Origin of the sequence: Paraburkholderia franconis, assembly GCF_009362735.1 — a bacterium.
Lineage (GTDB): Bacteria > Pseudomonadota > Gammaproteobacteria > Burkholderiales > Burkholderiaceae > Paraburkholderia > Paraburkholderia franconis.
The window spans coordinates 1-56,317 of the sequence record NZ_WHNP01000050.1 but is presented as its reverse complement, the minus strand read 5'-3'; the positions used below and the strand labels follow the sequence as shown (position 1 = coordinate 56,317).

General features: G+C 63.7%; 42 protein-coding genes and 1 pseudogene. 16 read left to right on the top strand and 27 right to left on the bottom strand.

The genetic code is table 11. From position 1 onward, the window contains the following. Window positions 1-60 precede the first annotated feature (60 nt). Both GCT13_RS34345 and GCT13_RS34340 read left to right on the top strand, forming a co-directional pair. Window positions 61-888: a phosphodiesterase gene (locus GCT13_RS34345; RefSeq protein ID WP_152765989.1), complete on the top strand. Its 828-nt coding sequence runs from the start codon at window positions 61-63 to the stop codon at window positions 886-888. A gap of 121 nt (window positions 889-1,009) precedes the next feature. Continuing rightward, window positions 1,010-2,224, top strand: a complete 1,215-nt coding sequence (locus tag GCT13_RS34340) for an MFS transporter (RefSeq protein WP_152765988.1) — start codon at window positions 1,010-1,012, stop codon at window positions 2,222-2,224. Between the two features lie 70 nt (window positions 2,225-2,294). Here the strand turns inward: GCT13_RS34340 and GCT13_RS34335 are convergent, their stop codons facing one another. The 5 genes from GCT13_RS34335 to GCT13_RS34315 form a co-directional block, all read right to left on the bottom strand. Next, window positions 2,295-2,726 (bottom strand): response regulator, encoded by a 432-nt coding sequence (locus GCT13_RS34335; RefSeq protein WP_152765986.1) that lies wholly within the window; start codon window positions 2,724-2,726, stop codon window positions 2,295-2,297. A 34-nt stretch (window positions 2,727-2,760) separates the two neighbouring features. Next, entirely contained in the window at window positions 2,761-3,393 is a 633-nt protein-coding gene (locus GCT13_RS34330) for a response regulator (RefSeq protein WP_152765984.1), read from the bottom strand. A 118-nt stretch (window positions 3,394-3,511) separates the two neighbouring features. Further along, complete coding sequence (locus GCT13_RS34325) at window positions 3,512-4,057, bottom strand: ferritin-like domain-containing protein (protein ID WP_152765982.1); 546 nt, start codon at window positions 4,055-4,057, stop codon at window positions 3,512-3,514. A gap of 99 nt (window positions 4,058-4,156) precedes the next feature. After that, a complete protein-coding gene (locus tag GCT13_RS34320) occupies window positions 4,157-4,318 on the bottom strand; it encodes a DUF1328 domain-containing protein (RefSeq protein ID WP_090872098.1) in 162 nt (53 codons plus the stop codon). 95 nt (window positions 4,319-4,413) lie between these two features. Then, a complete protein-coding gene (locus GCT13_RS34315; protein ID WP_152765980.1) occupies window positions 4,414-4,590 on the bottom strand; it encodes a DUF1328 domain-containing protein in 177 nt (58 codons plus the stop codon). A gap of 184 nt (window positions 4,591-4,774) precedes the next feature. On the opposite strand from GCT13_RS34315, the gene GCT13_RS34310 reads away from it, so the two are divergent. Then, window positions 4,775-6,247, top strand: coding sequence for a sensor histidine kinase (locus GCT13_RS34310; protein WP_152765978.1), 1,473 nt, complete (start codon window positions 4,775-4,777; stop codon window positions 6,245-6,247). 297 nt (window positions 6,248-6,544) lie between these two features. Next, window positions 6,545-6,685: an entericidin A/B family lipoprotein gene (locus GCT13_RS34305; protein ID WP_087735566.1), complete on the top strand. Its 141-nt coding sequence runs from the start codon at window positions 6,545-6,547 to the stop codon at window positions 6,683-6,685. A gap of 143 nt (window positions 6,686-6,828) precedes the next feature. Here the strand turns inward: GCT13_RS34305 and GCT13_RS34300 are convergent, their stop codons facing one another. From GCT13_RS34300 to GCT13_RS34290, 3 genes are all read right to left on the bottom strand, one after another. Next, the gene (locus GCT13_RS34300) at window positions 6,829-7,617 is read right to left on the bottom strand and encodes a DUF4397 domain-containing protein (protein WP_152765976.1); all 789 of its coding nucleotides are present in this window, start codon (window positions 7,615-7,617) and stop codon (window positions 6,829-6,831) included. Window positions 7,618-8,157: 540 nt separating this feature from the next. Continuing rightward, on the bottom strand, window positions 8,158-9,105 hold the full coding sequence (locus tag GCT13_RS34295; RefSeq protein WP_152765974.1) for an EamA family transporter: 948 nt from the start codon (window positions 9,103-9,105) through the stop codon (window positions 8,158-8,160). A gap of 433 nt (window positions 9,106-9,538) precedes the next feature. Beyond that, window positions 9,539-10,000 (bottom strand): hypothetical protein, encoded by a 462-nt coding sequence (locus GCT13_RS34290; protein WP_152765972.1) that lies wholly within the window; start codon window positions 9,998-10,000, stop codon window positions 9,539-9,541. Between the two features lie 530 nt (window positions 10,001-10,530). Between GCT13_RS34290 and thiC the strand changes: the two genes are divergently transcribed. The 5 genes from thiC to GCT13_RS34265 all read left to right on the top strand — a co-directional run bounded on the left by thiC (window position 10,531) and on the right by GCT13_RS34265 (window position 17,106). Beyond that, the gene (gene thiC, locus GCT13_RS34285; protein WP_152765970.1) at window positions 10,531-12,462 is read left to right on the top strand and encodes a phosphomethylpyrimidine synthase ThiC; all 1,932 of its coding nucleotides are present in this window, start codon (window positions 10,531-10,533) and stop codon (window positions 12,460-12,462) included. A 336-nt stretch (window positions 12,463-12,798) separates the two neighbouring features. Then, window positions 12,799-13,011 carry a glycine zipper 2TM domain-containing protein gene (locus GCT13_RS34280; RefSeq protein ID WP_152765968.1) on the top strand — a complete coding sequence of 71 codons (213 nt, stop codon included), beginning with the start codon at window positions 12,799-12,801 and terminating at the stop codon, window positions 13,009-13,011. A gap of 362 nt (window positions 13,012-13,373) precedes the next feature. Further along, complete coding sequence (locus tag GCT13_RS34275) at window positions 13,374-14,003, top strand: hypothetical protein (RefSeq protein ID WP_152765965.1); 630 nt, start codon at window positions 13,374-13,376, stop codon at window positions 14,001-14,003. A 331-nt stretch (window positions 14,004-14,334) separates the two neighbouring features. Next, the gene (locus tag GCT13_RS34270; protein ID WP_152765963.1) at window positions 14,335-15,933 is read left to right on the top strand and encodes an L-lactate permease; all 1,599 of its coding nucleotides are present in this window, start codon (window positions 14,335-14,337) and stop codon (window positions 15,931-15,933) included. Between the two features lie 198 nt (window positions 15,934-16,131). Continuing rightward, window positions 16,132-17,106, top strand: a complete 975-nt coding sequence (locus tag GCT13_RS34265; RefSeq protein WP_152765961.1) for a DMT family transporter — start codon at window positions 16,132-16,134, stop codon at window positions 17,104-17,106. Window positions 17,107-17,666: 560 nt separating this feature from the next. Here GCT13_RS34265 and bamC read toward each other — a convergent pair. After that, window positions 17,667-18,896: an outer membrane protein assembly factor BamC gene (gene bamC / locus GCT13_RS34260; RefSeq protein WP_152765959.1), complete on the bottom strand. Its 1,230-nt coding sequence runs from the start codon at window positions 18,894-18,896 to the stop codon at window positions 17,667-17,669. Window positions 18,897-19,367: 471 nt separating this feature from the next. On the opposite strand from bamC, the gene GCT13_RS34255 reads away from it, so the two are divergent. Then, window positions 19,368-19,847 (top strand): DUF2844 domain-containing protein, encoded by a 480-nt coding sequence (locus tag GCT13_RS34255; RefSeq protein ID WP_152765957.1) that lies wholly within the window; start codon window positions 19,368-19,370, stop codon window positions 19,845-19,847. Window positions 19,848-19,858: 11 nt separating this feature from the next. Continuing rightward, window positions 19,859-21,157 (top strand): DUF3443 domain-containing protein, encoded by a 1,299-nt coding sequence (locus GCT13_RS34250; protein ID WP_152765955.1) that lies wholly within the window; start codon window positions 19,859-19,861, stop codon window positions 21,155-21,157. A 137-nt stretch (window positions 21,158-21,294) separates the two neighbouring features. Here the strand turns inward: GCT13_RS34250 and GCT13_RS34245 are convergent, their stop codons facing one another. The 11 genes from GCT13_RS34245 to GCT13_RS34195 form a co-directional block, all read right to left on the bottom strand. Further along, on the bottom strand, window positions 21,295-23,547 hold the full coding sequence (locus GCT13_RS34245) for a YadA family autotransporter adhesin (protein WP_227747151.1): 2,253 nt from the start codon (window positions 23,545-23,547) through the stop codon (window positions 21,295-21,297). Between the two features lie 418 nt (window positions 23,548-23,965). Beyond that, window positions 23,966-24,196, bottom strand: coding sequence for a hypothetical protein (locus GCT13_RS34240; protein ID WP_090872071.1), 231 nt, complete (start codon window positions 24,194-24,196; stop codon window positions 23,966-23,968). 105 nt (window positions 24,197-24,301) lie between these two features. After that, on the bottom strand, window positions 24,302-24,751 hold the full coding sequence (locus tag GCT13_RS34235; RefSeq protein WP_152765954.1) for a hypothetical protein: 450 nt from the start codon (window positions 24,749-24,751) through the stop codon (window positions 24,302-24,304). A 154-nt stretch (window positions 24,752-24,905) separates the two neighbouring features. Then, window positions 24,906-25,673, bottom strand: coding sequence for an amino acid ABC transporter ATP-binding protein (locus GCT13_RS34230; protein WP_152765951.1), 768 nt, complete (start codon window positions 25,671-25,673; stop codon window positions 24,906-24,908). 3 nt (window positions 25,674-25,676) lie between these two features. After that, the gene (locus tag GCT13_RS34225) at window positions 25,677-26,354 is read right to left on the bottom strand and encodes an amino acid ABC transporter permease (RefSeq protein WP_152765949.1); all 678 of its coding nucleotides are present in this window, start codon (window positions 26,352-26,354) and stop codon (window positions 25,677-25,679) included. 22 nt (window positions 26,355-26,376) lie between these two features. After that, entirely contained in the window at window positions 26,377-27,159 is a 783-nt protein-coding gene (locus GCT13_RS34220) for an amino acid ABC transporter substrate-binding protein (RefSeq protein WP_152765947.1), read from the bottom strand. Between the two features lie 486 nt (window positions 27,160-27,645). Further along, window positions 27,646-29,097 (bottom strand): dihydropyrimidinase, encoded by a 1,452-nt coding sequence (gene hydA, locus GCT13_RS34215; protein WP_152765946.1) that lies wholly within the window; start codon window positions 29,095-29,097, stop codon window positions 27,646-27,648. A 28-nt stretch (window positions 29,098-29,125) separates the two neighbouring features. Further along, window positions 29,126-30,622 carry an NCS1 family nucleobase:cation symporter-1 gene (locus GCT13_RS34210; RefSeq protein WP_152765944.1) on the bottom strand — a complete coding sequence of 499 codons (1,497 nt, stop codon included), beginning with the start codon at window positions 30,620-30,622 and terminating at the stop codon, window positions 29,126-29,128. Between the two features lie 108 nt (window positions 30,623-30,730). After that, window positions 30,731-32,053 (bottom strand): NAD-dependent dihydropyrimidine dehydrogenase subunit PreA, encoded by a 1,323-nt coding sequence (gene preA, locus GCT13_RS34205; RefSeq protein WP_152765942.1) that lies wholly within the window; start codon window positions 32,051-32,053, stop codon window positions 30,731-30,733. 51 nt (window positions 32,054-32,104) lie between these two features. Continuing rightward, a complete protein-coding gene (locus GCT13_RS34200) occupies window positions 32,105-33,454 on the bottom strand; it encodes an NAD(P)-dependent oxidoreductase (RefSeq protein ID WP_152765939.1) in 1,350 nt (449 codons plus the stop codon). A gap of 114 nt (window positions 33,455-33,568) precedes the next feature. Beyond that, complete coding sequence (locus GCT13_RS34195; RefSeq protein WP_152765937.1) at window positions 33,569-34,846, bottom strand: Zn-dependent hydrolase; 1,278 nt, start codon at window positions 34,844-34,846, stop codon at window positions 33,569-33,571. A 357-nt stretch (window positions 34,847-35,203) separates the two neighbouring features. On the opposite strand from GCT13_RS34195, the pseudogene GCT13_RS34190 reads away from it, so the two are divergent. After that, window positions 35,204-35,948, top strand: a pseudogene (locus GCT13_RS34190) (TetR/AcrR family transcriptional regulator). Window positions 35,949-35,974: 26 nt separating this feature from the next. Here GCT13_RS34190 and boxA read toward each other — a convergent pair. The 4 genes from boxA to GCT13_RS34170 all read right to left on the bottom strand — a co-directional run bounded on the left by boxA (window position 35,975) and on the right by GCT13_RS34170 (window position 41,572). Beyond that, complete coding sequence (gene boxA, locus GCT13_RS34185) at window positions 35,975-37,222, bottom strand: benzoyl-CoA 2,3-epoxidase subunit BoxA (protein WP_152765934.1); 1,248 nt, start codon at window positions 37,220-37,222, stop codon at window positions 35,975-35,977. A 42-nt stretch (window positions 37,223-37,264) separates the two neighbouring features. Continuing rightward, window positions 37,265-38,692 carry a benzoyl-CoA 2,3-epoxidase subunit BoxB gene (boxB, locus tag GCT13_RS34180; protein WP_152765932.1) on the bottom strand — a complete coding sequence of 476 codons (1,428 nt, stop codon included), beginning with the start codon at window positions 38,690-38,692 and terminating at the stop codon, window positions 37,265-37,267. A 101-nt stretch (window positions 38,693-38,793) separates the two neighbouring features. Then, a complete protein-coding gene (gene boxC, locus GCT13_RS34175; RefSeq protein WP_193727828.1) occupies window positions 38,794-40,464 on the bottom strand; it encodes a 2,3-epoxybenzoyl-CoA dihydrolase in 1,671 nt (556 codons plus the stop codon). A gap of 145 nt (window positions 40,465-40,609) precedes the next feature. Next, window positions 40,610-41,572: a helix-turn-helix transcriptional regulator gene (locus GCT13_RS34170; RefSeq protein WP_152765928.1), complete on the bottom strand. Its 963-nt coding sequence runs from the start codon at window positions 41,570-41,572 to the stop codon at window positions 40,610-40,612. Between the two features lie 676 nt (window positions 41,573-42,248). Between GCT13_RS34170 and GCT13_RS34165 the strand changes: the two genes are divergently transcribed. The 4 genes from GCT13_RS34165 to GCT13_RS34145 all read left to right on the top strand — a co-directional run bounded on the left by GCT13_RS34165 (window position 42,249) and on the right by GCT13_RS34145 (window position 48,212). Then, window positions 42,249-42,728 carry a DUF4863 family protein gene (locus tag GCT13_RS34165; protein ID WP_152765926.1) on the top strand — a complete coding sequence of 160 codons (480 nt, stop codon included), beginning with the start codon at window positions 42,249-42,251 and terminating at the stop codon, window positions 42,726-42,728. Window positions 42,729-42,791: 63 nt separating this feature from the next. Further along, window positions 42,792-44,393, top strand: a complete 1,602-nt coding sequence (locus GCT13_RS34160; protein WP_152765924.1) for a benzoate-CoA ligase family protein — start codon at window positions 42,792-42,794, stop codon at window positions 44,391-44,393. Between the two features lie 5 nt (window positions 44,394-44,398). Next, a complete protein-coding gene (locus tag GCT13_RS34155; protein ID WP_193727827.1) occupies window positions 44,399-45,244 on the top strand; it encodes an alpha/beta fold hydrolase in 846 nt (281 codons plus the stop codon). An 853-nt stretch (window positions 45,245-46,097) separates the two neighbouring features. After that, complete coding sequence (locus GCT13_RS34145; protein WP_152765918.1) at window positions 46,098-48,212, top strand: phosphocholine-specific phospholipase C; 2,115 nt, start codon at window positions 46,098-46,100, stop codon at window positions 48,210-48,212. A 93-nt stretch (window positions 48,213-48,305) separates the two neighbouring features. On the opposite strand, the gene GCT13_RS34140 is transcribed toward GCT13_RS34145, so the two are convergent. The 3 genes from GCT13_RS34140 to uvrA form a co-directional block, all read right to left on the bottom strand. Continuing rightward, entirely contained in the window at window positions 48,306-49,010 is a 705-nt protein-coding gene (locus tag GCT13_RS34140) for a glutathione binding-like protein (protein ID WP_152765915.1), read from the bottom strand. Window positions 49,011-49,154: 144 nt separating this feature from the next. Next, window positions 49,155-50,219 (bottom strand): DMT family transporter, encoded by a 1,065-nt coding sequence (locus GCT13_RS34135; protein ID WP_152765913.1) that lies wholly within the window; start codon window positions 50,217-50,219, stop codon window positions 49,155-49,157. A gap of 24 nt (window positions 50,220-50,243) precedes the next feature. Further along, entirely contained in the window at window positions 50,244-56,168 is a 5,925-nt protein-coding gene (uvrA, locus tag GCT13_RS34130; protein WP_152765912.1) for an excinuclease ABC subunit UvrA, read from the bottom strand. Window positions 56,169-56,317 lie beyond the last annotated feature (149 nt).

The window sequence follows — 56,317 nt, the reverse complement described above, 5'->3', positions numbered from 1 at the left end:
GCCCGCGCAAAGGCAAAAAAACCAAACAGCGTCGCAGACACCAACAGAAAAGGATTCTCCATGCTTCTAGCCCAGATCAGCGATCTGCACATCAAACGCCCCGGCGCGCTCGCCTACCGGCGCGTCGACACGGCCGCGTACCTGGCGCGCTGCATCGAGCGCCTGAACGCGCTCGATCCGCGTCCCGACGCCGTCGTGATGACAGGCGATCTCGTCGACCAGGGCGAACCTGAACAGTACGCGCATCTGAAGTCGCTGCTCGCGACGCTCGAAATCCCGTATTACCTGCTGGTCGGCAACCACGACGACCGCGAGGCGCTGCGCGATGCGTTCAACGAACGCGAAGAATTGCTGACGGGCGGCGAGTTCGTGCAATACGCACGCGATATCGGTCCGCTGCGCATGATCGCGCTCGATTCGATGGTGCCGGGCGAGAGCGCGGGGCTGCTATGCGATGCGCGCCTCGCGTGGCTCGAAGAACAGCTCGACGCGGCGCGCGGCAAGCCCGTCATCGTCGCGTTGCATCATCCGCCGTTCGTGACGGGCATCGGCCATATGGACGCGCTGCGGCTCGAGCCGACATCGGCGGACAAGCTCGCAGCCATCGTCGCGCGCCATCCGAACGTCGAGCGCGTGATCTGCGGACACGTGCACCGTCCGATGTTCGTGCGCTTCGGCGGCACGATCGCGTCGGCCGTGCCCGCGCCCGCGCATCAGGTGGCGCTCGATCTGCGTGACGATGCGCCGTCCGCGTTCGTGATGGAGCCGCCGGCGTTCGCGCTGCATCGCTATGACAGCGTGAACGGGCTGATCACGCATCATGCGTATGTCGATGCAGCGGATGGGCCGTATCCGTTTTATGAGCCGGAGGGGACGCTGATCGATTGAGGGTGGCGAGCGTGTTGCGAAGGGCTCGCGGGCGGAACGCCTCCAGCAGATTCCGCCCCGCTCCGGTATGATCGGCACGCTCGACTCTCTCTCGCGCCGGCGGCTTGCCGGCCGCCGCAACATGTCCACATCTTCCTCCGACACCGCCACGTCCGAACGCTCGCTGCACGGCCTTTTGCTGCTGCTCGCGACGATCGCTGGCGTCTCTGTCGCGAACATCTACTACAACCAGCCGCTGCTCGACGACTTTCGCAAGTCGTTTCCTCAGAGCGCGTCGTGGATCGGCGTGGTGCCGTCGATGACGCAACTCGGCTACGCCGCCGGCATGCTGCTGCTCGCGCCGCTCGGCGACCGCTTCGATCGGCGCAGACTGATCCTGCTGCAAATCGCGGGCATGTGCGTCGCATTGCTGTTCGCGGCCGCCGCGCCCAATCTCGTCGTGCTTGTGTTCGCGAGCCTCGCGATCGGCGTGCTCGCGACGATCGCGCAGCAAGCGGTGCCGTTTTCCGCCGAGCTCGCGCCGCCCTCGGGCCGCGGCCAGGCCGTCGGCACGGTGATGAGCGGCCTGTTGCTCGGCATTCTGCTCGCGCGCACGGCAGCCGGTTTCGTCGGCCAGTACTTCGGCTGGCGCGCGGTATTCGGCGCCTCGATCATCGCGCTGATCGCGCTCGCCGCCGTCATCATCTCGAAGCTGCCGCACAGCAAGCCGACTTCGACGCTCCCCTATGTCAAGCTGATCGGCTCGATGTGGCATCTCGTCGTCGAGTTGCGCGGCCTGCGCGAAACGTCGCTGACGGGCGCGGCGCTCTTCGCCGCGTTCAGCCTCTTCTGGTCGACGCTCGCGCTGCTGCTGGCGGGTGCGCCGTTTCACTACGGGCCACAAGCGGCGGGGCTCTTCGGGATCGTCGGCGCGGCGGGCGCAATGGCCGCGCCGCTCGCGGGCAAGTTCGCCGACCGGCGCGGACCGCGCGCGATCGTTACGCTGTCGATCGTGCTGGCTGCGATCTCGTTCGTCGTGTTCGCGCTGTCGGGCACGAGCCTCATCGGCCTCGTGATCGGCGTGATCGTGCTCGACGTCGGCGTGCAGGCCGCGCAGATCTCGAACCAGTCGCGCATCTACGCGCTCAAGCCCGAAGCGCGCAGCCGCGTCAACACGGTGTTCATGGTCTGCTATTTCATCGGCGGCGCAGCGGGGTCGGCGGTCGCCGCGTTCGTGTGGCCGCTGTTCGGATGGGTCGGCGTGAGCATCGCCGGCTTGCTGTTCACGGCTGCAGCCGGGCTCAATCACATGCGCGGCCGCCCCGAGCCGATGGCAGCTTCCGGCACGGCCGAGTGAACTCTGCTCACCGGCTATCGTTCCACTATCGCATCACGCTAGCAGCCATCACGCTAGCGGCGGCGTCACGCTATCGCCCATCGAGACGCGCCTGCGCGTACTCGTGCAGCGCGTCGATCACGCGATCGAACTCGAACGACTTGTCGTAGAAGTGCCGCACGCCGTATTGCTCGCATCGCTCGCGATACGCAGGCAGCGCGTGATTGGTCAGCACGGCGGCGAAGGTCGAGTCGATCAGCCCTTCCTTCTGCATATACGCGAGCACGGGCACGCTCGATCCGCCCTTCAGTTGCAGATCGATGATCACGGCGTCGAACGCTTCGCCGTCCAGCAGCGCAATCGCTTCGTCGGCGGACTCGGCATGCGCGGCCACCTGCATCACGCCCGATGCGTCGATCGCCTCGACGATGCTGCGGCGAATCAGCGGCGAATCCTCGATCAGCAGCACACGCAGCGGCGCGTGGCCGGATTCGTTGTGTGCAGTGGCGGAGTCGGCATTCATCGGTGGCGTTCCATGCTCTCGGTTCATCGCGGCTTCATTCGATCAGTCCGTTTTTGATCGCGTAGTAGGTCATGTCCGCGTTGTTCGTCATGTGCATCTTGTCGAGCACGCGCGCGCGATACGTGCTGACCGTCTTCACCGACAGGTTCAACTCGTCGGCGATATCGGTCGGAATCTGCCCGGACGCGAGCTTGCAGAAAATCTGGAACTCGCGCTCGGACAACAGTTCGTGCGGATGCGTGGCGGCGGGCCGGTCAAGACTGTTCGCGAGCGTATCGGCGATGGCTTCCGACAGATAGCGATGCCCGCGCGCCACCGAACGTATCGCGCGCACGATCTCGTCGGGCTCGCAGTCCTTGTTCAGATAGCCGTTCGCGCCCGCGCGCAGCAGGTTGATCGCGTACTGGCTCTCGGGATAGCCGGAGAGGATCAGCACGCCCTGCTCCGGACGCATCTGGCGGATCACGCGCAACGTGTCGATGCCGTTCTTGTCGGGCATCGCGATGTCGAGCAGCACCACGTCGAACGGCTGCTCGCGCACGAGGCGAATCGTCTCCTCGCCCGTCGATGCTTCCGCCGCGACGCACATGTCCGGCTCGTCGGCGACGAACTGTCTGAACCCGCCTCTGACGATCGCGTGATCGTCGGCTATCAACACTCGAATCATCGTCCGCTGTCCGCTCATGCACACGCAGTTGCCTGCGTCGTTGTCCATACGGCGCAACGCGCGAGAATGCGGTGCCGGCGCAAGCGCACGCGCCGCGTTCCCGCGCGATGCGCTCGCCCTACCCGCGACCTGCCAGCAGATCGGCCATGTCGTCCGCGTGTTCTTCCTCGACGGCGAGAATCTCCTCGAAAATGCGGCGCGTCGTGACATCGCCGTCGCCAAGGTAGCGGATGATCTCGCGATACGTATCGATCGCGATGCGTTCCGCGACGAGGTTCTCGCGAATCATGTCGGTCAGGTCGCGGCCTTCCTTGTATTCCGAGTGCGAGCGCGCCGTCAGGCTGTCGGGCGCGAAATCGGGTTCGCCGCCCAGTTGCACGATGCGCGCGGCGAGCTGGTCCGCATGCTGCTGCTCTTGCATCGCATGTTCCAGAAACTCCTGCGCGACGGCTTCCGAATTGATGCCCTTCGCCATGAAATAGTGACGCTTGTAGCGCAGCGTGCAGATCAGCTCCGTCGCGAGCGCGCCGTTCAGCAGCTTGAGCACGGCCTCGCGGTCTGCGCCATAGGTTTGCGTGACGGGACCTTCATCCATGTCCTTGCGGGCCTGCTCGCGAATTTTCTGGAGGTCCATCACGAACTCGCCTTTCGATGACTTCGACATTGACTGACTCCTTGTTCCGGTATCGTGTGAAATGCGCACCGGGCCGCCGTCTGCGATGCGCGGCAGCGGCCCGTGCGCGCTGGGGAAGTGATGCCTGGGCTACGTTCGGAACACGCCAAGCAGCAGCGTGACGACGAACACAACCAGGAAGATGTAGAACAGAATCTTCGCGATTTCGGCGGCGCCGGCGGCAATGCCCGTGAAGCCGAATATGGCGGCGATGATCGCGATCACGAAGAATACGAGTGCGTAGTGCAGCATGGCGACGCTCCTTCCTGTTTAAGCGATGTTGTTATCGCGGTCCGACGAGTGGTGCGTGCTTCTCTTTGCTGTTGCGTGGCATCGGGCCGGCTTCGCTAATCGACGATCTTTTTCGTCACGATGAAGCCGAGCACGAGAAACACGACACACAGGATCAGGAACACCACGAACAGGAACTTCGCGATGGCCGCCGCGCCTGCCGCAATGCCCGTGAAGCCGAGCAGTCCTGCTATCACGGCAATCACGGCGAAGAACAACGCCCACTTCAGCATGATGGCAACCTCCCTGGATAAACGATCGCTAACACCTATCGTAGGGAGCACGTTGCGTACCCGCATTCGGAGGCCCGCTGTTTTTCATGTGGGAATCCGCCGACATCGGCTTTCGGCGCCCGGTCCGCACGCGTTGCAGGGACGCAGAAGCGCCGCGACGCTACACTGTCGATGACGGGATCTCATGGAGACGGCGGTGTCGGACGTAGCCGGAGCGGGACTCACGACAAAGCTGACGGACTGGATGCGCAGGCGCAGCTGGGCCATCGCAATGACGGTCGCAATCGTCATCACGTGCGGCGGCCTCGTCATTCTGGAAACGGCGCGGCAGCGCATCGCATCGGAATACGAAGCGGCCCTCGAAGCACGCAGCGCGACCGTGCAGCTGAGCGATCTCGACCGTCATCTCGCGCAGATGAGCGCGCACGAGAGCCGCTTTCTTCTGACCAGCAGCGAGAGCGGCGCGCGCAGCTACTGCGCGAGCGCGATCGACATCCGCCGCGCCGTCGGCTCGCTTGACAGCTACTTCAGGCGCGCTGCGGACAGCACCGAGCTCGCCGCCTTCACGCAGATCGCCGCGCTGATCGACGAACGCATCGGCAGTGGCGCGCGGGCGATGCAACGCGCCACGCCCCATCCGCTCGATCTCTCCGCATGCGGCAGTGTGAAGGCCGAAGACGCCGTCGATGCGTCGCTCGTGACGAGCACCCTCGCCTTGCTACGCGACAACGAAGAACGCCGCGCGCAGCGCGCGCTCGATGCGAGCCGCGCCGATCAGCGCGTGTCGACCTTCGTCGCGGCGGGACTGTCGGCGCTCAACATCGTGTTGTTCATCCTGCTGTTCCGCAATCTCGGCATTCAGATCGACAGTCAGGCGCGCGTGCAGAAGCAGTTGATCACGCAGCAGGAAGAACTCGATCAGCTCGTCAACGAACGCACTCGGCAACTCGAAGCACTCGGCTGGCACCTGCAGGCCGTCAGCGAAAACGAAAAGACGCAGCTCGCGCGCGAACTGCATGACGAACTCGGCGCGATCCTCACGGCGAGCAAGATGGACGTCGCGTGGGCGAGGCGCAGGCTGCAGGACGCCGATCCCGTCATCGCGGAGAAACTGGCGCGCGCGCTCGCGACGCTCGATCAGGGCATCGCGTTGAAGCGCCGCATCATAGAGGACATGCGGCCGACCGTGCTCGCGAACTTCGGGCTCGTCACCGCGCTGCGCACGCTCGGCGACGAAGCCGCGCAACGCAACGGCTGGCTGCTCGACCTGCAACTGCCCGCCGATGAGATCCAGCTCGACGAGCAGACCGAGATCGCGCTCTTTCGCGTCGCGCAGGAGTCGCTGACCAATGCGGCCAAATACGCGCGCGCGACCCAGGTGACGATCGGCCTGACGGCGGGCGACGGCGAAGTGTCGCTGCATATCGCGGACAACGGCATCGGCATCCTGCCCGCGGACCTGAAACGCACGCATACGCATGGGCTGATGGGCATGCGTCAGCGGGTGGCCGCGCGCGGCGGGCGCTTCGATATCCGGCGCGGCGATCTGCGCGGCACCGATATCCGTGTCGTGCTGCCCGTCGCGAACGTCAGCGGGGCACAGGAAGCGGCTCGCACGGACACGCCAGCGGGACATGCAAGCATGGAAGACCGATGATGCGCTGCGTTCCTGATGCATAGCGTCAGCGCCTGGTGAGCGCCTGGTCAGCGCTTCGCTGCGTAGGATTGCGCCGACACGAAATTCGTAGCGTGACTGACAGCAGCACGGTCATGCGTCCCTTACCATGGAATCAGACCGGATCGGCTGGTGTGATGCCCCGGTCGACAACAACGCGCGCGCGCCGGGCACGGCCGGATGTCGAATCGGCACAGGCCGGCAAGCGCGAATCGACCGACGCGTTTCTGCGTGCACTTCGACGCGTTCGTGCGCGTACCTGATAGGGAGAGAGAACCCATGACTCGACGACTCATCGCACTCTTGTTGCTCGCCGGCACGGCGACGCTCGCGGCCTGCAATACCGTCGCCGGCGCAGGCCAGGATATCTCGAAGGGTGGTCACGCGATCACGAACTCGGCAGAGAAGCATTCGGATTAAGCGCTGCCCTACGCTGCGCGCGGCGCAACCGCACGACAGCAAAACAAACAGAACGGCGGCTCATTTGCATGAGCCGCCGTGTTTTTTCCCGCCTCTACCGCTTCGTCAAAAGACCTGCCTGTGCCCGCGCTGTGTCCGTTGATCTACTGGCCATTCAACGAGTTCGTCAGCTCGAGCGCGGGTTGCGACGTGTTGCCTCCTTGCGCCACCAGCAAGTGAATCTGATTCGGCAGCAACTGGGTCACTGCGCCGCCGATGGGCACGGACGTCACCAGCCAGTCCGCGTTGTTCGCGAGATCGAACGCGCTCGACTGGAAGATCGTGGTCTTGGTGCCCGCCGGCGTCGCGATCAGCACGTATGAGCCGCCCGATACGTAGATCGAGTCCTGCCCGCTTGGCGGCACCGCGTTCTTGAACGACACGCCCGCCATCGACGGGCTCACGTTCGCGATGTTGGTGTTGTTCGACGGCACCAGATACAGGTCGAGATTGCTCGCGTTCACCGATGCGTTGAATGCCCGCACGCGCGCGCTGTTCGACAGCAGCCCCTTGTCGAACGGATCGTCGATCAGGCCCATGTCCGGCCCCGTCGAGCCGGGCACGGCAATCACCGTATATTCGTGGCCTTTCGCGACATCGGGAAACGAGCCGCTCGCGAGCGGCGTCGTCGTGCCTGTCAGCGCATAGGCAACCGACGTCTGCCCCGTATTGATATTCGCGAAGTTCGTCACGTTCTTGTACGAGATGCCCTTCTGCAACGCGCCGCCGTTCACGAGGAAGTCGACGGTCGGCCCGCTCGGAATCGCGTGCACGAAATGGATCAACGGGTTCTGCAAGCCGACTTCCTTGCCGACATCGTTGGAGCTGCCTCCGCACGCCGTCATCAGCGCAGCCGCGCACGTCAGCGCGGCCATGGTCCGGATAACCTTCATTTGCCACCTCTCCCTGATTGGGCTTGAACCCGTTGATCTGTGGCTTGCCGCCTGCGCCGATGCGGCCATTCGTTGTCGACGCTGCCGTGTCGCTTCTGGTATCGCTGCAGTACCGTCGCTATGTCGATGCCGCGCGCCGGCACGTTCGCCTTCGCGGCGCGCCCGCTTGTCCCGGAGGCCGGACAGCGCGCTTCGGCTCGCTTGCCGACATCGATTGGACGAATATCGACAGCAATCGGCGTGCCGCATCGCCTATTACTTACGATGGACGAATAAAGGATCTGGCGCTTTGTGGGGTGTGAAGGCGATCGGAATTTTTCGCGGATGCCTGGCGGGCTGCGGCATGTCTGGTTCGTGCGCGACGCAACTTTACATGGCGTCTTGCACGTCTTACCCGAGGCGCTTTCCCGTGACCCGATGCGTTTCCGGCGTGCGCTTGCCGCTGCGCAAGCAACGGGCTGTCGGCGCTTCGGCGGCAACCACCGCATGGCGTGGCGCGCGCGTCAGGTGACGTCGCGCGCCGCTTTACGATGCGCCGCTTTACAATGCGCCGCTTTGCGCCGTGCCGCGCCGCCGGTAGTCGAACCAGAACGACATGCCGACGCTCGCCAGAATCACGGCCGTCGCGATGACCGTCGAGCGCGTCACGGGCTCGCCGAGCAGCAGCGCGCCCAGCGCCACGGCGACGACAGGGTTCACGTACATGCAACTGCTGGCGATGATCGGGCTCGTGTGGCGGATCAGAAAGCCATATGCGACGTAGGCGGCCATCGTGCCGATCAGCATCAGATACACGAACGCCAGCACGGGCAGGAAGTGAATGTCCATCATCCGCTCGCCGGAGAGCCACGCGACCATCGTCGACATCGCACCGCCGAGGCCGATCTGCAGCGCGGTCGACAGGAAGAGATCGGACGGCAGCTTCAGCCGTGACGCGAGATGCGCGCCGCCCGCCCAGAAGAGCGCGCCGCACAGGATCGCGAGACTGCCGCCCGCCGAGCCCGCCGCCTGGTCGCCGTGGCTGAGAATCGCGATGCCGACGAGCCCCAGCCCGACGGCGAACCATTCGACCCTCGCGATCTTGCGTCCCGCGACCGCTGCGATGACGGTCGCGAAGAGCGGCACGGTCGCGACCATCACGGCCGCCGTGCCCGTGCCGACGGTGCGCATCCCATACGCGAGCATGCCGCTCGACAGCCCGACGAGCATCGTGCCGACGAGGCCCGCATTGCGGATTTCCGCGACGGGCGGCCAGACGGGCTTGCGCCGCATCGCGAAGATGAAGAGCCCGACGCCCGCGAAAAAGTTGCGCAGCCCCGACATCAGCAGCGGCGGGAACGAGCCGAGCGCGACGTGCACGGCCAGATAGGTCGAGCCCCAAACGATATAGACGACGCCGAGCGCGAGCGCGATCTGTCCACCGTGGGATTGAGGCAGGCGAAACGGAAAACGGTCGGGGAGATTCAGCGCCACGTTCAGCCCGCCCATGCCGGTGATGGCGCCACAGCCCCGCAGAACAGCCACGAACAGGACGGCAGACGCCGCGTCAACGACACGGCATGAGGGGCAAAGCGGGCGGGCATGGCAGTAGAACGGTAAGCGGCAGTCGAAAGCCGTCAATCGGCAACGGAAGCACCATGTCAATGGCGCGAATTGATGGCCTTCGTGATGCAGATTGCATCGACAGCGGCCAACGGGCGCGAGCAGACGCGCCGCCGTGCATTATGCAGTATCCGGGCGACCCTTCGGCAAGAGAATCGTAACTTTCGTTGCAAGCGGGACGAAACCAGCTGGCGAGAAAACGCGCGCGCTTTGCGCGAGGGTTTTGTCCGCTTTGTCGGCGTGCCGAAGACCGATATAGAGACGACACGGGCGGCATCCGTCGCCGCCCGCGTGACGTCGAGCACGCTGCGATGCGCGCTCAGTCGTAGCTCACCACCACCGTCACCGCGCTCTCGCCCACTGCGCCGCTCGCGATCGACAGCGTGCCGCCCGCCCGACCCATGCTGAACTGCGTGCCCGCCTGCGGCGCGGCGCGCTTTGCGTTGTCGATGAAGCGCGTGGTCAGCGTGCGCGGAGTCGCGACGCCCGACGCCGTGTTCACCAGCACATAGACATGCGCAGCCGTCGACGTATGGGGCGCGGGCGTGAACTTGACATCGACCGTCGACGCATTCCTATCTGACGGCACATCAGTACGGAATCCTTGAGACTTTTCTGATGTGGAAGTCGCGATGCCGTACGACGGCGCAACGATCGCGCCTGTGAACGTGATGGTCCCGCCCGTTGAAAACTGCGCCGCAGCGGCCGCCAGCGGCGCGGCCAGCCCTGCCGCGACAACGCATCCGCCGAGCAGATCGACTGCCAGCTTCGATGTTTTCATTGCACTCTCCGTTTGAATTGATTTTTGTTAGGCAGACTGATCAATTGCCCGCCGTGAACCGGTCTAACGGCTCCCTTCGGGCAATCTTGAATATGGGCGATGGAAATTCACTCGGGGATGAGGTCTTTCCCGTATTTATGAGATAACAGACTGGCTCGATGCGCGGTACGCACGAGCAGCGCGAACACGACGAAAGCCCGGCGTGGCGCGGCTATTAGCTGATCGAAAGCCTTGCGCTTCCGCACGCGCCTTCAATTTTGAGATGTGTTGCCAAACCCCATCCCGCCAGGTTATTGTGTGCGCTGCTAACGCGGGGGTCCTGCGTTGTGCGTCGCCGAGGAGCAAAACGGGGGGCGTACGGCGTGGGTGAGAAATACCCTTTGAACCTGATCTGGATAATGCCAGCGCAGGGAAGCGTTCGGGTTCGCCGCTTCACCTGATGTCACCTTCCTCGCGCGAACCCGGCCAACTTCCCCTCCGTCTCGTTCTCCTGCGTAGCTGTATCGCCCCACATTTGCATGGAGAGACGCATGAACGCCAACCCGAAATTCATTTCCGCGAACGCGCACGTCGACGAGGCCGCCGTTGCGCCGCTGCCGAACTCGCGCAAGGTCTACGTGACCGGCTCGCAACCCGATATCCGCGTGCCGATGCGTGAGATCACGCAATCGGACACGCCGACGGGCTTCGGCGGCGAAAAGAATCCGCCCATCTACGTGTACGACACGTCGGGCCCGTACACCGACCCGGACGCGAAAATCGACATCCGCGCCGGCCTGCCCGCGCTGCGCCAGCGCTGGATCGAAGCGCGCGGCGACACGGAATCGCTGAACGGCCTGTCGAGCGAATACGGCCGCGAGCGCGCCGCCGATCCCGCCACCGCGCAACTGCGCTTTCCCGGCCTGCATCGCACGCCGCGCCGCGCGATGCCCGGCAAGAACGTGTCGCAGATGCACTACGCAAAGCAAGGCATCATCACGCCGGAAATGGAATACATCGCGATCCGCGAGAATCAGCGCCGCGCCGAGTATCTGGAAAGCCTGAAGGCGAGCGGCCCGAACGGCGCGAAGCTCGCGCAGATGATGGGCCGCCAGCATCCGGGCCAGGCGTTCGGGGCCGCCGCATTCGGCGCGAACGCGTTGAAGGAGATCACGCCGGAATTCGTGCGCGATGAGATCGCGCGCGGCCGCGCGATCATCCCCGCGAACATCAATCACCCGGAAAGCGAGCCGATGATCATCGGCCGCAACTTCCTCGTGAAGGTCAACGCGAATATCGGTAACTCGGCCGTGACGTCGTCGATCGGCGAGGAAGTCGACAAGATGACGTGGGCGATCCGCTGGGGCGGCGACACGGTAATGGACCTGTCGACGGGCAAGCACATTCACGAGACGCGCGAATGGATCATTCGCAATTCGCCCGTCCCGATCGGCACGGTGCCGATTTACCAGGCGCTCGAAAAGGTCAACGGCAAGGCCGAGGATCTCACGTGGGAAATCTTCCGCGACACGCTGATCGAGCAGGCCGAACAGGGCGTCGACTACTTCACGATCCATGCGGGCGTGCGTCTGCAGTACGTGCCGCTCACTGCGAACCGGATGACGGGCATCGTGTCGCGCGGCGGCTCGATCATGGCGAAGTGGTGTCTCGCGCATCACAAGGAGAGCTTCCTGTACGAGCACTTCGAAGACATCTGCGAAATCATGAAGGCGTACGACGTGAGCTTCTCGCTCGGCGACGGCCTGCGCCCCGGCTCGATCTACGATGCGAACGACGAAGCGCAGCTCGGCGAGCTGAAGACGCTCGGCGAGCTGACGCAGATCGCGTGGAAGCATGACGTGCAGACGATGATCGAGGGCCCGGGCCACGTCCCGATGCAGCTGATCAAGGAGAACATGGACCTGCAGCTGGACTGGTGCGACGAAGCGCCGTTCTACACGCTCGGGCCGCTGACGACGGACATCGCGCCGGGCTACGATCACATCACGTCGGGCATCGGCGCGGCGATGATCGGCTGGTTCGGCACGGCGATGCTCTGCTACGTGACGCCGAAGGAGCACCTCGGCCTGCCGAACAAGGACGACGTGAAGACGGGCATCATCACGTACAAGCTCGCCGCGCACGCCGCCGATCTGGCGAAGGGCCATCCGGGCGCGCAGGTGCGCGACAACGCGCTGTCGAAGGCACGCTTCGAGTTCCGTTGGGAAGACCAGTTCAACCTCGGCCTCGATCCCGACAAGGCACGCGAATTCCACGACGAAACCTTGCCGAAGGACTCGGCGAAGGTTGCTCACTTCTGCTCGATGTGCGGCCCGCACTTCTGCTCGATGAAGATCACGCAGGACGTGCGCGACTACGCCGCGAAGGAAGGCATGAGCGACAGCGACGCGCTGAAGAAAGGCATGGAAGTGAAGGCCGTCGAGTTCATGAAGAGCGGCGCGGAGATCTATCAGCGTCAGTAGTCGCGCAGCGCTGCCGTCAGCGCAACATCTGTCGGGCGCCGCGTCGCGGCGTTCGTGGAACGCGAAGCCCGCCTCATCGATGGCGGGCTTTTTTTCGTCCGCTTTTATCGCGCGCCGCGTGTTTTTGCGAGCACGGCATGGGGAAGTTCCATGCACGAAAGAGCCACCAGCGAGGGAAAACTTTTGGGGAAACATTTGATTACGAAACGGACACTTTACTGACAAGCCCATACAAACAGAAACGGCGCGCGGCGATACCATCGAATCCAACGAATCAACTGAGCGGGAGCGCAACTTGCGTGTCCCATTGATAGAAGAGAGAAGGGAGTCGCAATCATGAGAACGTTCCATCGAATCGGTGCGCTGGCCACGCTGGTAGCCGTGGTGACGAGTCTTTCCGCGTGCGACGGCATGACCCGGCGACAACGCGATACCGCAATCGGCGCGGGCGTGGGCGGCGCAGCGGGCGCGGCGATCGGCGGCAACGCGCTGTCGACGCTTGGTGGCGCGGCTGTCGGCGGCGTGATCGGCAACCAGGTCGGCAAGTAAGCCGCGTTCGCTCTTTCAGCAGGACTGAATCGAACTCGAGCGTGTAGCTGACGCGCCATCGCGATCGCTGCCGCGATCCAGATAGTCTCAGCGGAGCGCAATCCGGAATACGACAAATCGCCATCGAAGGCGATGCGGGCAAACGGCCTCGAACCCACGCACTCGCTGTACGCGTGACGCTCGAAAGCCGAAGGGAGATGGACAGAGTCCGGCGCGCACGTACGCGCCGGACATGTCCTGCAACACGCTTGCGGTGAAATACGCCGTTACCACTTTGTGACGTACAGCACGTAGCCCTGACGTAATCTCAATAGATAAAGCGCGCGCCGCCTGTGATGCCGCGCGATAACGAGGAGCACGTCATGAAACCGCTCGATGCAACGTTGCGCGTCGGCAGCGCCGTTGCAGTGCTGGTGTTGTCCGGGGCGCTGTCCGGCTGCTACTACTACGCGCCGTACGGCTACTATCCGGGCTACGGGTATTACCCCGCGTATCCCCCCTATTCCACTGTTCCGACGGCAGCCACGCTGTCCGAGATTCCCGTTTCCCCTGGCGACACATCGCAGCCTCCGGCACAGGCGCAGTTCGCGATGCCCGACGGCTCGTCGCCCGACGCGCCGCCGCCCGCCTATGACGTCGCGCCGGCTTCCGTCTATGGCGCGCCTGCGTACTATCCGGTCGCCTATCCCTATGCCTATCCGTACCCCTATCCGTACTACGGCTACGGCTGGCCGGGCTATTGGTGGCCATCGGTGTCGTTCAGCTTCGCGTACTGGGGAGGATGTTGCGGCGGCCACGGTCATTACGGCTACTGGGGGCATCACGGCTATTGGGGCGGTCATGGGTACTGGGGCGGCGCGCATGGCACCTGGGGCGGCAGTCACGGCACCTGGGGCGGCGGCCATGGGTCCTGGGGCGGCACGCACGCCGGCTGGGGCGGTGGCGGCGGACACTACTGGGGAGGCGGCGGCGGACACGGCCATTCGCATTGAGCGGCGCGCGCCGTCCCGCGCGCCGATGACGGAATTACGCGCCACGGCACAGCAGACCGCGCCGCAGACACCCTGCGGGGGCCCGCTACGACGCAGCACCCGCATCTATTCCCGCAATGCGTTCCTTCGTTTTCCCTGCTTGACTGGATTCGCCAGCGCTATCTATGCTGGCGGGTGCCAGTGCAACGCCTGTTTAATTGCGTGATCCGGCGCCCCGCGCGTTTTTTCGTCGACATCCAGCGCCCGTCGCCGTCTTCATCCGTCCAGCCCTGCTGCTTCGCCGCGTAGGTGCAGTCTTCGCGTCGAATCGAACAACAACGAAGGAGACGTGATGTTCCATCAGCTATTGACTCCCATCGGCAACTCGCTGCTGCCGTCGTTTCTCGTCGCGGTGCTACCCATCGTCGTCGTGCTTGCGCTGCTCGGCTGGGCGCGGCGGCCGGCGTGGCAGGCGTCGCTGGCTGGCCTGATCGTCGGTATCGTTATCGCGATCTTCGGCTGGCAGTTCCCCGTCGGGCTCGCGTTCAATTCGGTCGCGGCGGGCGCCGTATTCGCCTGCTGGCCCGTGATGTGGATCGTCTTCACCGCGATCCTGCTCTACAACATCGCGCAGTATTCGGGACGCTTCGCCGCCTTCCGCATGTGGATGATCGACAATCTGCCGAACGACCGGCGCATCGTGCTCGTCGTGATCGGCTTTTCGTTCGGCGCGCTGTTCGAAGGCATCTCAGGCTTCGGCACGCCGATCGCGATCACGAGTTCGCTCCTGATCCTGCTCGGCTTCCCGACGCTCGAAGCGCTCACCTTTACGCTGATCTTCAACACGGCGCCCGTCGCGTTCGGCGCGCTCGGCGTGCCGATCACCGTGCTCGGCGCCGTCACGCACCTGCCCACCGATGCGCTCGCCAAGATGGTCGGTCGCCAGTTGCCGTTCTTCGCGCTGCTGCTGCCGTTCTACGTGATTGGCGTGTATGCGGGCTTTCGCAACATGCTGCGCGTGTGGCCGGTGCTGCTCGTGTCGGGCGGCAGCTTCGCGCTGACGCAGTTCGTCACGTCGAACTACATCAACTACAGCCTGACGGACGTGCTGTCGTCGCTCGTTTCGCTGATCCTCACGATCGCGTTCCTGCGTGTCTGGCGTCCCGCCGCGGACCCGGCTTTCGCCATCAACGTCGATCGCGTGAACGAGACGCGCGGCAAGGTCTCGGGTGCCGAAGGCTGGTATCCGTGGCTGATCGTGTCGGCCGTCGTGATCATCTGGACGATCGCGAAGATCTTCCTGATCGGCGACGTGAAGATCCCATGGCCGGGCCTCGACAAGGCCGTCTACATCACGCTGTACAACACGCCCTACGGCGCGATCTGGGACTTCCAGCCGCTCGCGACGGGCACCGCGATTCTCGTCGCGGCCATCATCACGGCCCTGGTCGTGCGGCTGTCGGTGGCCGACTTCGGACGCGCGATCGTCGATACGTGGGTGCAGACGCGGATCGCCATTCTGACCGTCGCGACGATCGTCGGCCTCGCGTACCTGATGAACTACTCGGGGATGAACTACACGCTGGGTTTGGGCGTCGCGTCGGTGGGCCCGTTCTTCCCGCTGGTGTCGGCGTTCCTCGGCTGGGTGGCCGTGTTCCTGTCGGGCAGCGATACGTCGGGTAACGCGCTGTTCGGCAACCTGCAAGTCGTGGCCGCGCATCAGCTGAACCTCAACCCCGTGCTGATGGCCGCGACCAACTCGTCGGGCGGCGTGATGGGCAAGATGATCTCGCCGCAGAACATCTCGACGGGCGTCGCGACGACCGATCTCAAAGGCAAGGAAGGCTACGTGTTCGCGAAGACCTTCAAGCATTCGATCCTGCTCACGATCGTGCTCGGCATTCTCGTGTGGCTGCAGCAGAACGTGCTGCAAGGGATGATTCCGCACTGAGCCCGCCCGAGCCATCAGCCAGTAGTCGAAACCGAAGCGGGCGCCGCGTACGAGGCGCCCGCTTTTTGTTTGCCGCTTTTTGTTTGCCGCTTTTTGTTTGCCGCTTTTTGTTTTCATAGTCCCCTTGCCGTCCGCCCGGTTGCCGATTCTTGCTATTTCATTCCATCGTGAAACGACAGATACAGGGCCGGTGTTAGCATGCGTACGCATCGCGACTCAACTGCGCGCGACACCCTCACGATGAATCCAGTCAACGTCTTCCAGCTTCTGATTCTCGCCGCGCTATGGGGCGCGTCGTTTCTGTTCATCCGAGTCGGCGTGACCGACTTCGGCGTTGCGCCGCTGATGGCGCTGCGTGTCGGCATCGGCGCGCTGTTCCTGCTGATCGTGCTTGTCGCGCGGCGCCCGCTGCGCGAATCCGCCGCGACATTGCGCACGCGCGCGCTGCCGCTGCTGGTCGTCGGCATTCTGAATTCGGCTGCGCCGTTCTGCCTGTTCGCCTATGCGGAAATCACGCTGTCGGCGGGCGTCACCTCTGTGATCAACGCGACGACGCCGCTGTGGGGCGCGCTCGTCGCCTTTGTGTGGCTCAAGGACCGACTGAGCGCGCTGCGCAGCGTGGGCCTCGTGATCGGCTTCGCGGGCGTGCTGACGCTCGTATGGGACCAGATCGCCGCGCCAAGCGGATCGAACGTATCGCCGGCGACCACGGCGCTCGCCGCGGCGGCCGCGCTCGGCGCGACGCTGCTCTACGGTGTCGCGGCCAGCTACACGAAAAAGCACCTGACGGGCGTCGACGCGCTCACCGTCGCGACAGGCACGATGATCGGCGCGACCATCGTGCTGCTGCCGCTCGCCCTGGCCTCCTGGCCGACGGCCGCGCCGTCGCTCAAGGCGTGGGGCTCGGTGATCGCGCTGGGCGTCGCGTGCACGGGCATCGCGTATATGCTGTTCTTCCATCTGATCGCCGTCGCCGGCCCCGCTCGCGCGATCACCGTCACGTTCGTCATCCCGATTTTCGGCATTCTGTGGGGCGCGATGTTCCTCGGCGAACGCGTCTCGGTCGGCATGCTGGAAGGCTGCGCGGTAATTCTCGTCGGTACCGCGCTCGCTACGGGCGTGGTCAAACGCATTCCCGGCTTTGCAGGACGCGGCGTCAGCGAACGCTGCTGAATCGTCGTCGCAACATGGCGCGACAGCAGGAAAAATAGCCCGCGCTCCAACCGTGGAGCGCGGGCGAAACCGTCGCCCTACGAGGATAGGCGACGGGGCCACCAGAACGGGCGCTTTCCCGCGCCCGTCGTTATCCAGCGAGATCCTACCCATCAAGCTTCTGCCGCGCGCATGTTCGTACAGCTCGCGCATGCGCATTCCGTGAACGCAGACGCGGACGCGGACAGCATGAAGCTTCGCGTCGAGGTTTCATGCGGACGCGGCTGTTAAAAGCAGCTAGTGTGCCAAGCGCTTACGTGGCGTCGTTCGCCGCGCAAGCCGTTGATCTGGCGACGGGAATGATGAAAGACGACGTTTTGCGCAGGCGCCAATTCACGGCGTTACGGCGTAACGTCACGTTACGTCCGGGCTTGTTGGTACGCACTCGGCAAGAGGATGCGGCTTCCGCCCGAGACGGTCGCCCCGATACGAACTCGACGAAAACAAAAAAACCCGCATGACGGCGAGCGTCACGCGGGCTTGATGCGAGGCCGCGCGAAAAGCGCGACGGTGTTCCGTGCTCAGTGCAACTGATCGACCATCAGCGACATGATCTGCTTCGCTTGCGACGACGCGTCGATGTTGCCCTTGTCGTCGACGACTGCGATACGCGTCTGATTCGGCGTCACCTCGCGCACGTTCACGCGGTATTGCTTGGCGACCTTCTCCTTGCGGCCGTGGAACACCTGGCTCCAGAAGCCCTGTTCCTCCGACGACAAATCCTTCGGATCGACGTAGCGAACAAAGTACAGACCACGCGTGCGATCTCGATCGTCGACGGTGAAGTTGCTGCGATCGAGCGCGAGGCCGACGCGCAGCCATGCGCGGTCGTACGGCTCGCCGAGCGTCAGTTCGGTCGACGAAGCCTGCACCGACGTATCGCCCGACGACGCATCCGGCACCGGCGTCTGTGCGGACAGCGAGACGTTTTGCGCAGCCGTCGCCGCAGCCGCCGACTTCGCGCCATTCGTCGCGGCGTTCGGCGCCAGTTGCGAACCAGCGGGCGGCGTAGCCGGCGCAGCCGGAGAACCGGCCACCCGCGTGCCCGAATCGGCCTGCGCAAGCGACGCCATCAGACGTTTCAGGTATTCGGTTTCGAGCGCGGGATCGTTCGGCTTCGGCTCCCACTTGCTCGTGTCGTTGTTCGCGCCGCTCAGCGCCTCACGCAAGCCCTTCTGGCTGACGAACACGTACGTGCCGCCGTTCGGCGCCGCTTCGAGACGCGTGCGGTACTTGTTGCGCTCCGCCGTCACGTACGAATTGCCCATCGCCTTCGACAGCGTGCTGCGGATGAAACCATCGTTGATGGACGGATGCGTCTCGTTCCAGTCCGTTTCCATCACGCCTTTGTCGCGCTGGTCGACGACGAGCAGGAAGCCCTGTTCCTGCCAGAAGCGGCGGATTTGCGGCCACGCCTGATCCGGCGTCTTGTTGTCGAGCACGAGCCAGCTTTCGGTGCCGTCGCGCTGGATGTGCATGCCGCTGACGACAGGCGCGACAGCCGTGGTGGACGGCGCATCGGTTTGCACCTGCTGCAACGTGGACAGCGACGTCTGACCGCTTTGCGGCGGCAGCGAACGCTGGTCTGCCGTTTCTTCCATCAGGTTCGGCGGAACAGCGAGTGACACTTCCTTCGACTTCGAGTCGCTCTTGTAGTCGATTTTGGTCGGCGACGACGTGCCGCAGCCGGCGACCAGACCGCCTGCCATCAGCAATGCTGCGAACCGCTTGGTGAGACGAAGATCTGTCATGTTCTGGAAATCCTTCCGCTACGCCACGGCAAGTCCGTGGTAACCCGTCATTTTACCGGTCCGGCGTCGCGAAGTGCAAAAAGCGGGGTTTGCCTCGCGTTGATGCGCTTTCGGCCGTGTTTCCGCCATGCCCTGCCGACATGCCGTCGAGGTTCCAAATACGGAGCCTGGGCACCACTGCCCGCAACGCAAAAGTCGCCCGCATCATCTCATAATCACCTGGAAAGGCGGCGCGCCAGCGCCCATTTCACGCCGAAATTTAACATTTCGCCACAATTTTCGGCGCAATCGGGACGACGTAAGACTCTGAGCTACGCCTTTGATTTCTTTGGACTAAATGTGTATCGACGGTGCCCTTTCGGCCGATACGGGTACGCGACCCTTTTGTTTGCGTGAATCGCGCCTCAAAACCCCGGTGATATCTTGAAATAACGATCTCAATAATGACCGAGGGCCTTCGGGGAGCCAACCATGACGCGTATCGACCACTATCGGGCGACGATCTTTGCCACATTCATCGTTCTGGCGGCAGGCGTCACCGCATTGCTCGCCGGCCCCGCGCATGCGGAACTCGGCGGCACGATGTCGGCGCCTCGAGCGGACGACGGATCGACGCAGCGCGTGTTACCAGGCAGTACGGTCCAGATACGTTCGACCGTCGATGCGGGCGGCACGACCATCAACGAATACGCGACCAGCGACGGCCATGTCTTCGCGTACACATGGCAAGGCCCGACGATGCCCGATCTCACGCGGATGCTCGGACGGTATGCGGACCGGTACCGCGCGAAAGCGGCCGCGCAACTGAACGAGTTCAGTCACCTCCATGCTTCGCGCGTCGAGCAACCGGACGTCATCGTCGAGTCCGGTGGTCAGATGCGCAGCTACGTCGGCCGCGCCTGGCTGCCGGCTGCCCTTCCGGCCGGCATTTCGCTTGCCGATCTGCGCTGACGGGACGCGCGATGACGAATAAACGGCTTCTCGCGCTTGGCTTTCTCATGGCAGTACTCGCCGGATTGTCCGGATGCGGTGGCGGTGGCGGGAATTCAAGCAGCTCGGACACGGCTGGCAATTCGTCCCCGACGACACCCTCTTCGCCGGCCAGCGGTGCGCCAACGGCCAGTGCCTCCGTCCCGGCAAGCGCGCCCGTCGCAACCGTTCCTCAATCGACGATACCCAACGTCCAGCCGATCGTCGTCACGTCGACGCCCACGCAAACACGCAACATGCTCACGACGCGCGTGACGGTATGCGCACCGGGCACGTCGAACTGCGTGACGATCGACAACGTACAGGTCGATACCGGCTCGCAAGGATTGCGCGTACTCGCTTCACAATTGCCCGCGAGTCTCACATTGCCCGCCGTGCCGGCCAGCACGTCTGCCGGTACGATAAACGGCGTCAGTGGAGAATGCGGCGTGTTCGGCACCGGCTACACATGGGGCGCCGTGCGAACCGCCGATGTCCGGATGGCAGGCCAACTCGCGCCGAGCCTGTCGATACAGGTAATCGCCGATCCGTCCGTGCCAACCGTCCCTTCCGACTGTGCGGCCTCCGGCCTGCCGATGATGACGCCCACGGCGCTGCGCGTGAACGGCATTCTCGGCGTCGGCCTGTTCTCCGCCGATTGCGGAGGCGGCTGCATCGCGTCGGCCCTGCCGCGCTGGTACTACGCATGCGACACGACGGGCTCGTGTGTGTCGAGCACACAGCCGCTCGACCAGCAAGTAACCAACCCGATCAGCCGGTTCGCGCTCGACAACAACGGCGTCGTGATCGACCTGCCGACGGTCGGACCCGGCGGCGCGGCGACTGTCTACGGATCGATGATCTTCGGCATCGGCACACAAGCCAACAACACGCTCGGCAGCACAACCGTGTTGAAGGCCAATACGACGACGGGCTATGTGACCACCTCCCTGAACGGACAACCGTACTCACAAAGCTTTATCGATAGTGGTTCGAACGGCCTGTTTTTCCCCAGCACGACGCTTACGCGCTGTGGCGTCTGGTGGTGCCCCGCGTCGACGCAATCGCTGTCGGCGACGCTGACGGGCGTCAATGGAGAAACGACGTCGCCGGATTTTTCCATCGCCAACGCGCAAACGCTGTTTGCCACCAACAACTACGCGTTCAACAACCTGGGCGGTCCATCGAGCGCATTCGATTGGGGACTGCCGTTCTTCTTCGGACGACGGATCTACACCGCGATCGAGTCGCGCCTGACCTCGGCCGGCAACGGACCGTACTACGCGTTTTGAGCAAGTGACATGTCGCGTGCCGGACTCCGGGCCGCTCGCATCTATGGCCGACGCAGCGCTGCCAGAATGTGACCACAGCGTGCCCACAGCGCGACCGCGATGATGCAACAGCGCCCGCGCCCGTCGTGCAAGCCTGATCAGTTACCGAGCACGATGCCAATGCCGGCTCGCACAATCGTGCTGTTACTGCCCGACGACGCGACGCCCGCATTGAAATTGATCGTCCCCTTCTCGTTCCAGCGCGATACGCCAAGACCAAGCGCCGCCTGCCCCCGATAGCCAGCGATACCGGCATTGAGTGTCGTACGCCCCGGCAGGTACGGCGTCACGATCTGCAACGCCGACGCAGCGGCGATCCCCTTTCGGGTGCTCGTGTCGAGGTCGTGAAGCGACTGATGGGTTTGATCGATTGCTGCGTTCAACTGGTTCAGGTTGACCGCATCCGTGCCGCGCGTGCCCGGCGCGACGTTGACGATCTGCCGTTCGCCGCCTGCCTGACCCACGGACACGGCGTTCGCGCGATCCGCGATTGAACCGGCGCCCAAGGCAACCGCGCCATTGGCGACGGCCTGGCTGCCCGCGCCAAATGCCGAAGCATTCGCGCCGTTCGCGACAGCTTGCGAGCCGACAGCCGTCGCCGTCAGGCCGCTCGCCTGTGCATTGGCGCCGAGCGCGGTGGCCTCATCGCTGTTTGCGACTGCGCTCGCACCCACGGCCGTCGCATGCGTGCCAGTCGCAGTCGCCGCTTCCGCCGTGGCGTCGCCATTCAGGCTCACAAATGGATTCGTTGCGCCTTGCGTTTGCACGTTGACGATCTGATTCACCACATCGTTCAACTGACCGAGATTGACCGCGTCGCTGGCCAGAACACCGTTGGCCAGATTGTGAAGGACCGTGCCGCCAGCCACACCCTGGCCTAGGGTCACGCTCGCATAGTCCACTTGATCGCCCGTATGGTCGTACACGACGGCGCTCGTTGCGCGGCCGTTTCCGTCGACCAGCCCTGCCTGCTTCAACTGCGAGACATTGACGGCATCCGTATCGGCTGTGCCCGCCGCAACATGCGTGATCTGCCGTTCGCCGCCGGTCGTGCCGACCGATACCGAGTTGGCCCGATCCGCGACCGCATTCGCGCCGAGCGCCACTGAGTTCTCAAAGGCGGCCTGCGCGCCACCGCCTATCGCAACCGAATTGGCGCCCGTCGCCAGCGAATCGGCGAGCGTCGAATTCGCATGGAAATAGCGCGGCTCGACACCGTTGTTCATCACGTTGCTCAGCGCGACGTTGAGATCGTTGATTGCGCTCGTGTTGCTGGCAACGCGGCCATCGAGATTACCGAGCGCATCGCCGACATTGCGAAACACGCTGCCACCGACACGATACGACGGCGCGACGACCGTTCCGTCCGCTGCGACCGCCGCGTCGCCGCCCAACGCCGACGCCACACTCGCGCTCAGGCCATGCAACTGGCTACCGTTGATCGCGTCGTGGCTGCTTGCATCGACGATACCGTTTGCCACGTTGCCGAGCCGGACGGGCGCACTCGCTGCTGCGCCACCCAACGTGACGGCGTCATGGGCCGCCGAGTCATACGTGACCGCGTCCGGCACGCCTGCCGATACAGCAGCTCGCAACTGGCTGACGTTGACGGCATCGGTATCCGCTGTGCCCGCCGCGACGTTGACGATCTGCCGCTGGAGCGTCGCATTGCCGACGGAGACGACGTTCGCGCGATCGGCTTTTGAATTCGCGCCCAACGCCACGGCACCGCTTGCGACGACCGAACTGTTCGAACCCAGGGCCACCCCGTCGGCGGCTGTGTCACCCACCAGCGCGTTCACGCCGATCGCCGTCGAACGCTGACCGCGCGCCATCGACATCGAACCGAACGCGAGCGAATCGGCGCCGTCCGCCGCCGACATGTAGCCGATCGACACGGCCCTGTCCGCGTCGAAACCCGTCGACGCGCTATAGCCGATCACCGTCGTGTCCAGGCCCAACGCCGCAACGCGCGCACCGATGGCCGTCGAGCCGGCGCGCGCCGCTCCTGCGCCAGCCCCCACGGCGAGCGCATAGTCTCCCGACGCGTTCGCCGACGGGCCGATCGCCATTGCATTCAGGTCGTTCGACACCGTGGTCGGCGCACCCGTCATCACGTTGCCGCTGACAGCGATGTAATCGGTGACGGGCGCCGCGCGCGCCGCCGGCCACCATGCGATCGCCCCCAACACCGCGACGGCCATGCCAGCGCGGCCGCGGCGATCGAAGCAGCCCAAGCGCCCAATTGCAGCATAAGGAGCGACGCGGCGACCGATGCCGCCTTGCTCACCAATCGACGAAGAAGAAACCGGCACGCGTTGATCGCGCGCTACGCTTTGTACATTGCTCATCTAGAACCTTGATACGGATAATCCATCTCTCCCCAAAATGCAGCATCGAACGATTTGCTCCTGCTTCCATCACTTTGGATACCGAATCAATATGGACAAGGTATTCGACGAACGACGGAACCGACATTCCGCAAGATGCCTCCTACGTACCGCCACTTCTTCGATGTCGGTTACGACGGGTAAATCCTACGGAGACGAGGAATTCCTCAATACAAGAAAACTCCCAAAGTCGGATTTCTTCGATCTTCGCGGACGACGTTGCTCAAAGTGCGCGCATGAACATGCATGACGCATCGAGCGCATCGAGCGCATTGAAGGCACCGAAGGCGAACGAAGGGACGCGTGCAACGCTAGCGCGCCACGCAAATGACTGAATGGAAAGAAAGGAAATGCAGGCGATAAGCCCGCAAGCGCAAGGCTAGGAGCCGCCGCCCGCGAGCACCTGTTCGAGCGCCATCGAACGCGCCGCCTCCTCGGCCTCTTCAGCCGTGTCGAACACGCTGCCCGACACGTGGACCTGATGCCATTCGGGTTTGTCAGCGGCGTCGCGAAAGATACGGAAGCGCGCGCAGTAGCCGCGCGGCGTGACGGGCACCACGTCGATATCGACGGATGCGCCCTCTATGTGATGTCTGACGAAGCCGTCCATGCTGCCCTCCTGAACCCTGCATAACGTGCCCGCATTACGCAGAAATCCTAGCATGTCGGCCTGGATGTGGCAGGTGCGTCGCAGCATGATGCCGCGCCGCTCGCGTCACTCGCCGGTTTGCTCTCCGGCTTCGGCGGGCGTGCCCGTCTTCGCGAGGCGCGCGGGCGCGAGCCAGCGGAACGCGCTCACGCCGTTTGCGTCGTAGGTGCATTCGACGGCTGCGGGCACCACGGTCTTGCGCGGCTTGGTCTTTTCGATCGCGGCCGCGACGGGCGCGAGCAGCCCGGCTTCGTTGATGTTCGTATTTCGCGGCCTGGCGGCCGCCGCTTCCGACGCCGTCTGCGGATGCTCGAGCGTGCCTTCCACGACGACGCGGCTGCCATGGATGCCCATGCCCGTGTGCACGATCTTCAACGTATCGTCGGCGGAAAGCTCGCTCACCGATTGCCGCATCATCTGCTCGCATGCGCTCGTGTTTTTGTACACAGACGCGCATCCCGCGGACAAAGCGGCGGCAACCGTGCAGCATGCGATCAACAGAGTGCGTGTCTTCATCGATGTTCCGTGGCTAAAGGCGACGGCCATTGTAGCGTAGCTGCCGGATGCCGGCGTGAAGCTTGCCCGAAGCGCGGCCTCGCGCGAAACAACAAGGGCGCCCGCAGGCGCCCTCGCTGTCATTCATGAATCGGCGTGTATCGGTGGAGGGCGATCAGTCTTCCCAGCCGTCCGGCAGCGTCTGCGTGAGCGTCGACACGAAGCTCGCGGTTTCCGGCTGCTTCGGCCGCGTAAAGATGTCGCGCGAATGGCCCTGCTCGACGATCGACCCGTTGCTCAGGAACACGACATTGCGCGCGATCGACGCGGCGAGCCGCAGATCGTGCGTGGCCATCAGCATCGTCATGCCTTCTTTCGCGAGCTGGCGCAGCACTTCGACCACTTCGGCGGCGAGGCCCGGATCGAGCGCGGAAGTCGGCTCGTCGCACAGCAGCACTTCCGGCGACGGCGCGAGCGCCCGCGCAATCGCCACGCGCTGCTGCTGGCCGCCCGACAGCGTGACAGGCCACGCATCGGCCTTGTGCGCGATGCCAACCTTTTCCAGCAGTTCGAGCGCCCGTGCGCGCGCCCTTTCGCGGTCCCACTTCTGCACCGTGATGAGCCCTTCCATCACGTTCTCGATCACCGTGCGATGCGGGAACAGCTGGAAGTTCTGGAACACCATCCCGGTGCGGCGGCGAATCGCGAGCACCGCTTCCTTCGACGGCTTTTCCGTGCGGCTGAACGGGATGCGCTGATCGCCGAGTTCGAGCGAACCGGCTTCGGGAATTTCCAGCAGGTTCACGCAGCGCAACAGCGTGCTCTTGCCGCTGCCCGACGGGCCGATCAGCGCCGTCACGTTGCCCTGATCGAGCGCGAGATCGACGCTGTTCAGCACGCGATGATCGCCGAAATACTTTTCGATTTTTTCGAGGCGAATCATCGTTCAGCTACCCGACGTGAAAAGCGCGTGGCGGCCGAAGCGGCGTTCGAGGCGCACCTGCGCGGAGGACAGCACCGAGCTGAACACGAGATAGATCAGCGCGGCTTCCGTATAGAGAATCAGCGGCTCGTACGTCACCGATGCGATGCGCTGCGCGGCCTGGAAAATCTCCGGCACGGTCAGCACGGCAGCAAGCGACGTGTCCTTGACGAGCGCGATGAACGAGTTCGACAGCGGCGGCAACGCGACGCGCGCCGCCTGTGGCAGGATCGCGCGGCGCAGCGCCTGCGCGCGGGTCATGCCCATCGAGTACGCGGCTTCCCACTGCCCTTTCGGGATCGACTCGATCACGCCGCGAATCACTTCCGAGTTATACGCGCCGACGTTCAGCGAGAAGCCGATGATCGCGGCCGTCAACGGATCGAGCACGATGCCGACGTTCGGCAGGCCATAGAAGATCACGAACAGCTGAACGAGCAGCGGCGAGCCGCGAAACAGCCACACGTAGAAGCGCACGACGGCCACCGACCACGTCGGTCCGAACAGCCGCAGCAGCGCCACGATGAACGCCAGCGCGAGTCCGATCGCGAACGACACGAGCGTCAACGGCACGGTGAACACGAGGCCCGCGTACAGCAGCGGCCACAGCGACTCCCCCATCAGGTGCAACCATGCAGGCATGATTCAGGCTCGCCCTTCTTGCTTATTGCGAAACGTCTTTGCCGAAGTACTTGTTCGAGATCTTCTCGTACGTACCGTCGGCCTTGATGTCGGCGAGCGCCTTGTTGATCGCGGCCTGCAGCTCCGGATTGCCCTTGCGGATCAACACCGCCGACTTGTCCGAGCTATCCGACGACGTGTCGATCGCGGCGATCTTCACCTTCGCGTCCGGCTTGTGCTTCTTGAAGTCGAGGAACGACAGCGAGTCGTTGACCGTCGCATCGACGCGGCCCGACGTCAGCAGGTCGATCGATTCGTTGAAACCCTGCACCGGAACCACTTCAGCGCCGTGCGCGGCGGCGATCTTGCCGAAGTTGCTGGTCAGCGTATTGGCCGACTTCTTGCCCTTCAGGTCGTCGAAAGTCTTGATCGCGCTGTTGTCCGCGCGCACGATCAGCGCCGCGTGCGACGTGATGTACGGCGTCGAGAAGTCGTACTTCTGCTTGCGCGCATCGGTGACGGCGACTTCGTTGATCACGGCGTCGTAGCGGTTCGCGTCGAGACCGGCGATCAGGCCGTCCCACTTGCCTTCGACGAACACCGGCTTCACGCCCAGCTTCTGCGCGATCGCGCGGCCGATTTCGACGTCGAAGCCCGTCAGCTGGTTCGACGCGTCGTGGAACGTGAACGGCGCGTAGGTGCCTTCCGTGCCGAACTTGATCTCGCCGGTGGACTTGATCTTCGAGAGGTCGTCTGCGGCGAACGCGGCCGTCGCCGTCGCGACTTGCAGCAGGCCGATCAGCAGAAGGGATCGAATCGACTTCATGATGTGTGCTCCGAGGTTCGTTTTATCGGGTTGTGCGTGCGTCTGCCGGAACACCCGTCCGGCAGCGTGGGCGGACTGTAGCAAACGGTCCTTATTTCCACAACGCATTTGAAGGCTTATATATATGCCGAGGCGGAATAAACTAGACCGAAACAGAGGGGTTGGCAATGCGCAAGTATACGGACGCACGCGAATCCTTGCGCCGCATGGGACATTGGCGTCCAGTTCGTCGTTTCGCTTCGTCGTCGCGTTGCGTTTGCGTTGCTATCGCTTCGCGATGGCTTCGGCGTCGATTTGCCGCCCCCGTTCTTGCCGTCCTAACTCGTCCCTTGCACGCGCGCCGTGGTGCGTCGGAAGCCGCTCCCGCAGCGCGGCCGGAAGCATACCCGAAAATAGCGACGGCCGCTCCTGCCCTGCGAGGCGAAGCGGCCGTTCGTGTCGTGCAGCCAGATCGAGCCCGGTCGAGTCCGAGTGCACAGGCGCGGTTCAGCGTTCGACGGGATGCGGCTCCTTCAGCTTGTTGGCGACCCGCACCGCATCGTAGTACGCCGCGTTGGGCGGGCGCTTCAGGTACTGACCCGCGCCGCGCTGCGCGCGCAGATCGCCGTCGGCCCATGCATGCGCGCCGCGCGTGAACGTGTGCATCGCGACGCCCTGCACCGTCATCCCTTCGAACACGTTGAAGTCGACCTTCTGATGATGCGTCTTCACCGAGATCGTCTTCGTCGCGGCCGGGTCCCAGATGACGAGGTCGGCATCCGCGCCGACCTCCACCGCGCCTTTGCGCGGATACAGGTTGAAGATCTGCGCGGCATTCGTCGACGTGATGCGCACGAACTCGTTCGGCGTAATGCGTCCGCGGTTCACGCCCTCGTGCCACAGCACTGACATCCGGTCCTCGACGCCGCCGCAGCCGTTCGGAATCTTCGTGAAGTCCTCGCGGCCCATCGCCTTCTGCGACGCGCAGAACACACAATGGTCGGTGGCCGTCGTATGCAACTGGCCCGATTGCAGCCCGCGCCACAATGCCTCGCGATGCTCGCTCGTGCGAAACGGCGGGCTCATCACATGCGCGGCGGCCCGCGTCCAGTCGCGGTCGCGATAGACGGATTCGTCGATCACGAGATGCCCGGGCAACACTTCGCCGAACACGCGCTGCCCTTCGTTGCGCGCGCGCGAAATCGCTTCGACGGCCTCTTTCGCGGACACGTGCACGATATACACGGGCACGCCGAGCACCTGCGCAATGCGGATCGCGCGGTTCGCGGCCTCGCCTTCCACTTCGGGCGGACGCGACAACGGATGCGCCTCCGGTCCCTTGAATCCCTTCGCGAGCAGTTGCTTCTGCAACTGGAACACAAGCTCGCCGTTTTCCGCATGCACGGTCGGCAGCGCGCCGAGTTCGAGCGAACGCGAGAAGCTGTTCACGAGCACTTCGTCGTCGGCCATGATCGCGTTTTTGTAGGCCATGAAGTGCTTGAAGCTCGACACGCCGTGCTCGTGCACGAGCGTGCCCATGTCGCGATGCACCGACTCGTCCCACCATGTAACGGCCACGTGAAAGCCATAATCCGCCGATGCCTTCTCGGCCCAGCCACGCCATTCCTTGAACGCATCCATGAGCGGCTGCTTCGGGCTTGGAATCACGAAGTCGATGATGCTCGTCGTGCCGCCCGACAGGCCCGCCGCCGTGCCCGAATAGAAATCGTCGCTTGCCGTCGTGCCCATGAACGGCAGTTCCATGTGCGTGTGCGGATCGATGCCGCCGGGCATCACGTACTGATCGTGCGCATCGACGATCTTCGCGCCCTCGGGCGGATCGATCGTGCGGTCGATCTGCAGGATCGTGCCGCCGTCCTGCGGGTCCGCGATCAACACGTCAGCTCTATGCGTGCGGTCGGCGTCGATCACGGTGCCGCCGCGAATCAGGGTTGTCATCGGTTGCCTCCTCCGTTAAATCGCGTGTTCACGCATTCGCCATGCTCGCGCCAGGACTGCGACGCAGCTTCATCCATGTGCCGTACACGATCGATGCAAGTGCGAGTCCCACGAACCATGCATACGTGTAGAGCGTATTGAGGAACCCGGGCACGTTTGGGAACGACGCGGGAAACGCAGTGTGCAGAAAGCCCGGCAGATTCGGCAGCACGCCGATCACGAGCGCGACGACAGCGGCCATGTTCCAGCCACCCGTGTAGCTGTATTCGCCGTTTTCGTCGAACAGTTCGCGCTGATCGAGCCGCGTGCCGCGAATCAGGAAGTAATCGACCATCAGGATGCCCGCGACGGGTCCGAGCAACGCCGAGTAACCGACGAGCCACGTGAAGATGTAGCCTTGCGTGGTCGCGAGAATCTTCCACGGCATCATCACGATCGCGATGGTCGCGGTGATCAGGCCGCCCGTGCGATACGAAATGCCCTTTGGCCACAGGCTCGAAAAGTCATACGCGGGCCCGACGAGATTCGCGGCGAGATTGCAGCACATCGTATCGAGCGTGAGGATGATGAGCGCGATGCCGACGCCGATGCCCGTCATGCGGCTCGTCAGGTCGATCGGGTCCCAGATCGCCTTGCCGTAGATCACGACCGTCGCCGACGTGACGACGACCGAGATCACCGACAGCAACGCCATCGGTACGGGCAGGCCGATCGACTGCCCGACGATCTGGTCGCGCTGCGTCTTCGCAAAGCGCGTGAAGTCCGGGATATTCAACGCGAGCGTCGCCCAGAAGCCGACCATCGCCGTGAGGCCCGGCCAGAACGTGACCCAGAAGAGCCCTTCCTTCTTGCCGCCTGGCGCGAACTGCGAAGGCGCCGACAGCATCGAGCCGACGCCGCCCGCCTTCGACGTCGCCCACCAGACGAGCGCAACGCACATCACGACCTTGATCGGCGCAGACCAGCTTTCGAGCCAGCGGATCGAATCGGTGCCGTGCACGATGAAGTAGATCTGCAAGGCCCAGAATGCGAGAAAGCACGCGAGCTGCGCGACCGAGATGTCGAGAAACGGCAGCGCCGCGCCATGCAGCGCGTTGCCCGTCAGGATGTTGAGCAGCGTATAGATCGCGCTGCCGCCGAGCCACGTCTGGATGCCGTACCAGCCGCACGCGACGATCGCGCGCAGCATCGCCGGCAGCTTCGCGCCCTGCGTGCCGAACGACGAGCGCACGAGCACCGCATACGGAATGCCGTGCTTTGCGCCCGCGTGTCCGATCAACAGCATCGGCACCAGCACGATCACGTTGCCGAGCAGGACCGTCAGCACCGCCTGCCACGGCGACATGCCCTCTTCCGTCAAGCCGGCCGCGAGCATGTACGACGCGATGTTCATCACCATGCCGACCCACAGCGCCGCGAAGTGATACCACTTCCACGTGCGCTGCGCGGGGCCCGTCGGCGCGAGGTCGTCGTTATAGAGACTGCTTCCGTGCGGCGCGTCGGCGGATTGCGCTGTCTGCTTCATCGGGGGATCTCCACTTGATCGCTCGTTGACTGCTCATTGATTTCGAAAGCCTGCGCGTTCTCTGATGTGATTCGTCGAAACGCGTCGGGCCGGAAGGTGGCCGATGAATCAGGCCGCTTTCGCCGCGTGCTGCGCATCGGCTTGCGCGTGGCCTGGTTCGGATGAATCGGCAACGACACGCGCCGGATTGTTCGGATGCGTGGTCCAGTTCGCGTACTCGCCGCTGTCGACGCGCTCCATCGTGATGCATTGCTCGACCGGGCACACATGCATGCAAAGATTGCACCCGACGCACTCCGCATCGATCACTTCGAAATGGCGCTTGCCGTCCTTCTCACGCGTGATCGCCTGGTGCGACGTGTCCTCGCATGCGATGTGACACAGACCGCACTGGATGCACTTGTCCTGGTCGATGCGCGCCTTGATGTCGTACTTCAGGTTCAGGTACTTCCAGTCGGTGACGTTCGGCACCGCGCGGCCGCGAATGTCGTCAAGCGTTGCGTAGCCCTTTTCGTCCATCCAGTTCGACAGGCCGTCCGCGAGATCGGAGACGATGCGAAAGCCATAGTGCATCGCCGCCGTGCACACCTGCACGCTGCCCGCGCCGAGCACGATGAACTCGGCCGCGTCGCGCCACGATGAAATGCCGCCGATGCCCGAGATGGGCAGACCCGGCGTTTGCGGGTCGCGCGCGATTTCGGCGACCATGTTCAGCGCGATCGGCTTGACGGCGGGTCCGCAATAGCCGCCGTGCGTGCCCTTGCCGTCGACGGTCGGCATCGGCGCCATCTGGTCGAGATCGACGGCGACGATCGAATTGATCGTGTTGATCAGCGACACGCCATCCGCGCCACCCTTGTATGCGGCGCGCGAGCCCATGCGGATATCGCTGATGTTCGGCGTGAGCTTCACGAGACACGGCAGCTTCGTGCCCTCCTTGACCCAGCGCGTGACCATCTCGACATACTCGGGCACCTGGCCGACGGCCGAACCCATCCCGCGCTCGCTCATCCCATGCGGACAGCCGAAGTTCAGCTCGACGGCATCCGCGCCCGTGTCTTCGACGAGCGGGAGAATCCATTTCCAGTCGTGCTCGTTGCACGGCACCATCAGCGACACGATCAGCGCGCGGTCGGGCCAGTCGCGCTTGACCTGCATGATTTCGCGCAGGTTGACATCGAGCGGCCGGTCCGTGATCAGCTCGATATTGTTCAGGCCCGCGATGCGCTGGCCGTTCCACTGCACCGCGCCGTAACGCGAGCTGACATTGACCACATGCGGATCGAGCCCGAGCGTCTTCCACACGACGCCGCCCCAGCCCGCTTCGAAAGCGCGATTCACGTTGTACGCCTTGTCGGTCGGCGGCGCGGACGCGAGCCAGAAAGGATTCGGCGAATTGATGCCGGCAATCGTGCAGCGTAGGTCGGCCATGGTCGGCTCCGTGGAATTCGGTTGTGTTGTGACGTTGCGCGTGTTCGCGTTTCAGGCCGCCTTGACGGCGGCGAGCGCGAACGCCGCGTCGATCGACGCCGCCGCGAGCTTGCCGTCCTGCACGGCCTGCACGGTCAGATCGACGCCGCCCGATGCCGCGCAATCGCCGCCCGCCCATACTTTGTCGAGCGACGTGCGCATGTCCGCATCGACGGCAATGCGGCTTCCATCCAGCGTCAGCAGTTCGCGATCGAGACCGACGGGCACGAGCGTCTGACCGATCGCCTTGAGCACCATGTCGGCTTCGACTTTGAAGCGTTCCACCCTGTCATCGTTTGCGACGCGTTCGAACTCGACGCCTGTCACCATTCCATCGCTGCCAATCAAACGCACGGGCCTTGCATGCGTGACGAGCGTCACGCGCTGCGTCTGCGCGAACTCGCGCTCGGCCCATGTCGCGCTCATCGATTCGACGCCGCGCCGATACACCATCGTCACGCTCGACGCACCGAGCTTGCGGCTTTGCACGGCGGCATCGACGGCTGTATTACCGCCGCCGATCACGACTACGCGACGTCCGACGGGCACCGTCGACAGGTCTTTCGCCTGACGTACCTGCTCGATGAAATCGACGGCGTTCATCACGCCGTCCAATGCTTCGCCTTCGAGTTCGAGCGCCCGCACGCCCGCGAGGCCCGCTGCAACGAACACGGCGTCGTGCTGTTGACGCAACGCGTCGAGCGTCACGTCGCGGCCCAGCGCAACACCCGTCTTCAGTTCGATGCCGCCGACCGACAGCAGCCATTGCACTTCGCGCTGAGCGAAGTCATCGACGGTCTTGTATGCGGCGATGCCGTATTCGTTGAGTCCGCCGCCTTTGTCGCGCGCGTCGTAGATCGTCACGCGATGGCCCGCCACGGCAAGACGATGTGCGCAAGCAAGTCCGGCCGGCCCCGCGCCGACCACGGCCACATGACGCCCGCTATCCGCCGCGCGCCTGAATTGCACGGCATCGCGCGCGATCGCCCAATCCGTCGCATGACGTTGCAACGCGCCAATCGCCACGGGCTTCGCATCCTGGTGATTGCGCACGCACGCGCCTTCGCAAAGGATTTCGGTCGGGCAGACACGCGCGCACATGCCGCCTAGCGGATTGGCCGAAAGAATATCGGTGGCCGCGCCCTTCAGATTGCCGTTGCCGATCTTGCGGATGAACCCGGGTATGTCGATTTGCGTCGGACACGCCTGCACGCATGGCGCGTCATAGCAGTAGTGACAGCGGCTCGCGGCCGCGGCGGCCGCCGTGGGATCGAGCAGCGGCGCGATGTCGGCGAACTCGCACGAAAGCTGTTCGGACGGCACACGCTGCGCCGCGATGTCGCCGGTTTGCTTGATGGCCATACGCGTTCCTTCGTCAAAGTGAGGACGTAGCCGTGCCTGCCGGCTTCGCTTCAACGAAGCCGGGACGGCATGTGTTTTATGGGTAAGGCGGTGAAGCGTTAAGGCCTTATGGCTTTACGATGCAGGCTCGCAGGCGCGCTCCAGCATCGCGTGCAGCAACACGTTCGCGCCCGCCTCGATCCATTCGGGCGTCGCGTCTTCGATTTCGTTGTGACTGATCCCGTCGACACACGGCACGAATACCATCGACGTCGGCGCGACTTGCGCGAGATAGCACGCGTCATGGCCCGCGCCCGACACGATGTCGCGATGCGAATAGCCGAAGCGTTCGGCAGCGGCGCGCACGGACTTCACGCATGCCGCGTCGAACCTGACGGGTTCGTAGTAGAAGATCTGTTCGAGCTGCGTTTGGAGGCCGATTGCGCCCGCGATCTTCGCGACGCCTTCACGCAGCGCGGCGTCCATCTTCGCGAGCACGGCATCGTCGGGATGACGGAAATCGACGGTGAAGAACACACGGCCGGGAATCACGTTGCGCGAGTTCGGATACACCTGCATCATGCCGACCGTCGCACACGCGAGCGGCGCGTGATCGAGGCCGATACGGTTGACGAGATCGACGACACGCGCGGCGCCCAGCAATGCATCTTTGCGGCGCGGCATCGGCGTCGGGCCCGCGTGCGCTTCCTGCCCCGTCAGCGTGATTTCGTACCAGCGCTGCCCTTGCGCATCGGTGACGACGCCGATCGTCTTCTGCTCGGCTTCGAGTATCGGTCCCTGCTCGATGTGCAGTTCGAACGCCGCGTGCAGCGGACGCCCGCCGCACGGCACGTCGCCCGCATAGCCGATGCGCTTCAGTTCTTCGCCGATCGTCTTGCCGTCGACGTCCTTGCGCGACAGGCCATAGTCGAGCGTGAACACGCCCGCGAACACGCCCGACGCCACCATCGCAGGCGCGAACCGCGAGCCTTCCTCGTTGGTCCAGATCACCAGTTCGATGGGATGCTCGGTCTGGATGTTGCGATCGTTGAGGCTGCGGATCACTTCGAGCCCGCCGAGCACGCCATAGATGCCGTCGAAGCGGCCGCCCGTCGGTTGCGAGTCGGCATGCGAGCCCGTCATCACAGGCAACGCATTCGGATTCGTGCCCGTGCGCCGCATGAACACGTTGCCCATCTGATCGACGCTCACCGTGCAGCCCGCCTCCTTCGCCCAGCTGACGATCAGGTCGCGTCCCTGCTTGTCGAGGTCGGTGAGCGCGAGGCGGCAGACGCCGCCCTTCGGTGTCGCGCCGATTTTCGCCATCGTCATCAGGCTGTCCCACAGCCGCTTTCCGTTGACGGCGATCGACGTATCGAGTCCTTGTTTCAACGCTTCGGATACCGCATTCATTCGTCTTGCTCCTCTGGATCAACACGCGTTGCAGTTCAAGCGCGAGGGCTTTGCAATGCCTCGCGACGACGTGAAACTGGTGCATCGGCTACGCGGTCAGATTCGCTTTGAGGCATCGATGCACGCATCGTGTGCATCGCGCGAATGCGTTCGTGTCCCGGTCGATTGGTGGCATCGGGCGCCTTGCGAATCCTGTCCGATTGGACAGGTTGTAGTCGATCAAAATCAGCAAATCAATCTCTTTCGTGCGGGCAGGAACAGAGCGAGAAGCATGCCCACCGCAACGCAGCAACGCACTTTCGTAGCGACTGCGGACCGACGAGAATGTCCATGTTGACACGAGCGCAAGCGGCTAGAATGAAGCGCGACGCGGCACCGGGACCGCGCGAGGCCAACGATGAAAGACGACAAGCCAGTGGAAAACGCAGCGGTGAGCGAGACGGATCACGACGAAGCGGTGCGACCTTTGCGGCGGCGCAAGGCTCACATTCGCGAGAGCAACGAAGCGCATCTTCTCGCGTGCGCCGAGGCGGTGTTTGCGGAAAGAGGCTTCGAAGGCGCGAGTACGGCGATGATCGCGGAGCGCGCAGGCTTACCGAAAGCCAACGTCCATTATTACTTCCCGACCAAGCTCGCGCTCTACCGGCGCGTGCTCGAAGACCTGTTCGAAGACTGGCATCGCGCGGCGAATACGTTCGAAGGCAACGACGACCCTGTCGAAGCGATCGGCGGCTATGTGCGCGCGAAGATGGAGTTGTCGCGGCGGCGGCCGCTCGGCTCGAAGGTGTGGGCGAACGAGATCATCCACGGTGCCGAGCATATGCAGGACATCCTCGATCAACGCGTGAAGCCGTGGCTCGACACGCGCGTGAAGGTCATCGACGACTGGATCGCGCGCGGACTGCTCGCGAACGTCGATGCGCAGACCTTGATGTACATGATCTGGGCGACGACGCAGCACTATGCGGATTTCGATGCGCAGATACGCGCGCTGGGCGGCAAACGGGCATTGTCGCAAAGGGCCTTCGATGCGGCGACGGAACAGGTCGTGCAGCTTGTGATTCGCGCGTGCGGCGCCAGGTCTCCTTCTACGAAGACCTGAGCGCTTTGGTCACTTCATTCACGCGCTTAATACGTTTCCAGATGCAGGCGCCCTTCGCGCTTGAGCTTCTGCCACAACGCGTCCCATTCGAGACCATGCTGCCCGGCGATATCCTGCAGCGACTGCAGCACGCCGTCTTCCATGCCCTTCAATCCGCACACATAGATGTACGTGTTGTCGTCCTTGAGCATCTGCGCGACGTCGGCGGCACGCTCGCGCATCGCGTCCTGCACGTAGCGCTTCGGCTCGCCGGGCGTGCGTGAAAACGCGAGGTTCGTATCGATGAAATCTTTCGGCAGGTTCGTCAACGGGCCGAAGTAAGGCAGCTCTTCTTTCGTGCGCGCGCCGAAGAACAGCATCAGCCTGCCGGTTGCGCCCTTCAGCCTGCGCCGGCGTCGATACTCCGTCATCGCGCGCATCGGCGCCGAGCCCGTGCCCGTGCAGATCATCAACAGATGCGAGTTCGGATGATTCGGCATCAGGAACGTGCTGCCGAACGGGCCGATCACGTTGACCACATCGCCCTTCTTCAGATCGCACAGATAGTTCGAGCACACGCCGTTCGTCGCGTTGCCCTGGTAGTCCTGCGTCACGCGCTTCACGGTCAGCGACACGTTGTTGTAGCCGGGGCGTTCGCCGTCGCGCGGACTTGCGATCGAATATTGCCGCGCATGATGCGTGCGTCCATCAGCGGTGCCGCCGGGCGGCAGAATGCCGATCGACTGCCCTTCGAGGACCGGGAAGGGCATCGGACCGAAATCGATTACGATGTGATGGATGTCGCTTTGCGTCACTTCATCCGTCAGCCGGTAGTTGCCGACGACGGTCGCCGTCGTCGGATTCTTGTGCGTGTAGAGATTCACATACGGACGCGCTGCGGACCATGGCGGCACTACCGCGCCGCGCACCGTATCGACCTCGATGCCTTCCGCTTCATCGGTATGGTCGCTGCTCGCGGACGCGGCGTTTTGCGTTTCGGCGGATGGCGTCGGCGCCATCGTTCCCTGTTCGGGCAATACGTCCCAAGCAAACTGCTCGTCGATGCTATACGCGTCGGCCTTGAGCACCGAGCGCCAGTTGTCGATCGCGCCCGTCGGACACGGCGGCACGCACGCCATGCAGGCGTTGCACACGTCCGGCTTCACGACGTAGTTCGTGCCGTCGTGCGTGATCGCATCGATCGGGCAGGTCTCTTCGCACGTGTTGCAGCGAATGCAGATCTCCGGATCGATCAGATGCTGCTTCAGGATTTCGATCGATACAGGCGCGTTCATGATTGCTGTCTCCTGCCCTCTTGCCATGGCACCGCGTTGCGTTCAGTTGAAGCGCACGTATTCGAAGTCGACGGGCTGGCGGTTGATGCCCATCGCAGGCGGCGCGATCCAGTTCGCGAACTTGCCGGGCTCGACGACGCGCCCCATCAGCGATGCGACGAACGCGCGGTCTTCCGCAGTCGGCAGCCATTTTGCTTCGTTCGCGGCCCATTCGGCGTCGCCGATCACGCGACCATCGGGCGAAACATGCGTGCCCGCGAACGTGCCGATCTGCCGGTTGAACGCCTTGTGCGGCACGCTCAGACGAAAGTCGATGCCGGCCTTTTCCAGCACCTTGTTCCAGCGCCCGACGCCCGCCATCGAATCCTTGATGTAGTCGTCGCGCAGCACTTCGTTCATCGCGTTGAGCATCGGCACTTCGCGCTCGATGAGCTTGCCGTCTTCGACGTCGAGCAGCTTGTAGTTGAGGCCGCCAAGCTGATGATCGTCGTCGCGCTTCGTTTCTTCATAGCGGCCCTTGAGGCCCGAGTTATAGAACGTCGCCGCATTCGACGACTGGTCTGCGCCGAACAGATCGATCGTCACCGAGTAGTGGAAGTTCAGATAGCGCTGGATGGTCGGCAGATCGATCACGCCCGTTGCGCGAAGCTTGCTGACGTCGTCGGTCTTCAATTCGTTCATCACCTGAGCGGTGCGCTGCACGACGCGCGACACGCCCGATTCGCCGACGAACATGTGATGCGCTTCTTCCGTCAACATGAACTTCGTCGTACGCGCGAGCGGATCGAAGCCCGATTCGGCGAGCGCGCTCAACTGAAACTTGCCGTCGCGGTCCGTGAAATACGTGAACATGTAGAACGCGAGCCAGTCGGGCGTTTTCTCGTTGAACGCGCCGAGGATGCGCGGATTATCGTCGTCGCCCGAGCGGCGGCCGAGCAGCGCTTCCGCTTCCTCGCGGCCATCGCGGCCGAAGTAGCGATGCAGCAGATACACCATCGCCCACAGGTGACGCCCTTCTTCGACGTTCACCTGGAACAGGTTGCGCAGGTCGTACAGCGACGGCGCCGTCAGGCCGAGATGACGCTGCTGCTCGACGGACGCGGGCTCCGTATCGCCTTGGGTGACGATTATACGGCGCAGGTTCGCGCGATGCTCGCCGGGGACGTCCTGCCACGCGGCTTCGCCCTTGTGCTCGCCGAAATGGATCTTGCGGTCCTGGTCGCCAGGCGACAGAAAGATGCCCCAACGATAGTCGGGCATCTTCACGTAGTCGAAGTGCGCCCATCCGCCCGGATCGACGCTGATCGCGGTACGCAGATAGACGTCGAAGTTGTGCGAGCCGTCCGGTCCCATGTCGCTCCACCATGACAGGAAGTTCGGCTGCCATTGCTCGAGCGCGCGTTGCAGCGTGCGGTCGTCGGCGAGGTTGACGTTGTTGGGGATCTTGTCGCTGTAGTTGATCGTGGACATGTCGGTTCCTTGAGCGCAGTGCGTGTTGTCTGGCGAGAGGCGTTGTGACGATGTGGCGATGTGCGTGCGATGACGTGGCTAAAGAGCTCGGCCTAAAGCGCTCAGACGCGCGACACGTCGAATTGCGCCTTGCTGCCCTTGCCGTACACCTTGAGCGCGCCCTTCTCGCCCACCGCGTTCGGCCGGTTGAAAATCCAGTTCTGCCATGCCGTCAGACGGCCGAAGATGCGCGACTCCATCGTCTCGGGCCCGTTGAAGCGCAGGTTTGCTTCCATGCCCGTCAGCGCATCGGGTGACATCGCCGCGCGTTCTTCGAGCGCAATGCGAATTTCGTCGGCCCAGTCGATATCGTCCGGCGAGGCCGTCACGAGACCCAGGCGCTCGGCTTCCACCGCTTTCACGGGCTGGCCGATTTTCGCGCGTGCGGCATCGAGCGGTTCGGCTTCCTCGTAAAAGCGCCGCGCGAGCCGCGACTGATGCGTGACCATCGGATACAGGCCGAAGTTGACTTCCGACAGCGTGATTGCAGGCTCTTCTTCCTCATTCGCGGGCAGCGCGGCCATATACGTGCGGTCGGCGGCGAATGCGAATTCCGCGAACGTGCCGGCAAAGCACGAACCCGGCTCGATCAGCGCGAACAGCGAACGCGACGACACGTCGATGCGCGCGAGCGTGCGGCGCAAGAGGCCGATCGTTTCGCGCACGAACCAGTGGTCCTTGTGCTGAAGCAGCGTCGCATCGGCGGCGAGCACCGCGCGCGCGTCGCCTTCCGTCTTCAGTATCCACGTGCCGATCTCCAGCTCGTTCGTGCGCATCGACAGGATCGCATCGTCGAGCTCGCGCGCGAACTGCAGCGGCCACCAGTTCACGCCCTTCGCGACGATCGCGTCGATATCGGTCGGCTGGTCGGTCGTGGGCGCTTTCGCGGTGAAGGCGGCCGTGCGTTTCGCGCGGTCGATCGTGACGTCGAGCGTCGCATACGTGAGGCCGTCCTCACGTTCCGTGCGTTCGATGCGCGTGAGCGTCACCCCCTTTGCATCCGCGGGTCGGTCGCTTTGCTGCGCAAGCTCCAGTGCACGCGCCGTGATCGTCTGCTCGAACTGGTTCGGCTTCACGACTTCATCGACGAGCCGCCACTCTTTGGCCCGCGCACCCCGAATGCCCTCGACCAGCGTGCAGAAAATATCGGCGCGGTCGTGTCGGACCTTGCGTTTGTCGGTGACGCGCGTCAGGCCGCCCGTGCCGGGCAGCACGCCGAGCAGCGGCACTTCCGGCAGTGCGACTGACGACGACCGATCGTCGACCAGATAGATCTCATCGCACGCGAGTGCCAGTTCATATCCGCCGCCCGCACATGCACCGTTGACGGCTGCAAGAAACTTCAGGCCGGAATGACGCGACGAGTCTTCGATGCCGTTGCGCGTTTCGTTCGTGAACTTGCAGAAGTTGACTTTCCATGCATGCGACGACAGACCCAGCATGAAGATATTCGCGCCCGAGCAGAACACGCGGTCCTTCATGCTCGTGAGGACGACGGTGCGCACTTCGGGATGCTCGAAGCGGATGCGCTGAAGCGCATCGTGCAGTTCGATATCGACGCCCAGGTCGTATGAATTGAGCTTCAGCTTGTAACCGTCGCGGATGCCGCCGTCTTCGGCGATATCGATGCCGAGCGTCGCCACCGGACCGTTGAACGCGAGCTTCCAGTGCTTGTACTGCGAGGGATAGGTGCGGTAGTCGACTCGCGCGATAGCGGCGTCTGCTGAAGACATGGCTGAGGACATGGGGCGTCTCCTGAGGCGGATGCAGATTGTTGAAAAGAACAATAATGCATCGTCACAGCCAAGTAAAGCACTTTAATTCATGTTCGCGGGTTATCCCTGGCGGGCGAGCCCCGCCTGATGAAGCACGAGTGCATCATGCTTCGTCGCCCAGTTCGGCCGCGAGCCGCGCCGCAAGCCGGTCGCGCAATTGCAGATAGGCGTCGGCAAGCGTGCGCTCGCTGGTGTCGAAGCTCATATCCGCGCGCCCGTACAGTTCGCTGCGGCCCGTGAGAATGCGCTTCAGATCCTCCATCGCCTCCTTGCTTCCCGCCATCGGCCGCAGATCGCCCTGCGCGACGACGCGGCGCATGTGCTCCTCGGGGCTTGCCTGCAGCCAGACGGTGAAACAGTGCGCGAGCAGCATGTTGAACGTGGCGGGCTCGGACACGAGCCCGCCCGGCGACGCGATCACAGCCCGCTCGTGCTCGCCGATGACGGCTTCGAGCGCGCGCTGCTCGTAACGTCGATAAGCGCTCGCGCCGTACAGCGAGTGGATCTCCGACGGCGGGCAACCCGCCATCTGCTCGATCACGCGAGTGATCTCGATGAACGGCACCTTGCGCTCCTGCGCGAGCATGCGGCCGAGCGTCGACTTGCCCGCGCCGCGCAACCCGATCAACGCGATGCGGTCCTTCCGGTGCGGATCGCGCGGGGCCTGCGCGAACATCTCCGACAGCGCAACGCGGGCGCGCTGCAATGCCGCCTGGTCACGCCCCTGCAGCAGTTCGCGGATCAGCAGCCATTCGGCGGAGGACGTGGTTTCGTCGCCGATCACTTCGGCGAGCGGGCAGTTCAGCGTGGCCGCGATTTGCCGCAGCACCAGCACCGACGCGTTGCCCAAACCTGACTCGAGATTCGCCAGATGCCGCTCGGACAGGCCCGTTTCCGCCGCCAGCGTCTTGCGCGTCATGCCGCGCCGCGCGCGTAGCAGACGCACGCGCTCGCCCATCGCCGTCAGAAACGGGTCGCGCTCTTCGCGCTCGGCTTTCGGCGCCTCGTCGTCGGCGCCCGGAGACGGCGCCGCACCGGCCGTTACGACAGAGTAAGTTTGATTCATGTTGCGGACCCTCATCGCATAGGTATATGTACTATAGTGCTTGACACGCACGAGATGAACGGTTAATTTTCGCCGCATATTGACGCAATAACAACGCCGCGTGCCCTCGTCCGGACGGCATAGGCGAAATCGGAGACGATCGGTCGCAACACCACATGAACTAAGGTGCGTGTCAGTCGACAGCAACCATTTTGCATGTGATCAGGGTGGGTCATGGGCCGGAATACGCACCAAGGTGCGAACCCGGGTCGACACGCCGACTCTGGTCGACCGCGGATGCATAGAGCGGAGTGAGGCGATAAAGCGCCAACTTCGGTCGGTGCTCTGCATGGGACGGGAACAAGCGCTAATGCACTAACTTTCGTTGATGCTTTGCATGCGACGGGAGTCTGTGCCAAAGCGCCAACTCCGGTCGACCGCTCTGCATGCGACCGGAGCAAGCGCCAAAGCGCCAACTCCCGTCGACCGCTCTGCATGCGACCGGAGCAAGCGCCAAAGCGCCAACTCCCGTCGACCGCTCTGCATGCGACCGGAGCAAGCGCCAAAGCGCCAACTCCCGTCGACCGCTCTGCATGCGACCGGAGTAAAGCGCCAAAGCGCTAACTCCGGTCGACCGCTCTGCATGGGACCGGAGTAAGCGCTAAAGCGCTAACTCCGGTCGACACAGGAGACAAGCATGTCCACTCAGGACTTTCAGCGTCTGATTGTGAGCGTTACCGCGCAACTCACAGGCCGTCCGATCGACGCGTCACTGGCTGCATGGCTCGACGCGACCTGGCCTTCCGGTAGCGATACGTACCGCAAGCTTGCAAACGCATGCCGCACAGGTGTCGCCGAAGGCTGGCTGTGCAACCGCGAGCACGACGGCATCCGTTACGGCCGCATCATCAAGCCGACACCCGACACGCACGGCTTTTCCGTCGACGTCGTCGACATGCAGGACATTGCAGGTCCGCATCACATGCATCCGAATGGCGAAATCGATCTGATCATGCCGCTCAACGACGGCGCGACATTCGACGGCCACCCGGCCGGCTGGTGCGTCTATGGACCCGGCAGCGCACATCGGCCGACCGTCGCGAACGGACAGGCACTCGTTCTGTATCTGCTGCCGCAAGGTGCAATCGAATTCACACAGGACGCGTCGAGCGCCTGATAGGCATCCAGCCGCGCCCCACCTGCACTCATACGCACGCCGCCTCAATACGCCGGAGGACACATGGAAGCCTTGCTGGAATCGCGCCCGAGCGAGCCCGCGCCAAAAGTCGAAGCGCCGCCCGCGCAATTCAACTTCGCGTCGCATCTGTTCCGCCTCAACGACGTGCGCCCCGACAAACCCGCCTACATCGACGACGCGAGCGTCGTCACCTACGCGCAACTCGAAGACCGCGCGCGCCGTTTCGCCACCGCGTTGCGCTCGCTCGGCGTGCATCCCGAAGAGCGCATCCTGCTCGTCATGCTCGACACCGCAGAACTGCCGATCGCGTTTCTCGGCGCGCTGTACGCGGGCGTCGTGCCCGTCGTCGCGAACACGCTGCTCACGGCCGCCGACTATCTGTACATGCTCGCGCACAGCCACGCGCGCGCCGTGATCGCATCGGGCGCACTGCTTCCCAACGTCGAGAAGGCGATGCGCGAAGCGGAACACGATGGCTGCCTGCTGATCGCCTCGCAGCCGGTGCAGGTCGATCCGCCATCGGAATACATGTTGAACCGGTTGATCGACGGCGCTGAACCCATGTTGAAACCGAATGCATGTAGCGGCGACGACATCGCGTTCTGGCTGTACTCATCGGGTTCGACGGGGAAGCCGAAAGGCACGGTACACACGCACGCTAACCTGTACTGGACTGCCGAGCTTTACGCGAAACCGGTACTCGGTATCAGCGAACGGGATGTCGTGTTCTCGGCCGCCAAGCTGTTCTTTGCGTATGGCCTCGGCAATGCGCTGACGTTTCCGCTTTCGGTCGGCGCAACGGCCGTGCTGATGGCCGAACGGCCAACGCCCGACGCAATCTTCAGGCGCCTCGTCGAGCATCGGCCGACGATCTTTTACGGCGTGCCGACGCTGTACGCGAACATGCTGGTCTCGCCCAATCTGCCGCCGCGCGAGCAGGTCGCCATGCGCATCTGCGCGTCAGCGGGCGAAGCGCTGCCGCGCGAGATCGGCGAACGGTTCACCGCGCATTTCGGCTGCGAGATTCTCGATGGCATCGGTTCGACCGAGATGCTGCATATCTTCCTGTCGAATCGCGCAGGTGAAGTGGAATACGGGACGACGGGCCGTCCCGTGCCCGGATATGAAGTGGAGTTGCGTGACGAAGCGGGTCATCTCGTGACCGACGGTGAAGTGGGCGATCTGTTCATCAAAGGACCGAGCGCGGCGCTGATGTACTGGTCCAATCGCGAGAAGTCTCGCGCGACGTTTTTGGGTGAATGGATCCGCAGCGGCGACAAGTATTGCCGTCTGCCAAATGGCTGCTATCAGTACGCGGGCCGCAGCGACGACATGCTGAAAGTCAGCGGACAGTATGTATCGCCCGTCGAGGTCGAGATGGTGCTCGTGCAACATCCTTCCGTCCTCGAAGCGGCCGTCGTCGGCATCGATCATGGTGGTCTCGTGAAAACGCGTGCATTCGTCGTGCTGAAGCAAAGTGCCGATGCATGTGATGCACTCGCCGATGAACTGAAGTCGTTCGTCAAGGGCAAGCTGGCGCCGCACAAGTATCCGCGTGATATCGTCTTCGTCGACGATCTGCCGAAGACGGCAACGGGTAAGATTCAACGCTTCAAACTGCGAGAACAGCCAATCAGCTGTTGAACGGAATGTCCGAACCTGTTACGACCTTGCGCGACGACGCGAAGAGTGCGTCGATTGCATTGCCCGCCAATGCGCGACGCGGCGCGTTGGAGATCGAATACTGCTGGCTCAACGCGCATCTGACCGATGCGCCGCTGGCCGTGTTCCTGCACGAAGGGCTAGGGTCGGTCGCAATGTGGAAAGACTGGCCTCAGGTGCTGTGCGACAGGCTCAGCATGCGTGGTCTCGTGTACTCGCGCCCCGGCTACGGCCGTTCGACGCCGCGTCCGCACTATGTCAAGCTGCCCGTCGATTTCATGTCAGTGCAGGCCCGCGATGTACTGCCCGCGTTGCTCGATGCACTCGGTATCAGCGCTCACGAACGGCAATGCATGTGGCTGATCGGGCACAGCGACGGCGGATCGATCACGCTGCTTTATGCTGCCGCCTTTCCCGACGCACTGGCGGGCGCCGTCGTCATTGCACCGCACGTCTTCGTCGAGGACATTTCCGTTGCAAGCATTGCCGACGCGAAGACGGCGTATGAACAGTCCGGCCTGCGCAGCAGGCTCGCCCGCTATCACGACGACATCGATTCGGCGTTCTATGGCTGGAACGATGTGTGGCTGAGCGTGGCCTTCCGATCGTGGAGCATCGTCGATGAACTAAAGCACATTCACTGCCCATTGCTCGCCGTGCAAGGTCACGACGATCACTACGGCACGATGATGCAGATCGATACCATCGCGCAACACGCGCCGCAGACGCAACTGACGAAACTCGACAAATGCGGACACTCGCCTCATCGCGACGCGCCGCAAGCGCTCAACGATGCGATCGTCGCATTCGTCAACAAGCACAGCGACGCATAGCGCACACGCTGCATTGAAGTTCTCCACAGAATCCGTGCACAAGGTTGTGAGTAACCCGTGCAAGACCCGGACAAGTCATTGATGCGGTTCGAATTGGACACAATGCACGCGCCGCCGCACTGTTGATGAACTCTCGTTCGTGCTAAACCTGACACACGCTTTGTCCACAGAATCCGTGACCAACCCTGTGGACAACGTGCCGATAACGCACACAAGTCATTGAGCCGTCACACGGAATATGCGCTGCATCTCATGCAGCGCATTTCCGTCCGCGCTTTCCAATCAGTTCTTCTCCCGCCGCTTTCTGCACGCTTCTTTTCTGCTCGTTTTTCCGTATCCCTCCCCATCCACGCTTCACAATACCTACATACGCACTGGCTATCCTTTCGCGGCTCTCACCCCTGACGCCGGAGGATGAATGCCCGCTCTGCACGCCGCCGCACGTAGCCAGCGACGCAGACGTTTACGCCCTGCGCTCGCCGTCGTCGCTGCATCGATCGCGGTTGCAGCATGCAGCAACGGCGCCTCCACCGATGCATCGCAAGCACAGCAGCAACAGCAACAACAGCAACAACAGCAACAACAGACGCAGAGTCAGCCGCAATCGCACCTCGCGACGACCTTCAACGCCGTCCCATCGCAGTCAGCTTCACCCGCGAACCCCTCGCTTCAAGCACCGCAGTCAACATCCGCGCAGTCACAGGCCGCATCCGCCGGCGGCGCCAGCGCAGCGGATTCCGTCGTATTCGCACCACCCGTGATTCACACCGTCGATTGAGTTCTGCCCAGCACGGCTCCCGCCCCCGCATGGAAGCCGCCCCTTTCCGTTTCTTTCTTCACGATCGAAGCCAACATGACCTCAAAGAACCGCCGTGATTTCCTACGCGCCGCCGCCCAAGCAGCCGGCAGCGCGACTGCATTGAGCATGCTGCCCCTCGGCATCCGCAATGCGCTCGCGATTCCCGCCAACAACAAGACGGGCAGCATCCGCGACGTCGAGCACATCGTTGTGCTGATGCAGGAAAACCGTTCGTTCGACCACTACTTCGGCACGCTCAAAGGCGTGCGCGGCTTCGGCGATACGCGCGCGATCAATCTGCCAAACGGCAAGCCGGTGTGGCATCAGCCGGGGCTCGGCGGCGTCGGCGAAGTGTTGCCGTTCCGTCCGACCGCACCGAATCTCGGCTTGCAGTTCCTGCAAGACCTGCCGCATGACTGGCCCACGACGCATGGCGCGTGGAACAGTGGCCGCAACGACCAGTGGGTGCCGAACAAGGGCACGACGACGATGGCGTATCTCACGCGCGACGACATCCCGTTCCATTATCAGCTTGCTGATTCGTTCACGATCTGCGACGCGTACCACTGCTCGCTGATGGGCGCGACCGATCCGAACCGCTACTACATGTGGACCGGTTGGGTCGGCAACGACGGCTCGGGCGGCGGCCCCGTGGTCGACAACTCGGAGCTTGGCTACGGCTGGTCGACGTATCCGGAAGTGCTGCAAGCCGCGGGTATCTCGTGGAAGATCTATCAGGACATCGGCACGGGTCTGGACGCAAACGGCTCGTGGGGCTGGACGCAAAATCCGTATATCGGCAATTACGGCGACAACTCGCTGCTCTACTTCAACCAGTATCGCAACGCGCAGCCCGGCAGTCCGCTGTACGAGAAGGCGCGCAGGGGCACGAACGTGTCGGCGGGCGGTACGTATTTCGACGTGCTGCGTCAGGACGTGCAGAGCAACCAGTTGCCGCAGGTGTCGTGGATCGTCGCGCCCGAGGCATATTCCGAGCACCCGAACTGGCCTGCGAATTACGGCGCGTGGTACGTCGATCAGGTCTTGCAGATTCTCACGTCGAACCCCGACGTGTGGAGCAAGACCGTGCTGCTCATCAACTATGACGAGAACGACGGCTTCTTCGATCACGTGTCGCCGCCGTTCGCGCCGTCGTCGAAGGCGGATGGTCTCTCGACCGTCGATACGACAAACGAAATCTATCCGGGCGGCAACAGCGGCAAGTACGCGCCCGGTCCGTACGGCCTCGGGCCGCGCGTGCCGATGCTCGTCGTGTCGCCATGGTCGAAGGGTGGCTGGGTGTGCTCGGAGGTGTTCGATCACACGTCGGTGATCCGCTTCATCGAGAAGCGCTTTGGGCAAGGGCACAACCTCTCGGAGTCGAATATCACGCCATGGCGTCGCGCGGTGTGCGGTGATATGACGTCGGCGTTCAACTTCGACAATCCGAACGATGCGTTCCCGACGCTGCCGTCGACGACCTCATACAAGCCGCAGGACCAGAACCGTCACGCGGACTATATTCCCGTGCCGCCCCTCGTCGGCTCGGTGCCGAAGCAGGAACAGGGCGTGCGTCCCGCGCGCGCCGTGCCGTACGAACTGTTCGTGCGTATCGACGACAGCAGCAGCGGCAAGCTGTCGATGCGCTTCGTCAACACGGGCAAGGCCGGTGCGAACTTCCTCGTGTTCGCGGCGATGAGCGCGAATGCGCCCCGCACGTACACGGTCGAAGCGAACAAGCGCCTTGTCGATCAGCTCAACGTGAATGCCGATGGTACATACGACTTCACGGCGCACGGACCGAATGGCTTCCTGCGCCGCTTCGCCGGCACGCAGACGACGCAGCATTTCTGGAACAGTCACGATCAGGCGAAACCGGAAGTCGTCGAAGGCTACGATGTCGAGAACGGCAATTTGCAACTGCGTCTGAAGAACGACGGCAATGCGCGCTGCCAGTTCACGATCGTCAATGCGTACGATGCGGGCAGTCCCGTCAAGCACACGGTTCGCGGCGGCGATAGCGACACCGTGTACCTCGATCTGCGACACGTGTACGGCTGGTACGATCTGACGATCACTGTCGATAGCGACGCGTCGTTTGTGCGCCGCTATGCTGGTCACGTGGAGACGGGCAAGCCGGGCATGAGCGATCCGGCGCTCGGCATGTAACGTTCCGCAGGAAGGACCCAAGGCGAAGAAAGCCCGCGCCGTCAAAGACGGCACGGGCTTTTTTGGATTTGTCGAAACCTTGCAGATCGGTGCTTATCCGCGCTTTGGAATATCCAGCCCCCTCACGACAGCAGGACGCGCGAGAAACGCATCGAGTGCGCGCTTCACGTGCGGAAAGTTGTCGATCTCGACCAGATCGGCCGCCTCGTAGAAGCCGACAAGATTGCGCACCCACGGAAAGGTCGCGATATCGGCGATCGTGTACTCGTCGCCCATGATCCACCTGCGCGTCGCGAGCCGCTCGTTCAGCACGTTGAGCAGCCGCTTCGATTCATTGATGTAGCGGTCGCGCGGACGTTTGTCCTCGTACTCCTTGCCCGCGAACTTGTGGAAGAAGCCGACCTGGCCGAACATCGGCCCGATGCCCGCCATCTGGAACATCAGCCATTGAATCGTCTCGTAGCGGTCCGACGCGCGCTTCGGCAGCAGCTGGCCCGACTTGTCCGCGAGATAGATCAGGATCGCGCCCGACTCGAACAGCGGCAGCGGCTCGCCATCGGGGCCGTTCGGATCGATGATCGCGGGAATCTTGTTGTTCGGATTGAGCGACAGGAATTCCGTCGACATCTGATCGTTCGCATCGAAGCGCACTAGATGCGGCTCGTATGCGAGGCCCGTCTCCTCCAGCATGATCGATACCTTGACGCCGTTGGGCGTCGGCAACGAGTAGAGCTGGATGCGCTCGGGATGCTCAGCGGGCCACTTCTTCGCGATCGGGAAAACAGATGGGTCAGGCATGAAAGGTCCTCGTCGTTGATCGGCAAACAGACGGTCAATATAGACGCGTTGCGCCGTCTTTGCTTGTGCGAAGCCGTCGGGACGGGTCCAGTCCGCGGTTCGCCGCCCGTATGTGCGTGTGGCGACGGCATCGGTTGGCTGCCGTCAGTGCTGGTGCCGATGATGGATGTCGGGAAAGTGAGAGTGCGTGTGCGTGATGCACGCATGACGGTGCGCATGCGTATGCGGCTCCGAACCGTCCCAGTCGAAATCGTGCGCATGCTGATGATGCTCGTCGTGCCGATGCCGATGGTTGTGCTCGAGTGTATCGTGCGTGTGCTCGTGTATATGGCGCTCGCGCAAATGCAGCCAGATGCCAAGCGCCATCAACGCGGCTGCGATCCAGAAAAATAGAGGCGGCCTCTCGGGCCACAGCGCGAACGAAATGGCGACGCCGAACAACGGTGCCACCGAAAAATACGCGCCCGTGCGGGCCGAGCCGAGATGCCGCAGCGCGACCACGAACAGCACGAGGCTCACGCCGTAGCCCGCAAAACCAGCTGCCATCGACGCGACGATCAGTCCCGCTCCCGGCACGTGCGCACCCGACAACAGCGCGATGCCCGTATTCACGGAACCGGCAACCAGCCCCTTGATGCAAGCGATAACCATCGCGTCGTTGTTCGAGACCTTGCGCGTCAGATTGTTGTCAATGGCCCAGCACAGGCAGGCAGCGGCAACCAGCGACGCGCCCGCTCCCGCTCCGCCTCCTCCAGGCTGCCATGACAGCAGCACGCCGCCCGCGATGATCGCGACCATGCCGATAAACACCTGAGCGTCGACGTTCTCGCGGAACACGACCCACGCGATCAGCGCAGTGAATACGCCTTCCAGGTTCAGCAGCAGCGAAGCAGTTGCGGCAGGTGTCGCGTTCAGGCCGAACATCAGAAGGGCCGGTCCGGCCATGCCGCCCGCAGCGATTGCGCCGATCAGCCAGGGCACTTCTGCAAGAGGCATCGGATGCGCGTCCGGATGATCACCGCTGTGCCCGCGCCGCAATCGCCGGATCAGAATCGCGATAGCGAGTCCAACTCCGCTGCCGAGATAGAACAGCCCCGCCACCATGAACGGCGACAACGTACCGAGCAGCGCCTTCGCGAACGGCGTAGTCGCGCCGAAGAGGACGGCCGCCAGAATCGCAGTGAAAGCCGCGCTGTGACGTGTGTGCATGACCGTGCTTCCCATTGTGCGCCCTTACCCCGCGCTGACTCGCTTGCCGTCGGCGTCGTCGTCGGACATGCCAGCGGCGCGAGCCAGCACCGGCTCCAATGCGCGCCCGGTATGGCTCGCCGCAACGCGCACCAGCCCCTCGGGGTCCGTCGCCGCGACGATCGAACCGCCGCCCACGCCGCCTTCCGGCCCGAGATCGATGATCCAGTCGGCTTCGGCGATCACGTCCAGATCGTGCTCGATCACGACGACGCTATGCCCCGCGTCGGCCAGCCTGTGCAGCACGCGAATCAGCTTCGCAACGTCGGCCATATGCAGACCGACCGTCGGCTCGTCGAGCACGTACAGCGTATGCGGCGCCTTCTGTCCGCGCCGGGTGATGTCGTCGCGCACCTTGCTCAGCTCGGTGACGAGCTTGATGCGCTGCGCCTCGCCACCCGACAAGGTCGGCGACGGCTGGCCGAGCGTCAGATAGCCGAGGCCGACGTCCTTCATCAGCTGCAGCGGATGCGCAATGTTCGACATCGACGCGAAGAAGTCGACGGCCTCGTCGATTTCCATCGTCAGGACGTCGCCGATGTGTTTGCCACGCCACGTGACCGCAAGCGTTTCCGGATTGAAGCGCTGCCCATGACATACGTCGCACGGTACCTTCACATCAGGCAGGAAGCTCATGCCGATTGTGCGCACGCCTTGCCCTTCGCACGCGGGACAGCGGCCGTCGCCCGTATTGAACGAAAAACGCGACGCCGTATAGCCGCGCGCCCGCGCTTCGAGCGTGTCGGCAAAGAGACGCCGGATCGTGTCCCACACGCCGATATAGGTGGCGGGACACGAGCGCGGCGTTTTGCCGATCGGCGTCTGGTCGACTTCGAGCACGCGGTCGATCGATTCGAAACCGCTAATCGACTCGCACCCTTGCCACACATGCGTGACGTTCAGCGACGGCTTCGGCGCCGTGCGCGCAAGCACGCTCGACCGGCGGTTCGCCGCAGCCGACTGTTCACCCTGTTCGGTATGCGCAGCCTTGCGGGCGCGCCGGACAGCCGGCGACGACAGCACGGACCGGCCGACGGCATCGAGCAGATTCGTCATCAGCACGTCGCGAGCGAGCGTCGATTTGCCCGAGCCACTCACACCCGTCACGGCGACCAGACGCCCCAGCGGAATGCCGACCGTCACATCGCGCAGATTGTGCAACGCCGCGCCGTGCACGGTCAGCCAGTTATCGGGCATGGCCGGCGCGCGTTTCGTCGCGACCGATACCGGGCGTCGCGCCTGCAACGGATGCAGGATCGGCTGCGCGAGGAACTGGCCTGTCAGCGATCTGGACTGCGCGGACAGATCTCCAACGCGCCCCTGCGCGACCAGCGTACCGCCACGCTTGCCCGCGCCCGGACCGATGTCGATGATGTGATCTGCGCGGCGGATGGTGTCCTCGTCGTGCTCGACGACGACGAGCGTATTGCCCTTGTCGCCGAGCTTACGCAGCGCGTTCAGAAGAATCTGGTTATCGCGTGGATGCAAACCGATCGTCGGTTCATCGAGCACATAGCAGACGCCCTGCAGATTGCTGCCGAGTTGCGCGGCGAGACGGATACGCTGCGCTTCTCCGCCCGACAGACTAGGCGCCGCCCGATCGAGGCTCAGATAACCAAGGCCCACCTCTTCGAGGAACTGCAAACGGCTGCCGATTTCGCTGATCACATCGCGCGCGATTTCCGCGTCGCGGCCTTGCAGTTCGAGCCCATCGATCCAACGGCGCGTGTCCGACACGGTCCACTGCGCGACGTCGACGATGGACGTTTCGTCGAACGTCACCGCGCGTGCGGACGTATTCAGGCGCGTACCGTGGCAATCCGGACACGGCTCTTCACCGACGCCCTCCGGCTCCTGCTCGTCCGACGGCAAGGTCTGTTCGCGGCCGCGATTGTCGTCGACGAGCACGGTGTCGTCGTAAGCCGCGCGCTGCTCGCGCGTCAACGCCAGTCCCGTACCGACACAGGTCGTGCACCACCCGTGCTTGCTGTTATAGGAAAACATGCGCGGATCGAGTTCAGGGTAGCTGGTGCCGCACACCGGGCACGCCCGCTTGACGGAGAGCACCTTCACTTCGCCAACGTGAGCGGTCGTGCCGTTGCTGGTCATCGCATGTTCGAGGCCGTCGAGCGGCGCGAGCAGATGCATCACGCCCTTGCCCGCCTCGAGCGTTTCGTCGAGCAGCCGGCGCAGTTCCGCTTCCCTGTCCGCCGACACAACAATGTCGCCGACGGGCAGCTCGATCGTATGTTCGCGGAAGCGGTCGAGCCTCGGCCATGGATCGACGGGTACGAACTCGCCATCGACGCGCAGATGCGTATTGCCGCGCGCCTTCGCCCACTTGGCGAGGTCGGTATAGACACCTTTGCGGTTCACGACGAGCGGCGCAAGCAGACCGACGTGTTCGCCTTTGTGGTCACGCATCAGTTGCGCGACGATCGATTCGACGCTTTGCGACGTGACGGGCGCGCCGTCGTGGATGCAGTGCTGGATGCCGAGCTTCACAAACAACAGACGCAGGAAGTGCCACACCTCCGACGTGGTCGCGACAGTACTCTTACGGCCTCCGCGCGACAGACGCTGTTCGATTGCGACGGTTGGCGGAATGCCGTACACCGCGTCGACTTCGGGACGCCCCGCCGGCTGCACGATCGAGCGCGCATACGCATTCAGCGACTCCAGATAGCGGCGCTGCCCTTCGTGGAACAGTATGTCGAACGCGAGCGTCGACTTGCCGGAACCCGACACGCCCGTAATCACGTTGAACTTGCCGTGCGGAATGTCGACGTCGAGCGCTTTCAGGTTGTGCTCGCGGGCATTCACGATGCGCACGACGTCTTCGCCTTCCACTGCGCGCCGCGCGCGCGCCGCATTCAGCGCCGTTTGCAGCGGCGTGCCTTGCGTTGAGGCTTCGGCTTTTTCGGCTGCTTCCGTCGGCTCGATGCAGAGACCCATTGCGCTGTCATACTGCACGAGCGAGGCACCCGTATGCGAATCGGGGCATCGTTTGACGTCTTCGGGCGTGCCCGCGCACACGACGAGGCCGCCGCCGTCGCCTCCTTCCGGACCAAGATCGATCAGCCAGTCGGCTGCGCGAATCACGTCGAGGTTGTGCTCGATCACGATCAGCGAATGACCGCCCGCGAGCAGCTTGCCGAACGCCTGCATCAGTTTGGCGATGTCGTCGAAATGGAGACCCGTGGTCGGCTCGTCGAACATGAAAAGACGCGCCGCGCTCGCCTGCTTCGTGCCGCCGCGGGCCGTGCGCGCCTGAGCCGTTTCCGCGAGAAAGCCAGCGAGCTTGAGCCGCTGAGCCTCGCCGCCCGACAGTGTCGGCACCGGCTGCCCGAGCTTTACGTATTCGAGACCGACGTCGACGATGGGCTGCAACACGCGCAACACTTCGCCGTCACCCGCAAACAGGCCGACGGCCTCGTGCACCGTCAGTTCGAGCACTTCGGCGATGCTCAGTTCGCGCCCTTCGCGCTCAATCTTCACTTCCAGCACTTCGGGCCTGTAGCGGCTGCCGTCGCAGTCCGGACAGCGCAGATAGACGTCACTCAGGAACTGCATTTCGATATGTTCGAAGCCTGAGCCGCCGCAAGTCGGACAACGGCCGTCGCCCGAATTGAAGCTGAACACGCCCGCGCCATAGCCGCGTTGCAGCGCGAGTGGCACCTTCGCAAACAGCTTGCGGATTTCGTCGAATGCACCGACGTAGCTTGCCGGGTTCGAGCGCGTCGTCTTGCCGATGGGCGACTGATCGACAAACACGGCGTCGCTGATCTGCTCGACGCCCGCCAGGCTTCGGTGAGCGCCCGGCGCTTCCGTGGCCTTGCCGAGTTGCCGCGACAGCGCCGGATTCAGCACGTCCTGGATCAATGTCGATTTGCCCGAGCCCGAAACGCCCGTCACACACACGAGGCGCTGCAACGGAATTTCGACCGTCACATCGCGCAGATTGTGCTGACGCGCGCCCTCCAGCACGATGCGCGGCGTGCTTTCGTCGACGGGGCGCCGCGCCCAGTGCGCCGCGTCCGCAACGTGCTTGCGTCCGCCCAGATATTCGCCCGTCAACGTGCCGGCCGAACGAATGTTATTGGGCGTACCGTCGTAAATGATCGTGCCGCCGCGCTCGCCCGGTCCGGGTCCCATGTCGATCAGGCGATCGGCGGCAAGCATCACGGACGGATCGTGTTCGACGACGACAAGCGTATTGCCCGCGTCGCGCAGACGTTGCATCGCCTCGACGATCCGGTTCAGGTCGCGCGGGTGCAGGCCGATACTCGGCTCGTCGAGCACGAAGAGCGTCTTGGTCAGCGACGTACCCAAAGCGGTGGTCAGGTTGATCCGCTGCACTTCGCCGCCGGAAAGCGTGCGGCTCTGGCGATCGAGCGTCAGATAGCCCAGCCCCACATCGCACAGATACTTGAGGCGTGTGCGCACTTCGGCGAGCAGCAGTTTCAGCGCGTCGTCGAGCAGTGCACTCGGCAGCGTTATCTCGTCGAAAAAGCGGCGGATACGCTCGATGGGTAGCAGCATCAGATCATGGACCGTCAGGCCCGGCAACGCTTCGAGCTGCGCGCGGTTCCAGTCGACGCCGCGCGGCATGAAGCGCTGCGCCGGCTCGAGCACGGCGTCCGCGTTCTGCTTCGAGCCGAGGCGCCACAGCAGCGATTCTGTTTTCAGACGCGCGCCGCCGCATGTCTCGCACGGCGTGTAGCTTCGATATTTCGACAGCAGCACACGGATGTGCATCTTGTACGCTTTCGATTCGAGGTAGCCGAAAAAGCGCTTCACGCCGTACCACTGCTTCTGCCAGTCGCCATCCCAATCCGGCGAGCCGTTGATGACCCAGTCGCGCTCGGCTTCGGTGAGCTCGGACCACCGCGTGTCGCGGCGAATGCCCGCTTTCGCCGAATAGCGCATCAGGTCGTCCTGGCATTCTTTCCACGCGGGCGTCTGCATCGGCTTGATCGCGCCGCCGCGCAGCGTCTTTCGCTCGTCGGGAATCACGAGGCCCAGGTCGACGCCGATCACGCGCCCGAAGCCCCGGCAGGTGTCGCACGCGCCGTAGGCCGAGTTGAACGAGAACAACGCGGGCTGCGGATCGGCGTAGCGCAGGTCGCTGTCGGGGTTGTGCAGGCCCGTCGAGAAACGCCAGATTTGCTGACCAGCCGGCTCGCCTTGCGTGCCTTCCTGCGCCAGCACATAGACATTCACGCGCCCGCCGCCCCGCTTGAGCGACGCCTCGATCGCTTCGACCACGCGGGACTTTTCGACCTGATGGAGACGGAAGCGGTCGGCGACGACGTCGAGCACCTTGCGCATGCCCGTCGGCGACGGAACTTCACGCTGCGCCTGGACCCGCGTGTAGCCGCTCGCGGAAAGCCATTGCTCGACTTCCGCTTCGCTTGTCGAGTCAGGCAACTCGACGGGAAACGTGACGACGATGCGCGGATCGTCACCCGCCGTGCGCGCGCTCAGCTCGGCGTAAATCGTCTCCGGCGAATCGTGGCGGACGGCCTGCGCCGTCTTGCGATCGAACAGCTCGGCCGCGCGCGCGTAAAGCAGCTTCAGATGGTCGTTCAGCTCCGTCATCGTGCCGACCGTCGAACGCGAGCTGCGCACCGGGTTCGTCTGGTCGATCGCGATAGCGGGAGGTACGCCATCGACGCGGTCGACCTGCGGCCGGTCCATCCGGTCGAGAAACTGGCGGGCATACGCGCTGAAGGTTTCGACGTAGCGCCGCTGCCCTTCGGCGTACAGCGTATCGAAGACAAGGCTCGACTTGCCGGAGCCCGACGGTCCCGTCACGACGGTCATTTCGCCCGTGCGCAGGTCGAGATCGACGTTTTTCAGGTTGTGCTGGCGTGCGCCTCGAATTCGGATCGTTCCGTTAGATGACAATTTGACTGTCCGTCTGAATGAGTTGCCGGGGCATGCTGGCCGTAGGGTTGCGGCCACGGCTGCGCACCGCGAGATGGAAACAGGCGCGGCCTGTTTTCGAACTGTCTTCCGCGGCTCCGGATAGGTGAATACTATACTGTATGTTTATA

Excerpts from the sequence above, each read along its gene's own strand:
- GCT13_RS34220 (WP_152765947.1), bottom strand. The coding sequence starts at position 27,159 with ATGAAGTCGATTCGATCCCTTCTGCTGATCGGCCTGCTGCAAGTCGCG.
- boxB (WP_152765932.1), bottom strand. The coding sequence starts at position 38,692 with ATGTCCACGATCAACTACAGCGACAAGATCCCCAACAACGTCAACCTC.
- GCT13_RS34195 (WP_152765937.1), bottom strand. The coding sequence starts at position 34,846 with ATGAATGCGGTATCCGAAGCGTTGAAACAAGGACTCGATACGTCGATC.
- GCT13_RS34140 (WP_152765915.1), bottom strand. The coding sequence starts at position 49,010 with ATGCCTGACCCATCTGTTTTCCCGATCGCGAAGAAGTGGCCCGCTGAG.
- boxC (WP_193727828.1), bottom strand. The coding sequence starts at position 40,464 with ATGTCTTCAGCAGACGCCGCTATCGCGCGAGTCGACTACCGCACCTAT.
- GCT13_RS34155 (WP_193727827.1), top strand. The coding sequence starts at position 44,399 with ATGTCCGAACCTGTTACGACCTTGCGCGACGACGCGAAGAGTGCGTCG.
- GCT13_RS34265 (WP_152765961.1), top strand. The coding sequence starts at position 16,132 with ATGCGTACGCATCGCGACTCAACTGCGCGCGACACCCTCACGATGAAT.
- GCT13_RS34295 (WP_152765974.1), bottom strand. The coding sequence starts at position 9,105 with ATGGGCGGGCTGAACGTGGCGCTGAATCTCCCCGACCGTTTTCCGTTT.
- GCT13_RS34305 (WP_087735566.1), top strand. The coding sequence starts at position 6,545 with ATGACTCGACGACTCATCGCACTCTTGTTGCTCGCCGGCACGGCGACG.
- GCT13_RS34290 (WP_152765972.1), bottom strand. The coding sequence starts at position 10,000 with ATGAAAACATCGAAGCTGGCAGTCGATCTGCTCGGCGGATGCGTTGTC.
- GCT13_RS34230 (WP_152765951.1), bottom strand. The coding sequence starts at position 25,673 with ATGATTCGCCTCGAAAAAATCGAAAAGTATTTCGGCGATCATCGCGTG.
- GCT13_RS34255 (WP_152765957.1), top strand. The coding sequence starts at position 19,368 with ATGACGCGTATCGACCACTATCGGGCGACGATCTTTGCCACATTCATC.
- boxA (WP_152765934.1), bottom strand. The coding sequence starts at position 37,222 with ATGAACGCGCCTGTATCGATCGAAATCCTGAAGCAGCATCTGATCGAT.
- GCT13_RS34335 (WP_152765986.1), bottom strand. The coding sequence starts at position 2,726 with ATGAATGCCGACTCCGCCACTGCACACAACGAATCCGGCCACGCGCCG.
- GCT13_RS34200 (WP_152765939.1), bottom strand. The coding sequence starts at position 33,454 with ATGGCCATCAAGCAAACCGGCGACATCGCGGCGCAGCGTGTGCCGTCC.
- GCT13_RS34300 (WP_152765976.1), bottom strand. The coding sequence starts at position 7,617 with ATGAAGGTTATCCGGACCATGGCCGCGCTGACGTGCGCGGCTGCGCTG.
- GCT13_RS34315 (WP_152765980.1), bottom strand. The coding sequence starts at position 4,590 with ATGCTGAAGTGGGCGTTGTTCTTCGCCGTGATTGCCGTGATAGCAGGA.
- GCT13_RS34170 (WP_152765928.1), bottom strand. The coding sequence starts at position 41,572 with ATGAATCAAACTTACTCTGTCGTAACGGCCGGTGCGGCGCCGTCTCCG.
- GCT13_RS34240 (WP_090872071.1), bottom strand. The coding sequence starts at position 24,196 with ATGGACGGCTTCGTCAGACATCACATAGAGGGCGCATCCGTCGATATC.
- thiC (WP_152765970.1), top strand. The coding sequence starts at position 10,531 with ATGAACGCCAACCCGAAATTCATTTCCGCGAACGCGCACGTCGACGAG.
- GCT13_RS34270 (WP_152765963.1), top strand. The coding sequence starts at position 14,335 with ATGTTCCATCAGCTATTGACTCCCATCGGCAACTCGCTGCTGCCGTCG.
- GCT13_RS34145 (WP_152765918.1), top strand. The coding sequence starts at position 46,098 with ATGACCTCAAAGAACCGCCGTGATTTCCTACGCGCCGCCGCCCAAGCA.
- GCT13_RS34250 (WP_152765955.1), top strand. The coding sequence starts at position 19,859 with ATGACGAATAAACGGCTTCTCGCGCTTGGCTTTCTCATGGCAGTACTC.
- GCT13_RS34340 (WP_152765988.1), top strand. The coding sequence starts at position 1,010 with ATGTCCACATCTTCCTCCGACACCGCCACGTCCGAACGCTCGCTGCAC.
- GCT13_RS34330 (WP_152765984.1), bottom strand. The coding sequence starts at position 3,393 with ATGATTCGAGTGTTGATAGCCGACGATCACGCGATCGTCAGAGGCGGG.
- GCT13_RS34210 (WP_152765944.1), bottom strand. The coding sequence starts at position 30,622 with ATGAAGCAGACAGCGCAATCCGCCGACGCGCCGCACGGAAGCAGTCTC.
- GCT13_RS34160 (WP_152765924.1), top strand. The coding sequence starts at position 42,792 with ATGGAAGCCTTGCTGGAATCGCGCCCGAGCGAGCCCGCGCCAAAAGTC.
- GCT13_RS34135 (WP_152765913.1), bottom strand. The coding sequence starts at position 50,219 with ATGCACACACGTCACAGCGCGGCTTTCACTGCGATTCTGGCGGCCGTC.
- preA (WP_152765942.1), bottom strand. The coding sequence starts at position 32,053 with ATGGCCGACCTACGCTGCACGATTGCCGGCATCAATTCGCCGAATCCT.
- GCT13_RS34320 (WP_090872098.1), bottom strand. The coding sequence starts at position 4,318 with ATGCTGCACTACGCACTCGTATTCTTCGTGATCGCGATCATCGCCGCC.
- GCT13_RS34245 (WP_227747151.1), bottom strand. The coding sequence starts at position 23,547 with ATGAGCAATGTACAAAGCGTAGCGCGCGATCAACGCGTGCCGGTTTCT.
- GCT13_RS34225 (WP_152765949.1), bottom strand. The coding sequence starts at position 26,354 with ATGCCTGCATGGTTGCACCTGATGGGGGAGTCGCTGTGGCCGCTGCTG.
- GCT13_RS34310 (WP_152765978.1), top strand. The coding sequence starts at position 4,775 with ATGGAGACGGCGGTGTCGGACGTAGCCGGAGCGGGACTCACGACAAAG.
- GCT13_RS34325 (WP_152765982.1), bottom strand. The coding sequence starts at position 4,057 with ATGTCGAAGTCATCGAAAGGCGAGTTCGTGATGGACCTCCAGAAAATT.
- hydA (WP_152765946.1), bottom strand. The coding sequence starts at position 29,097 with ATGACAACCCTGATTCGCGGCGGCACCGTGATCGACGCCGACCGCACG.
- bamC (WP_152765959.1), bottom strand. The coding sequence starts at position 18,896 with ATGACAGATCTTCGTCTCACCAAGCGGTTCGCAGCATTGCTGATGGCA.
- GCT13_RS34235 (WP_152765954.1), bottom strand. The coding sequence starts at position 24,751 with ATGAAGACACGCACTCTGTTGATCGCATGCTGCACGGTTGCCGCCGCT.
- GCT13_RS34165 (WP_152765926.1), top strand. The coding sequence starts at position 42,249 with ATGTCCACTCAGGACTTTCAGCGTCTGATTGTGAGCGTTACCGCGCAA.
- GCT13_RS34280 (WP_152765968.1), top strand. The coding sequence starts at position 12,799 with ATGAGAACGTTCCATCGAATCGGTGCGCTGGCCACGCTGGTAGCCGTG.
- GCT13_RS34345 (WP_152765989.1), top strand. The coding sequence starts at position 61 with ATGCTTCTAGCCCAGATCAGCGATCTGCACATCAAACGCCCCGGCGCG.
- GCT13_RS34275 (WP_152765965.1), top strand. The coding sequence starts at position 13,374 with ATGAAACCGCTCGATGCAACGTTGCGCGTCGGCAGCGCCGTTGCAGTG.